Genomic DNA, 57,671 nt, shown 5'->3' on the forward strand with positions numbered 1-57,671 from the left:
ATTCATGTTTCTTATTCATTTTATTTAATGTTATTGGATTTTATTGATTATTGTTGAATTTATTCTAATTTTCAATCAATATCATATTTTTTTATAGTTTTAAATTAACTCAATAGTTTCTTTTAAATCTTTTAGTTGGCAGAGAATTTGGCTCTCAATAACCCTATTTATTTTTTTGAATATCAAATCCATTAGTGGTGAGTGTAAAGAGAGAGCTTTTATCAATTCAGATGATTTTTAGCTTACTATCTATTTTACACGTATATCCCTTTTATTATTCTTCGACTGGTACCTTTCTACAATCCAGCTGGCACAAAAGTGCAAAGACACTCAGCTTAATTTTATGATGTGTACAGGTATTAAATGCTAAAACACGAGTTATTTTATTGCTAATATTACAATTCTATACTCTTTATAAATTATAGGTTATTTTAAATATAACTTTAAGTTATAAGCACCTAAATAATTGTTATTTATTACTCCGAATATTTTATTGATAGACTTAACCCCTATACAAAGTCCAATGGAGGATAATAACAATGAAATTTTTAACTAAATCACTGACGGTGGTTGCCTTAATCAGCTCAATATTCGTTGCGAGCTCAGCCTACGCCGATCGCTTAGATGATATTGAAAAACGCGGACAGATCAAAATAGCGGTATTTGACAGTAATCCTCCGTTTGGATTTATTGATGAAAAAACTAATAAAATTGCTGGGCTTGATGTTGATTATGCTAATGAAATTGCTAAAGCATTGAATGTAAAAGTCGAACTTGTTCCAACTAATCCAGCCAACCGTATTCCTTTACTAACCTCACAAAAAGCAGATCTGATTGTTGCAAACTTTACGGTTACTGATGAACGATCTAAAACAGTCGATTTTAGTTTGCCTTATTTTGCTACTGGCCAGAAGTTTGTAGCTAAAAAAGGATTCCTAAAAACAGCAGATGATCTTAAAAATCTTCGTATAGGTGCCGATAAAGGTACAGTGATGGAAATTACTCTACGTGAGAAGTACCCAACTGCTAAAGTAATCTCATATGATGATACACCTTTTGCTTTTGCAGCATTACGCAATGGTGTTGTACAAGCTATTACTCAAGATGACGCAAAGTTAATTGGTTTACTTGCTAATGTTCCAGAAGAACAACGAGCTGCTTTTGAAATATCTCCATTTAGTATAACTCAAGAATATCAAGCTGTAGGTATTCCAAAAGGGGAAACCCGCTTGAAAGAAAAAGTTGACCGAATATTATTAAAGCTTGAAAATGATGGTGAAGCGTTAACTATCTATAACCGTTGGTTTGGACCTGATACAAATTCAGCCATGCCTCGTGGTGATTTCAAAATAGGTAAAGGTCAATAAATAATGTATGAGCAATTACTGGAACCTCGTTATTTATGGTGGTTGTGGGATGGTTTTTTAGTCACTATCGCTATTTCAGTTTTAACAATCATTCTCTCTACAATATTTGGTTTTTTGCTAGTTATTGCTCAACAAAGTCATATCAAAATTATCAAAGGCGTTGTAATTAGTTATAACGCTATTTTTCGTTATTCTCCATTGTTACCGCAGCTTTTTTTCTGGTATTTTGGTATAGGTAATTTGTTACCAGTAGAATTTAAAATGTGGCTATTTGATGAACCGCAAATCCAGCTGTTTTTTTTCTCTTTAAAAATGCCTTCTTTTGAATTTATTATTGGTTTAATTGGATTAACATGTTACTCCAGCGCTTTTATTGCTGAAGAATTTCGAGCAGGAATTTTGGGAATAAGCAATGGTCAAGAACAAGCATCATTAGCTTTAGGTCTTACACGTTGGCAAAGTATGCGGTTTATTATTTTACCTCAAAGCATTCGTATCGCATTTCCTCCGTTAATTGGTCAATATATGAATATCATCAAAAATTCCTCTTTAACAATGGCTATTGGGGTGTTGGAACTATCTTATGTTTCACGTCAAGTTGAAACCGAATCTCTGAAAACATTTCAGGATTTTGCTATAGCAACATTTTTATATATTTTAGCCATTGTTATTGTTGGAACATTAGGCAATATTTATCAATCAAAGCGATTAAACAGGGTCTAATTTTTTATGGATTTTAAAGGTTTTGAAGTAATTTGGAATAATTTAGATTACCTAATGTGGGGTAATTTCCCAGGCGGTATTCTGTTGACTCTTTTGATGAGCTTAGCTGCTATTATCTTTTCGTCTATTTTAGGTATTTTCGCTGGTATTGGTCTAACTGTTTGCAAAGGATTTTTACGTCAACTTTTAGTTGTAGTATTAGGATTTTTAAGAGCGATTCCCGTTATTATGCTGATATTTTGGACTTATTTTTTGTTGCCAGTGCTATTGAATGTTGATGTGCCAGCTATTACAACAGTTATTTTTGCTTTATCTTTAATTGGTGGCGCATATATTGGTCATTCTGTGTATGCGGGAATGGTAGCTATTGCTAAAGAACAGTGGCAAGCGGCTTTTTCGTTAGGTTTAAATAAAAGACAAGTCATCATTTTTGTTATTCTTCCTCAAGCATTAAAAATGATGCTGCCTTCATTTGTAAATCAATGGGTATCATTAATTAAAGATACGTCTTTAGCTTATATAGTGGGTGTTGCAGAATTTACATTCATTGCTACCCAAATTAATAATCGTAGTATGGTTTATCCTACTGAAATCTTTTTGTTTGTGATTGTTGTTTATTTTATCATTTGCGCTGCACTTGATTTTACCGTCACTTTATTGCCGAAATACCATTTGATTACTCGAAAAAATAAACGATAAATATCATTTATTAAATGTTCAAAATCCTTTTTAAGGTTCTTTTAAGCTTTATTGATTAAATTACAACTAAATATTGTTTTTATAGGTCGTTGTATGTTGCTTGATATGAACACTCATCTTTTTTTATTAATTAATGCTCAAGAACAAGCCTCCAAATTATTTATTCTTTTTGCCATATTTTGTGCAAATTATTTAATCTTTGTTCCTATAGTCATATTGGGAATATGTTTTTTATTCAAACCTGTTTATAGACAATTAATCATAAAAATTGCTTTAGGTTTGGCTGTAGCCTTATTTGTAACCTTTGTTATTCGACATCTATTTTATTCTCCACGACCATTTGTTCTTAATATTGGTACCAACTATTTGAATCACGATAAAACGAGTTCTCTTCCTAGTCAGCACGCTGTTTTTATTTGGACTATTTGCTTCTCACTTTATCTAAATTATAAAAAGCAATTTAAAGCATTAACTTATCTATGTACGATTGTTGCATTACTTGTTTGTTGGAGTCGAATCTACTTAGGTGTTCATTGGCCACTGGATATTCTGGTGGGTATGTTGTTAAGTTTTATCTCTGTTTATTTAGTCAAAAAGATATGGTTTATACGTTCAAAAAGTTTTAAATAATTATTCGCTAAATTATAACTATCAAAATGAACTTAAATTTTTAAAGCATTGGGAAATAAATAGTAAAGCGTATAATAGTTGTAAATGTTACATTTCTTAAATCAAAATTAGGTAACACTATAATGAAAATTCTTATAGTAGAAGATGATAGTTTATTACAAAAAGGTTTATATGACGCGATAACGTCTAATGGCTATGTTTGTGAAGTCGCATCTAATGGCAAGCAAGCTGAGGATCTTATTGAGTTTGCACAGTTTAGTTTAATTATTCTTGATTTAGGTTTGCCTGATTGTGATGGCTTAGAGTTACTCACCCGATGGCGCAAAAAAAATATCGATATTCCTGTACTAATTTTAACCGCTCGCGATACTATCGAAGATAGAGTTGAAGGTTTAGATCTTGGTGCAGATGATTATTTAATAAAACCCTTCGCCTTAACCGAATTGCTAGCCAGAATAAGAGCGTTAATTCGTCGAAATCAAGGAACTGCCGATAATATTGTTAACTATGGTCCTATTTCAATAGATATTAAACTTCAAAAAGCTACTTTAAATAATCAAGAAGTGATATTGACGCCAAAAGAATTTATTTTACTATCTAGATTGATGTTGAAAGCCGGTGAAAAAGTGCATCGAAGTTTATTACAAAATGATCTATATGATTGGCAGAGTGATCCAAGTTCAAATGTGCTTGAAGTTTATATTCACGCCTTAAGGAATAAATTAGGAAAAGATTTAATTAAGACTGTGCGTGGGTATGGCTATCAACTCAATATTAATAATTAGTTATTATTTTAAAATTAATTGAATGGCAAATTTATGATTGAACAGTCTTTGAATAATATTCGACATAGTATCCGTTGGAATCTATTTTTTACTTTGGGTGCAATAATGTTAATTTGCCAAATTATTACGGTATTTTGGTTATGGCATGAGAGTAAAGAGCAAATTGATGTTTTAGTTAACTTAACGTTAAGTCAAAATAAAATAGATGAAGTGGTTGAACATGAAGAATTAGAAGCAATTTTTGCATTATTTTGCTCAGCTTTTTCCATGATGGTTGTAACTTTATTTTTGGCCTATAAGGCGATTAAATGGATTACTAAACCCCTTGAGATACTTGAAAAAGATTTAAATAAAAGAACTGAAGATAATCTTAAGCCAATAAAACCAATCAGTAATATGCGTGAAATTAAGTCAATTACTACGGTATTAAATAATTTATTTGAAAGGCTTAATAATACATTATCTCAAGAACGTTTATTTACAGCAGATGTAGCTCACGAGATGAGAACACCTTTAGCAGGTATTCGATTACATCTAGAATTATTAGAAAGTAAAGATAAAATAGATTGCCATGAGTTAATTGAACGAATAGATCGTTTAGTAAATACCGTAGAACAACTGTTGATGCTTGCTCGAGCAAGTCAAAAATTTACTCTAGGTCAGTATCAAAAAATTAATTTTCTAGATGATATTCAAATTCCCCTTTTTGATGAATTGACAGAGTTAACAGTACAGAAACAACAAAGTATTGATTGGGAAATTACGGGTAATAATATAATTTTTAATGGTGATGCGACTTTGATTCGTTTACTGATTCGTAATTTGGTTGAAAACAGTTATCGGTATAGTCCAAATGAAAGTAAAATTACTATTAGTTTTTATAAAGATGCTGAAGAAATTGTGATAGCCGTTAAAGATGAAGGGAGCGGTATTGACGAGTCAAAAACAGAAAAGTTAACCCAAGCCTTTTTCAGAATGGATCGTAAACATGATGGAATAGGGCTCGGTTTGAGTATTGTTAATCGTATTACTAAATTACATCATGGCCAATTTACATTAAGAAATCGGCAAGACCAAAAGGGTACGATTGCCGAAGTCAGACTTAATGATTCACATCATCAATTAACTTAGTGATTAATGAATTATGCTTATTTTCTCGAATTAGTGATGATAAAAATCGTTGCCATGTGCGTTCAATTTTGGCTTTTGCAAAAAAGCCTACATAGTTAGCGATAGGAATAAATGTCGAATTACCAATGTTATCAATAATAATTAAGCGATTTTCCTCTGGTGACAAATGCTGAAATAAAATATTTTTACTCTTGATTGTCATAGTAATGATTCTATCTTTCAGCAAGGCTGTTTTTAATGCTTTGAGTGATACAACTAACGCATCATAATTTTGATTAGTTGCTTGTTCGTCGAACAGATATTTTTCTAATGGAATAGAAATTTTTCCATCATAGTCACGAATAAGTTCAAAAACATGACCTTGACCAAAATTAGTCATTACAGGACCATAATATTTTGCTAGCACATCCCATGAGATATTGCGATTTATAAGGTGCTTATAATAGGCAATTTCACGGTTTGTTTCCTCTTCTGCTCCTTCATTATAATTAACTTTGATACATTTATTAGGATCATCGGGGTGATGATAGCATTTGCGGTGTAAACCTTTACTTATATAATCTTTTTCAGCAAGTTGAATTAAGTTTTCCATCAATTTTTATCGTGTTATTTAATATTAGTTAAAAGTGTAGCAGTTACTGTTTTTTCTCGCTACGCTTTTTTTATCATAAATCCTAGCGCTTTTTTAATATTTCTGTATAATATTGCCACCCACGTTACAACAGTGTTTTTCCCAACGCTGTTTTCGGTTGTCAGTATTAGTATAACGACTCGAAGGGGTTAGTTAGTTAATAGTTGCAATCAAAAAGTGTAAATAAATCAAATGATTTATTAACGTGAGATTAATTAAAATTTGGATAAATACAAATGAGTACTTTTTCAGCTAAACCAGAAACAGTTAAACGCGACTGGTATGTTGTAGATGCAGCAGGTAAAACGTTAGGTCGTTTAGCTACTGAAATCGCAAGCCGTTTGCGTGGTAAACACAAAGCAGAATATACACCACATGTTGATACAGGTGACTATATTATCGTTATCAATGCAGAAAAAGTTGCTGTAACAGGCAAAAAACGCACTGATAAAATCTATTATCGTCATACTGGTTACATCGGTGGACTTAAAGAAGCGACTTTTAAAGAAATGATTGAACGTCATCCTGAACAAGTCATCGAAATTGCTGTAAAAGGCATGTTACCGAAAGGTCCTCTTGGTCGTGCAATGTACCGTAAACTAAAAGTTTATGCTGGTAGTGAGCACAATCATGCGGCACAACAACCGCAAGTATTAGATATTTAAGGGGATAGAAGATGGCTGATAATCAATATTACGGTACAGGTCGCCGCAAAAGTTCTGCTGCTCGCGTGTTTATTAAACCAGGTAGTGGAAATATCATTATTAACAAACGTTCATTAGAGCAATACTTTGGTCGTGATACTGCTCGTATGGTTGTTATGCAACCTTTAGAGTTAGTTGAAATGACTGACAAACTTGATCTTTACATCACAGTTAAAGGTGGTGGTATTTCAGGTCAAGCGGGTGCGATTCGTCACGGTATTACTCGTGCATTAATGGAATATGATGAAACTTTACGCTCTTCATTACGTCAAGCGGGCTTTGTTACTCGTGATGCACGTCAAGTTGAACGTAAAAAAGTGGGTCTACGCAAAGCTCGTCGTCGTCCACAATTCAGCAAACGTTAATTGCAACGTTACAAATTTGTTTCGAAACCCAGCCTATGCTGGGTTTTTTTTATCGCTATATAATTTTAAACAAGCTTTAATAATATTTATTCTATTTTTATTAAATTATAATTAATTCAAATGGATAATAATAATCTTTGTTATCTTGCTCTTACTTTACTGAAATTAATAAACATTCAAAAATGACAATTTGTCGAAAAAACAAAAAGAAAATATATTTTTTTTAACAAATTTGTTATCCAATTTGCTAGAATAGTAACCATATTAAAACTTAATTAAAATTTCGCATATTTGGAGTGAACATGGTTGTTGCTGTTAATAAACGTTCTGTGATGACATTATTTTGTGATACAACTGACATTTACGGCCATCAGATTCGTTTTGTGCTGGCAGAAAAAGGGGTAACAGCTGAGATCGAGTTTGTTACATCAAATACTTTACCTCAAGAATTATTGGATCTTAATCCGTATGGTTCAATCCCTACCTTAATCGATCGTGATCTAACTCTTTATGAAACACATATTGCATTAGAGTATTTAGATGAACGTTTTCCTCACCCGCCATTGATGCCGGTATACCCAATTGTTAGAGCTAATTCCCGCTTAACAATGTATCGCATCAAAAAAGAATGGTATAGCGCCTACGAAACGATCTTAAAAGATCCTGATAGTAGTAAAGCTAAAGAGGCTCGTAAAAACTTACTTGATGACTTAGTTTCTATTTCTGTCATGTTCAAAGAAAAAGATTACTTTATGAGTGATGATTTTACTTTGTGTGATTGCTATTTTGCTCCTTTACTATGGCGTTTACCATTGATTGGTATTGAATTGCCAAAAGTTGCAGAGAAAAACTATCTTTCTTATATGGCACGTGTATTTGAACGACCTGCTTTTATAAATTCTTTAACTGAAGATGAAAGAAAGATTAGAGCTTAAAATTTATTTTATCTAATGACAGATTAGCAATTAAACAAGGTAGCCGTTATGGAACTTGATGACATGACTCCTCGACGCCCTTATATATTTAGGGCATTTTATGACTGGATTTTAGATAATGATTTAACTCCTTATGTTGTGGTGAATACGTCTATTGATGGTGTATTAGTTCCACAAGAGTTTGTGAAGGATAATCAGATAGTACTCAATATTGCACCCCAATCAGTAGGACAGTATTTGGCCAATAATGATCAAATCGAATTCAATGCTAGATTTTCTGGTGTTCCTCAACATATTGTAGTGCCAATGGCTGCTATTGAAGCTATTTATGCTCGTGAAAACGGAGTAGGGATGGGGTTTGAAGATGAACCACACTACAAAGCCTTAAGACAAAGTGCAACTAAGCAATCGGAAAATGTTAAACCAGCAAATCCTTTTAGGGTTGTTAAATAGCTATCCTTAATTATTTTTTTATTATCCTATTTAAAATTTAACTAATAAATAGGATATTTTCCTACCTATTGGAATACCCATGCTAAAACTAGCTAACCTAAATCACACAATTTAAACAAGATTGTTATCTTGTGATGTTTAAAATTAAGAATAAGTTTTATAAAAAAGTGTTTAGTTAATTAATTTATATAATTCCACTTTTCTACTGCTTTTTCTATACACTTTTACCTATAAAGTATTAATTATTTTATCTTGTTTATTTATCATCCTGAATGCCGCTATAGCTTTAATCATATTATAGTTGATGATAGCCTATATTTGTTAGCCTAATCGGTATATCATATGGCAAAATAAATAATGAAAACAGACAAATGAGTAACGAAATTGAATTAAAGTTTCAAATCAATCAAAGTGATATAGAACACTTACAAAGTTATTTAAATCAATGGGTTTATTGTGATGAAGTAGAATTTTCATCACAAAAAAATTTAACCAATCAACTAAAATTAACTAATACTTATTATGATACCGAAGATCATTTATTGAGACAAAATGGTTGTGGTTTGCGTATTCGAAGTACTGAAGATGGCCAAAATAAGTGTTATGAAATTACCGTCAAATCAAAGGGTAATTCTGTGAGTGGCTTACACGAACGAATTGAAATTAATCGGCCTTTACCTAATGACAAATTAGATTTAAGTGTGCTGCCCAAAGAGGCATTACCTGATGGTTTAATCCAGTTAAATCCACTTTTTACGACTAATTTTAAACGTCAAACTTGGTTGATATCATTTGCCAATAGTGAAATAGAAGTTGCTTTAGATATAGGCAGCATTACCTCAAACGGACAATCTAAACCAATACAAGAAGTTGAGCTCGAGATAAAACAGGGTAATAAACAAGATTTGATCAACTTTGCGATTGAATTAAGCCGCTTTAGCTTACATCTGTTTTCTCAGAGTAAGGCTTCGCGAGGATATCGCTTATTTCTCAATGTACCTCTTACTCCTAGCGTTTATTCTCCACAAATAGAGCAGGATTTGCCAAGCCTACTAAACTTTTGGCAACAAAATGAAGAATATGCTTTAGAAAATAACGATTTAACTTATTATAAACAGCTACTTATTCAAATAAATGAAATATTAATAAATAAGAATTTTGAAATTGAGCCAGAATTTCAGCAGTGGCAAATGGCAATGCAACGTATTAACTCGATTAAAAATTTTGCTTATAGCGAGGTAAACACAAAATTCAAACTTAGGCTAATTTCAGAAATAAATAAAATATAGGTATAAAAATGAAATTGGAAAGGACTTTTTTTAAATTACCACTATTATTAGTTTTATTTTATTGGTTATTTAATATTTTATATATTGTTGTCTATTTCACTGGATTTGATGATTATTTTTTACTGTCAAATATGACAAGTAATCAACTTATTAAAAATTTAACTAAGCAAGTATTAATCAACTTCTATTACCAAATACCAAGCTCAATTGTTGTATTTGTATTTTCCATAGTATTATTTTATAAATATTCAATTAATCAGGTCAATTCGAGAAATATTACTAATACGTTACTTGTTGCTATATTAATTACATCAATGGATATTGCAGGGCGATGGTTTCTTTACAACAGTATTAATTCATGGGTTGAATCCAAAATTAATTACCTTTTCATGGATAGTTATTTTTCTCTACATAATGAGCTTATTAATTTTATTAAGATAATAACTATTTATATTTTTGTAACACTATGGACTTATTTTAGTATTAGATTGTTGAATAGATATTTTATTCATGACAATCACGAATTAACTCAATCAGAGAGTCAGCGGTTACATCTTGGAGTATTCATTTCGCTTTATAATTGTTATTTTAACAGCCTGTTTTTTCCCATTATTTTGTTTGATGGTGTACATTTCAGTTTCACAGGTATTATTATTAATATAGTTGGATTAGCTATATTTTTATTAATTACTAATTTGATCGGCTATTTTTTGTTAAGAAAATGTTTTACAGGTGTAACAGAAGTTTTAAACACAAAAAAGCTTATATTTAGTACGATAAGTATATTCATCTTCAACTGCATATTGGTAACAATAATTATTATGGTATCAGTTTCTCTTCATGAATATTTAGAAATATATTATAGATTATCCAATAATTTTTCATTGTGTTATACATGGACCATTATAGGAATCGTGTTTATTCTAAGCTCTATAATGGTTAGAATTATGACCAAACTGCTATTTTATTCAGAAAAAAATAGAATCAATATCACACAATAGTACAAGTTGTATATATGTATTGGTAAAGCGATTTATAAATTAGCTTCCAATACATAATCATCTTGAAAACTTACTCAAGATCTATGCCTTTCAAACTCAAATCAAAAACTCCTCATTTCAAAGTAAAAAAACTAACACTTTATCAAAATTTATATTCGACAATTTTTATTGTCAGACAATAAAAGAACATTTAGTTAAATCATTAAATAACCGATATAGACATTAACTATTTTTTTTGATACTTTGTTATTTTAGGTAAATTTTATAAATAATAACAATAAGTTAACTTTTGTTAGGTTTGTTAAGATTTAAGTTAATCAATGTAATGATTAGTAAATACCAAATAAATGGAGTTTATGTGTTCAAAAGTAATTTAAATAAAATTGATCTCTTGATCAAATTAACACTAGGTACTTGTCTAGTTACACCTCATCTTGCAAGTGCTTTAACTATTATTGATGCATCTAATATTGGAACTCATACTAATAGCGGTATTGCCGTTTCTTCAACCGATGATATCATTATTCAAAATATAACAGGTGTTGCTGCGCCTCATATCAACATTACTAGCAACCAAGATTACGGTATTAAATCAGGATATAATGGTAAAACTTTAACCATTGATACCGGAACGGATGAATTTGTAATTCAAACTAATGCAACAGGTAATTATAATAAAATAAGTAACATCCATGTTCTTTCAAATGGGAAAGTCAATGCTTTAAGTGACATTCGCCTAAATGTTAAAGATGGTACCGGTATTTATTTTGCTAATAGGGGGAAAGCTGATTTTGATAAAAAGGTAACTATAATAGGGACCGGTACATCAAATGGCAGTTTCATTGGAATTCGAGCTTATAACGGTTCAAATTCATCAAAAACTGAAGGCAACTTCAATGGTGAAGTTAACATACAGTCAGTAGGAAATGGTAGTTATGGTATTTTATCCTTACTGAATAACGCACCAGATTCACTTGGTATAAATCTAAACTTTAACGAAAAAGTAACGATTAATATGAGTGGCAATAATTCGACTGGTGTTGCGTTCCAGGAATATGCTGGTGCTAACCCAAATGCAGACAGTGTTATTAAATTTAATAATGGATTAGATGTAACAACGGCTAATGGAACCGCTGTCTACATGGACCAAAAAGCAGGAAAATTATTCATTAATAGTGGCTCAAATGTTAATAACATTGTTTCAACTAGTTATAACAATTATAACGCAATACAGTCGACTGCTGGTGAAATAGCTGTTAATGGTAAATCGAATATTAAGGGTGATATTTATGCAGCCAGTTCAGGACAGATTAATCTTGATTTAACTGATGGCTCGACATTATTAACTTCAATTGATAATACATCTTCATCTGCGAATAAAGGTACTATCAATGTTAAGATAGATGGTAGTCAAAGCCAATGGAATATGACTAATAGTTCATCTGTTGATTCCCTTACGTTAACTAATTATGCCAAAGTAAGTTTTGGTCATGATTATGCAACATCAAATACGATACTTGATGGTTCAAATAACATGACTTTAACGGCAAATTCATTATCTGGAAATGGGCTATTTGAATTGCGCACTTCCATCGGTAGTGGTTTTGCTAATGATTTACTCAAAATTACTGGCTCTTCACAAGCAACTGGTAATCACAATATCTCAATTAGAGATGACAACAATGGTTCAGCAGCAGTTACTGGTAATGAAAAACTTACTTTAGTTGAAACTGAAGGTGGTGGTGCTAATTTTAATTTGACTTCACCATCAGTTGATATTGGTGCATACCAATTTAATACTCTAACTAAAGTCACTGATGAACGTAATAGTGGTTCAGAAGATTGGGTATTATCAGCTCAAAAGAAAACAGTAAATCCAACTAAGCCTAATTTAACCAATACAGCTCAAAATGCGGCAAATATTCTAAACTCCAGTTACTTGATTAGTTACATTGAAACACAAACTTTAATGCAAAGAATGGGTAAACTTCGTCAAGGCGAAACATCTGATGGTGATGCTTGGGGTCGTATTTATGGTGGTAAATTAAGTTCATTCAACGATAAACGTTTATCGAATTTTGATATGGATTATTATGGCTTACAACTTGGTGTGGATCGAAAAGTTGAAAATACAAATGGTGATATCTATTATGGTATCATGGGTGGTTTAAGCCGAGGAAATATAGATCATCATGTAGGTGATGGAAACACTAAAGGCTACTATGCAGCACTTTACGGCACATACCTAAACCAATCAGGGTTTTATATCGACGGTTTAATTAAATATATGAGAATGTCGAATAAATTTAATACTCGTACCGGTGGGGGTTATTTCGTAAAAGGTGATGGTAATACTAATGGTTTTTCAATAGGGACTGAACTAGGTCAACGATTCTATTTCAATTCATTACCAAATCAAGGTTGGTATTTTGAACCTCAAGCTCAATTAACTTATTCTCATCAAGGAAGTGCAGTCATCAATGCAACCAATGGATTAAGAACTAAATTGGACAGTTATAATTCATTACTCGGTAGAGCAAGTGTTGTCCTAGGCAACAGCTTTATCCAAGATGATAATATAGTTGATGTATACCTAAAAACTGGTTATGTGAAAGAGTTTGATGGTGAAACATCTTATGTCTTTAACCATGTTGCAAAAGAAAAATATGATTTCGGTGGCAATTGGTGGGATAACGGTATTGGTGTAGATGTACAGTTTAACAAACAACACCATATCTATACAGATGTTGTTTATTCATTCGGTAATAAATTTGACCAAAAACAAGTTAACTTAGGTTACCGTTATAGTTTCTAATAATTAGAGACTATCTAATAATTTAAAAAATAGACATTAACTTAAAGTGACTACCCTGCGTAGTCACTTTATTCAATAAACAAGTCTCAACTTGTCTTTCAAATCGTTTTCATTAATTATCAGCTAATCTACTATTGAAATGATATCAATACTCTTTTTTACAATCTGTTTAATAAAAAGATATGTGAAGTTAAAAAGTCATTTATAATAGTTAATTAGGTGATTTTATCAACAAGTTTAAGTGAGTGCTTATTATGTCTCAGCCTATATCGCTAGTTTCACCATTAATTGCAGAGCAAAAACAGAAAATTACATCGCAATTATCACAATGTGATTCAATTGCGGTACAAAATAATCTTGATATTTTGGTACAAAGTGATTTTATTGTTGATGCTTTTTATCGGTTTCCAGATTGGTTGACAGACATTATTAACAATCCTCCTCAAGCTGATGAAAGAAGTTACTATCAACAATGGTTAAATGAAAAGTTAGCATCGGTATTTGATGAGTTGGAACTAATGAAAACTTTAAGATTATTCAGACGCTACATTTTAGTAAGGCTTGAATGGTCACAATTAACGCAAACAAGTAGCGATGAACAAATTTTATTACAACTTACTGAGCTAGCTGAGGTGATTATTGTCAATGCACGAGATTGGCTATATGAGCTTAGTTGTAAAGAGTGGGGAACCCCTTGTAATTTGCAAGGAGAGGCGCAACCTTTACTTATTCTAGGGATGGGGAAACTCGGTGGAGGAGAACTTAATTTTTCATCTGATATTGACCTTATTTTTACTTATCCTGAACATGGGCAAACACAAGGTGGTCGTCGCGAATTAGATAATGCCGTCTTTTTCACACGTTTAGGACAGCGTTTAATTAAAGCTTTAGATCAAATTACTGAAGATGGTTTTGTCTACCGAGTTGACATGCGTTTACGTCCTCTAGGTGATGGCGGTCCACTTGTTTTAAGTTTTTCAGCGATGGAAGACTACTACCAAGAGCAAGGAAGAGACTGGGAACGTTACGCCATGGTAAAAGCGAAAATACTCGGTGATCAACAAGATTCTTACACTAAAGAGCTTTACCAAATGTTAAAACCATTTGTATACCGCCGTTATATTGATTTTAGTGTCTTACAATCATTGCGAAACATGAAAGGCATGATTGAACGTGAAGTTCGTCGTCGAGGTCTAACCAACAATATTAAACTTGGTGCAGGTGGTATTCGAGAAATAGAATTCATCGTACAAGTATTTCAACTTATACGTGGTGGACGTGTGATTGGCCTACAAACACGTTCCTTGTTGACTGCTTTACAAGTGATAGAACAAGAATCCCTACTTAATGCTAATGAAGTAGATGCTCTACGTGAAAATTACTTCTTCCTACGTCGTTGTGAAAACCTATTACAGGCTATACATGATGAACAAACACAAACACTACCAGAAGATGAATTAGACCAAATACGTATAGCAATAGGCATGAATTTTAGAAGCTGGAATGAATTTGTATCTGAACTTACTAAAAGAATGCAATTTACTCGGCAAATATTTAATCAACTTATTGGTGATGAATCAACTGAATCAACACAAAATACGAACAACGATCACTATAATGACCTTTGGGTGCCTGATTTACAATTAAGTGATGTTACTTCAGTACTATTGAACTATTCACCTGATGATGCCAAACAGCTTTATCAAATGCTTTGTCAATTTCGTGATGATATCAGTAAACGGACCATTGGTGTTAGAGGGCGTGAAATACTCGATCAACTAATGCCAAAATTATTAGAATTAATTTGTAATGATAAGCATGCATTAATAATACTATCACGAATTTTACCGTTACTAGTCAATATTGTTAGCCGAACAACTTATTTAGAGTTACTGCTTGAATACCCAACGGCATTAAAACAACTAATTCGATTATGTAGTGCCTCACCAATGATTAGTGAGCAACTTGCACATTATCCAATCTTATTAGATGAGCTTATTGATATTCACTCACTTTATCAAACTGTTGCCCCTAATGAATATAAAAGTGAACTTTATCAATACTTACTTCGAATTCAGGTTGATGATGAAGAACAACAACTTGAGGCATTAAGACAATTCAAACAAATGCAACTCCTACATATAGCCGCTGCTGATGTTGAACATGTATTAAATACCATGAAAGTAAGTGATCATTTAACATATGTTGCAGAATCGCTTCTCGATTTTGTTGTTCAAATGGCATGGAATCAGATGATTGCTCGTTATGGAAAGCCAGCACATTTAACCGATAATCAAAAAGGGTTAGTTATTATTGCTTATGGTAAATTAGGTGGTTGGGAATTGGGATATGGTTCAGATTTAGATCTCGTATTTCTTCATGACTGCCCTGTTGATAGTATAACCGATGGTGATAAACAAATTGATAGCCGCCAGTTTTATTTACGACTGGTACAACGAATAATTCATTTATTCAATGTACGTACTAGCTTTGGTATTCTTTATGAAGTTGATGTTCGCTTACGCCCACAAGGGGATGCAGGACTATTAGCTTGTAGTTTGAGTGCATTTTATGACTACCAAATGAATGAGGCATGGACTTGGGAACATCAAGCATTAGTTAGAGCAAGAGCCGTTTATGGTGAGATTGAACTTATTAAACGTTTTAACGAAATTAGGCATACTGTTTTATGTAAAAACCGTGAAGAAAGAGTATTAAAAACTGAAGTTCGAGAGATGCGTGAAAAGATGCGGGCACATTTAGGCACAACAGCGCCACATCAATTTAATTTAAAAATAGATGCAGGTGGTATTGGTGATATTGAATTCTTATCACAATATCTAGTACTAAACTATGCACATCAATATCCTAAAATGACCACATGGAGTGACAACGTACGGATCTTGGAGCTTGCAGCTAACTATCAAATTATGGACAACCTAGAAGCCCAGCAACTCACTAAAGCTTATATTGATATGCGAAATGAAATCCATCAATTATCGTTGCAACTCTTACCGAGCATTGTTGATGACTCATGTTTCAAATCAGAAAAAGAGATCGTGAATCAAAGCTGGCTAAAATGGCTTAAAGACTAATTAGTTCTAATATACTTATAATTGTTTAATAAAGTTGGTTTGATTGAAGTGAAAATTTATGGAGTGTAATACCAAATGGCGACGATCAAAGACATAGCAAAACTTGCTGGTGTATCTCATGGTACTGTCTCAAATGTACTCAATGATCGTGGTAATGTCAGTTTAAAAAAAATCAAATTAGTTGAACAAGCGATTCAACAATTAGGTTATCAAATCAATTTATCTGCCAAAATTTTAAAAGAAGGTTCAAATAAGTCTATTTCGGTTATACTACCAAATATCACTTCCGAACAATATACTAATTTATATGATGGCCTGTTTAGTCAAGCCAACCGACTTGGTTATGAGCTTTCGCTTTATTTAACTTATGACTCTAAAGAACTGGAATTACAATTAATCCAAAAGGTAGCTGTAAAACGGGATCATGCAGTTATCGTTGTTAGTTCATTATCAGATGCTAACTCCTATTATCAAAAAATTAAATTACCAAAAGAAAAAATTATCTTTGTCTATCGAAAGCCTATCTCAGCATTGCAATTCATATCTCTTGATTATGAGAAAGCTGGACGGGATATTGCTAATGAATTAATCAAAAAAACGTATCGAAGAATTGGCTTATTTTGTAATTCAGAGCATCACACTCATACTAAAAACTTCAAAAAAGGTTTACTAAACACGTTCAAAAAGCATCATTATGATGTGACATTGAATAGTATTGCATCTAAACCTTCTAATGGTACCTACAATTTAGCTTTTAGTTTTTTTGAAGATGAACAGGTTAATTATGATGCGCTAATTACCATGGATATGGAGCGAGCACATTTTATTCGTAATGCTAATTATTTTGGAAGTTTAAAATCTTGCCCACCCATTTATACATTAACCAATAACAGTTTTTTTTATGAAGATAACATTTATCAATACCATATGAACTATGGCATATTAAGTGAACAAATTATCAAACTAGTAGAAGGCAAAAACACAACCAATCTTGATAATAAAGGTTTTTCATTATTGCCTGATTTGAATTCAGAAAACTTAACTAAATCTTCAGAAACTATTAACTTTTTAATCTTACCCAGCCCATCAACGCAGGCGGTAAAAAAACTATTACCACATTTCCAAAAGACGAGCGGTATTGATGTAAATTTAATTATAAAACCTTTCGACGAAATATATCATATTCTTAATCAATTTGAACAACATCAGCAAATTGATATTATACGAATTGATATGGCTGGATTACCTTGGTTTGCACCATCGATATTCAAACCTTTATCAGAATTAGATATTAACTTGAATCAACTGTTTGCAAAATATCCACAAGAAATTGTAGAACGCTTTAGCTATGTAGATAATTCTGCTTATGCTATTCCTTTTGATCCTAGTGTTCAAATGCTCTTCTATCGCAAAGACTTATTTAATGATCCATTAATTAAGCGTGCTTATTTTGAAGCATATCGACAACATCTTAATGTCCCTAAAAACTTCAAAGAGTTCGATCAAATTGCGACCTTTTTTAATCAACAGCAAAATACGGAATCCCCAGTAGAGTTCGGTAGTTGTATTACGCTCGGTAATTATGAACTTATCGCATCTGAATTTTTAGTTCGCTATTATTCTCAAGGAGGAAAACTAATTAATGGCAATAAATTTGGTTTAAATACCACAATTGCTAGAACTACTTTAAATCATTTGCAATCATACATTAGCGTTGCCAAAAATATACAATCAGCTTGGTGGCAAGAATCAGTAAATTTATTTGAACAAGGCAAGCTAGCTATGTTAATTGTTTATATGAATTTATTTGGCTATATTAATCATCGTAATATATTGCCTTTGGTTGGATACGCTAAAGTACCGGGAAAAAAATCACTATTTGGTGGAGGTTCCCTTGGTATGTCAAAATATAGTCAAAAAAATGAACAAGTAAAAACCTTTTTTAATTGGCTTTACTCCAACGAAATCAGCGAACAAATAGCATTACTTGGTGGAGCAACCGCACAAAATACTATTTTCCAAAATCATCGAATTATTAATAGTTATCCATGGTTACCAGTGGCGCAACAACAATATGCCAATGGCATTCGAGAAAATAGCATGACAGGTAGTGCTATTAATTTAAGACTGATTGAAAATATTATTGGAAAGTATTTAACACAGTGGATAACTAACCAATATAGTTCAAAACAAGTCATAGAGATGATTAATAGTGAGATAGAAAAAAGTATGGCTAATAAATAATTATTAGCCATATTAAAGTAAGAGTAAGAAATTAATCTGATTCTACTTTTTTAGGTGCCATGATGACATCTTTATCTTTAAAGAAATACCAGAAACCTACAGCAACAATTGCAGCAACTACCGCAGGATAGATCCAGAACTCTTGCCATTGTGGACCAGCATTAGGTAATGTCTTCTCTGTAACAACGCGGTTATTGATAAAGCCACATACTGACGCAGCCATAAATACACCAAAGCCATTAGAAACAATAAAACGTAACCCTTGAGCTTGCGCTTTAATTTCTGGACCTGCTTTCTTATCAACATAGATATCACCAGCAGTAAAGAAGAAGTCCCAACAAATACCTTGTAACAATAGCGTACCAATAATATAGAAGAACATATTACTTTCTGATGTTGCGGCCAGTGATAACATCATGCTACGAATTACCCAACAAATTGCGCCGAATAAAATGATTTTTTTGAAACCAAAACGACCTAATAAGAAAGATAGAAGGAACATAAATAACACTTCTGTAGCGATAGCAATTTGCATCATTGAAGCAGGCTCTAAATCTAATACAGGCAAATATACTGGTAAATAAGCACTATATGCAGTTTTAGTTATCATTAGGACAAAAGTAGACAGCATAAAAATAGTGAAATACTTATCTTTGAAAAGTGATAATGCATCTAAACACATTGCATCACGGATTGAGAATTTCTTATTTCGACTTGTAGGTGGTGTGTTAGGTAAAGTAAAACAATAAATCCCATAAACCACAGATGCACCAGAAGCAAGTAAAAATGAGTTAATGGAGCTTGAAAAACCAGTATAACCAAGAATTAATCCTACAATCATAAAACCAATGGTGCCAAATACACGAATAATTGGGAACCAGCGCACACCATCTATATGCCTAAAACTAACGCTATTAGCTAATGCTGTTGTTGGATAAAATAATAAACCAACGATAAAAATCATGATTAAAAAGCCAGCAATATTGCCACTTTCAACAAAATTAGGAATGATAAATAAAACAACTGCATTGAGAATATGTAATATGCCCATCACTTTTTGTGATGCAATGAACCTATCAGCGATCATTCCAATGAAAAGTGGAGAGATAATAGTTGCGATTCCTAAAACTGAATAAGTCGAACCAACAATTTCTTTCAATCCATAAGCAGCAAGTACTGCCCCAATAACCATATTCCATGCACCTTGCACAAAATATTGTAAAAACATCATTACCAATAAACGTGGTATTTTAAACATATAAAGCTCCGTATTAAATCGTCTTCATCAAGCCATCATAGGCTACTTCAATATTGTAAGGTTTGAATATTTCAACTAATTCATCATGCATAAAACCACTGCTATGAGAGTGGTGAGACGTGATAAGTTGAGTGTTTGAACTAAAAATACCATCATCCAACATGCGTTTTTGAGTAGCGATAACAGTTTCAATACTCATATGATTATTGGTCTTATCATTTTGTTTATATCCGTAAGTACACTCAAAAATGGCCATATCAATTTTTTTGCCACTATCTTTTAACCATTGCCATGTAAGTTCAGGAAAATAGCCAGAGTCATGTCCGTGTAGAAACGTTTTTCCATCTTTCTCAATCAAGTAAATAAAGCAAAATTCCCATTTAGCATGATTAGCTAACAAAGCTGTAACGGTATAACCAGCTGAGGTTACAACAGTTTGAAATGGAACTAATAAATTAAATACAAAACGTTCAGGACTATAACCAGGTACTACATTCAAACAACCATTTATGGCAATATCATTTCCATAAACGTAAAGAGGGTGGTCGATATTAAAACCATAATCCACCATACGGCTAAATAGATCGCCCACATTAAAATGGTCAGGATGAGTATGAGTAAATAATAAGTCCTTTATTTTAGTAACATCAATGTTTTCTCTCATTGCTTGATAGCTATATTCCGGAGCAAAATCGATTTGCACAATATCATCAATAAGAATCGAACTTCGAGTTCTTATATTTTTACCTTTTTGAATACGAGATTTTTCACAAATCTGACATTTACAAAAAGGATTTGGGATACCTTCTGATGCAGCAGTACCCAAAAAATGTATTTTCACATTGTTCTCCTATGTTTATTTATTTTTCATACATCGTTATTTTATGAAAATTGGAACGTTTCAATTTTATTTTAATGTCATTAGAACCACAATAAAAATGGATTTTTTTTTGTCAATTCGTGAGCTAGATCAAAGTTTATATACAATCGATTATTGTTTTAATATCAGAAAGGATTATCGACGATATAGATTATCGCCGATAAAAAAAGAAATTAAATTGAAGGGTTTTTTTAGTTGGCTTCTTTCCAAAGAATCAGATTTTTATCATCTAGTTCCGATGTATCAAATCCGACCATAGCTGGTAACTCTTCATGATCAAATGCCAAATCACCACCATTAACATCAATATCACCTTTCTTAATACCTTTGAAATCATATAAATTGGTATCACATAAATGAGAAAGGGTAATATTCTGCGTGGCTCTGAACATAGTTTCTATACGACCAGGAAACTTCTTATCCCAATCATTTAACATCTCTTTGATCACTTGACGTTGTAGATTAGGTTGTGAACCACAAAGATTACATGGAATGATAGGGAATTGCTTAATTTCAGCATATTTTGCAATATCCTTTTCTTTGCAGTACGCAAGCGGTCGAATAATAATATGTTCACCTGAATCATTCATTAATTTTGGAGGCATCGCTTTAAGTTTTCCGCCATAAAACATATTTAAAAATAATGTTTCCAAAATATCATCACGATGATGCCCAAGCGCAATTTTTGTCGCGCCGAGCTCAGTTGCTGTGCGATATAAAATACCTCGTCGAAGCCTAGAACAGAGTGAACACGTGGTCTTGCCTTCAGGGATCTTTTCTTTAACAATACCATAGGTATTTTCTTGAACAATTTTATACTCAATACCTAAAGATTCGAGGTACTCAGGTAAAACATGTTCAGGAAATCCTGGCTGCTTTTGATCTAAATTGACTGCAACTAATTCAAATTGCACTGGTGCACTGATTTTTAAATTAATTAAAATGTCTAGCAATGTATAACTATCTTTACCGCCAGATAGACAGACCATTATACGATCGCCTTCTTCAATCATATTGAAATCAGCGATTGCTTCGCCTGTTAGGCGACGCAATCGTTTATGTAATTTATTTTGATTGTATGTATTCATCACGATTTAATAGATTATTCCGCTCGGCTCATATATCGGCGTTCAGCAATATGAATTTTAACTTTTTCGTGGTTATCAATATATTCAGGTACTTGAATAACAAGGCCAGTAGACAATGTTGCAGGTTTAGTACGTGCGCTTGCCGAAGCACCTTTTATACTTGGCGAGGTTTCAATAATTTCAAGTTCAACTGTTTGTGGTAATTCTAGAGCGACAACTTCATTTTCAGCCATCAAAACTTGAATTCCATCCATACCGCCTTCTGGGATAAAAAGAAGTTCTTCTTCAATTTGATCTTTCTTAAAAATAAACGGAGTATAGTCTTCATTATCCATGAATACATATTCATCCCCATCAATATAAGAAAAGCTTACAGGACGTCGAAATAGTTCGATAGTGTCTAAAACATCATCACCCTTAAAACGTTCTTCAACTTTACCTCCAGATTTAACATCGGTAAAACGCATTTTATAAAGTGTACTTGCACCACGAGCACTAGGGCTTTGTACATCAATTTCTTTTACAAGTAACAACTTACCGTTATAGGTGACAGCATCACCACGTTTAATTTCATTAGCTTTAGCCATAATAGATTCTTCATATTAAATAGAGTTAAAAATTAGCTCGCTATTTTACCCTTAACTTGCTATTGTCACCAATAAAATTTATAAAACAATCTAATCTCATGACTGAATCATTCCAATGTCGAAGAAACTGTGGGGCATGTTGTATTGCACCGTCGATCTCATCTGCTATGCCTGGTATGCCTAAGGGAAAACCAGCAGGTGTTGCATGTATCCATTTGGATGAAAATTTATTATGCAAATTATTTGGCCAATCAACCAGACCCCAAGTTTGTAGTCACCTAAGACCATGTTATGAAATGTGTGGAACAAATCGTAACCAGGCATTAGATTATTTAACTCAATTAGAACAGCTTACTAGCAACTAAGTATTGCTAATATTTAACATATCGGCTGTATTATTAGAATTATTTATCTCGCACATAAATTTTTTTGATACACTTCACGCACTTTAATTAGCTAATGATAAATATTTAAATAAATTAGCTTAAATCAGTTACTAAGCTACATCATATTAAGTGTAGTTAAAATAATTAGTAAGTTTAATTAACAAGAAGAAAATTGATATGACGAAAAAATTAAAGCGTGATTTGAAAGCTCGCCATTTAGCAATGATCGCTATTGGTGGTTCAATTGGTACTGGGCTATTTGTCGCTTCTGGTGCAACAGTTGCACAAGCAGGTCCAGGAGGCGCATTAGTATCTTATGCTATTATCGGCATAATGGTTTATTTTTTAATGACTAGCCTTGGAGAGCTAGCTGCTTATCTTCCCGTTTCGGGAACCTTTGCAACTTATGGAGCACGTTATGTAGATGAAGCATTTGGTTTTGCCATTGGTTGGAACTATTGGTATAACTGGGCAATTACTGTTGCTGTTGACTTAGTTGCGGCACAATTAGTTATTTCCTATTGGTTTGATGCTGGTGCCTATAGTTGGTTATGGAGTTTATTGTTCCTAAGCATTATCTTCGGCTTAAACTACATTTCTGTAAAAGGGTTTGGTGAAGCAGAATTTTGGTTTTCATTAATCAAAGTGGTTACTGTTATTTTATTTATTGTTGTTGGCTTATTGATGATAATTGGCATTTTAAAAGGTGCTGAAAATGCTGGTTGGCAAAATTGGAAAATAGAGGGTGCACCATTTGTCGGCGGATTCTCATCAATGATCGGTGTGGCGATGGTTGTTGGATTCTCATTCCAAGGTACTGAGCTAATTGGTATTGCGGCGGGAGAATCTAAAGATCCAGAAAAAAATATACCAAAAGCAATGAAACAAGTTTTTTGGCGAATACTGCTATTTTATATCTTTGCCATCTTAGTAATTAGTTTAATTATTCCATACACTGATCCTAACTTACTTCGTAATGATGAAACAGATATCAGCGTTAGTCCATTTACCTTAGTTTTCCAACATGCAGGATTATTATCCGCAGCAGCTATCATGAATGCGGTAATTTTAACATCGGTTCTTTCTGCTGGTAACTCTGGCTTATATGCTTCAACACGTATGTTATATGCATTAGCAAAAGAAGGTAAAGCGCCTAAGATTTTCAGTCGATTATCTTCAACAGGTGTGCCTGATATGGCGTTATTCGCAACTACATTAGTGGCTATGCTCTGTTTCTTAACGTCATTATACAAAGATCAAGAGGTCTATTTATGGCTACTAAATATGTCAGGTATGACAGGATTTATTGCATGGCTTGGTATTGCAATTAGCCACTATCGTTTTAGAATAGGTTACCTCACACAAGGACGAGATCTCAATAAATTACCTTACCGATCAAGTTGTTTCCCATTTGGTCCTATTTTTGCTTTTGTGCTTTGTTTGATTATTACACTCGGTCAAAATTATGAAGCATTTTTACAAGATACCATTGATTGGAATGGCGTTATTGCAACTTATATAGGTATCCCATTATTTCTTTCAATTTATTTTGGTTATAAGATTGTTAAAAAGACAAAATGGATAAAATACGATCAGATGGATTTTTCTCAAATGGACTAAACAAGTCACATCTAGATTAGATTGCACTTCCGTCGACATCTGTCGACGGAATTGTATTAAGAAAGAGAAAATAACCAATAAACTGGTTAATAATACAAAAACAACAAGTGCGATAACGATATTAGCGACTACGGAATATGATACGTGCTTTTGAAAGATCGTAAGGTGTCATTTCAACAGTTACTTTATCGCCAGTAAGAATACGAATATAGTTCTTTCTCATCTTTCCAGAAATATGTGCAGTAACAACATGACCGTTTTCAAGTTCAACTCGGAACATCGTATTCGGAAGAGTATCAAGAATAGTACCTTGCATTTCAATGTTATCTTCTTTTGCCATTGGGGCCTCTTAAAATTAAATACATATTAAATATACTCAAATCAATATTCCGATTTTCTTTATGTTTAATTAGAAAAGCGAATTTATCAACTGAATCACCAATTTTTGGTGTGTGCAAATTCATTGAATATGAGTATAGACACAGAACAGCTATAATCAGATTATCTAAATATAGCGGCAAAATAATGCCGAAAAAACTCACAGATGTAAAGTCATTTCTAACATTTCTTTGAATTATAAATTCCATATTCATGTATGTAGTGCCAAACTTTGCTCGGTAACAACTTTTCACAGCATTGTTGATTATCGATATTTAGTCTTATTTCTGTCGCTGAAATCGATTCAAGTGGTGTATTAGCAAAATAGATATAACCATTTGGATAATGATGTAACGCTTGGCTATCTTTTGTTTGATGTTGATTAATCCATGCTTGCAAATTGCTATCATCGGTGGTTTGGGGATAACCTGGCCTTTTACAAATAAGCAAATGACAATAATCGAGCAACTTTTGCCACTCTTTCCAAGTGGGTAAATTAAGCAAAGAGTCTTGCCCTATAATAAAAGCCAAGCCTGATAGGGTACCATTTTGCTCACGCCATGCCCTAAGCGTATCAACAGTAAAAGAGGGTTGATTGATTAGCTGTGGTTCTAATTCTCGTGTATCGATGGAAAAAAGCGAATAATCAGATATAGCTAATTTTAACATAGCTAAACGTTGTTCTGTTGTGGCTTCTGGCTGTGGTTTATGAGCAGGAATTCGATTTGGCAATAAACTAATATTATTCAATCCAACCTCTTTGGCTAAGGCTAGAGCAGGGCGCAAATGCCCATAATGGATTGGATCAAAGGTGCCACCAAAGAGTGCCGTTAACAATTATCTAATCCCATAAACTGCATAGTTAAATTCAACAGAGCATCCCAAATAGGTAAATCATTATTATGTTTTAAGCTAATCTCGATTTCAGTTAAAGTGGCCAATAGAGCAAATAGATGCTTGATATCGAATCGACTTAAATAATCACTATACATCTTTCTTTTATTTTGCCAAATTCGATATTCGTCAAAAACTTGGCGCGGGGATTTTTCTGCTAAAGCCAATTTTAAATTGATCAACAAAATCAACTCACGTTGAATAATACGCAATAATATCAATGGCTCGAAATCATTCATTTTAAGCTGGTGTAACACATGCATTGCCCGCTTAGATTTATTGTAAACCATTGCATCAACCCAATGATAAGGCGAGAATATTGCTGAATCATTAATATTTGATTCTACTTGCTCATAATTAATAGTCTGATTAGGGTAAAGTAACTTTAATTGCTCAATAATTTGCGTTAAAGCCAACAAATTACCTTCATAATAATAACTAAGCAATTCAATTCCAGGTTGCTCAATTGTCATTTGCATTTGTTGCAAATAGGTTTTTATCCATGATGGTAATTGTGCTACTTCTGGCGTTGAACAATTCACAACCACTAAATTATCAGACAAGGCCTTATACCATGCTGAATTTTCTTGAGTCTTGGTAATCTTAACTAAGCTGATTATCAACCCGATATCAGGGGTTAACATTTCACATAACGTATTTAATTTTGTAGCAACTGAAACATTAAGCACACCTTCACCAATTTCTAAACAGAGCAAGGTTTTATTAGAAAACAAATTCATTGCCTGACAACTGTCATACATTGCCGGCCAATCAGTTTGAGCGTTTATCGTGAAAGAAAGTTGCTCGTCATATCCAGCTTGTTTAAAAGCTTTACGTAACTCAGTTTGCGCATAATGTTGCAAGTAAGGATCACTACCTAAAATCAAATAATAGGGTGATCCTAACTGATGGATGATTTTTTCTGCACTAATTTTTTTCATCGTTAATTAGGTGTATCAACCGATTTTAATTTACGGATGATCTGTTTTGCAGCCTGCTTATACATTTCGTCTTCAATTAGATTTTGCTCGACTGTTTTCGCAAGAGCTGCGGCTGGATTATCAAAGAACGTACGGAAAACACGAACATTAATTGGATGAATTTGTTCACCCGCGATTACTACTTGAGCTTGAATCGTTAGTACTAATTGATATTCTGCTGCTTTACCATCTTGATAAATGGATATGGTGCTTTTACTCAATGAATCACCCACTATTCTGAGTGATGGGTAATTGGCCGGATCATTAATATTAGCCAAAGTTACTTTATTATCGCGTAGCAACTCTTTAATATTTCTCGATAAACGACCATAAGGATCACCACTAACATATGAAAGCGTTTTAAATCGAGCAGGGACTTCAGTTTCATACTGCAAATGAAATCCACATCCCGTTAGCGATATCGCCAATAACATCAGTAAAGCTAAATATTTTTTCATTGGTATTACCACCTATATCCAAGTTATCCAACAATATTAACTTACAACCAGATTCAATAATTTACCTGGTACATAAATCACTTTGCGAATTGTGGCATCAGCTAAGTATTTTTCAATATTTGGCTCTTGTTTAGCTTGCTCTACAACATAATCTTGCTGAGCATCAGCAGGTACAGTGAATTTACCACGCACTTTACCATTGATTTGCACAACAATTAATTTTTCGTCTTCAACCATAGCTGACTCATCAGCAACTGGCCATGAAGCATTATCAATTGTTTCACTATGACCTAATGCTTGCCACATAACAAAACAAGCGTGTGGCATCATAGGATAAAGTAACCGAACTACTGCATTTAAAGACTCATCCATCAATGCGCGATCTTGATCAGTGTCTTGTGGTGCTTTTTGTAAGCGATTCATAAACTCCATCACCGCAGCAATAGCTGTATTGAAAGTTTGACGACGACCAATATCATCACTCACTTTAGCAATTGTTTTATGTAATTCACGACGTAAAGCTTTCTGATCAGCATTCAATTTAGCGATATCGAGCGCAGCAGTTTTACCAAGTTGAGAATGCTCGAAAACTAAACGCCAAACACGTTTAATAAATCGATTAGCGCCCTCAACACCGGATTCTTGCCATTCAAGCGTCATATCAGCTGGGGATGCGAACATCATAAATAAACGAACAGTATCAGCTCCGTATTTTTCTACCATCTCTTGTGGATCAATACCGTTGTTTTTCGATTTTGACATCTTAGTCATACCAGCATGAACAAGTTCATTGCCTTTACTATCTATTGCTTTAGCAATACGGCCTTTATCATCACGTTCAATGGTCACCTCGGTTGGTGAAACCCAAATACGCTCGTTAGTTGGGCTGGTATAATAAAAAGCATCAGCTAAAACCATACCTTGGCAAAGTAAACGTTTAGCAGGCTCATCTGATTTAACCAAACCGAAATCACGCATCAATTTATGGAAGAATCGGAAATAAAGTAAATGCATAATCGCATGTTCGATACCACCAACATACTGATCAACAGGTAACCAATAATTAGCTGCGTTTTCATCTAACATACCTTTGTCATAATGCGGGCAAGTATAGCGAGCATAATACCAAGATGACTCCATAAAGGTATCAAAAGTATCTGTTTCTCGAAGGGCTGGTTGACCATTAACAGTTGTTTTTGCCCACTCGGGATCGGCTTTAATAGGACTGGTTATCCCATTCATTTCAACATTTTCAGGTAAAATGACGGGAAGTTGATCTTCAGGTGTTGGGATCGTTGTACCATCTTCAAGCGTCACCATTGGAATCGGCGCTCCCCAATAACGTTGGCGAGAAACACCCCAATCGCGTAAACGGTAATTCACTTTACGGTTACCAATACCTAACGCAATAAGTTTATCGGCGATAGCATTGAAAGCTTGATCAAAATCAAGACCATCAAACTCACCTGAATTAAATAATTTACCGTGCTCAGTATAAGCTTGCTCAGAAAGGTCAGGAGCTTGCCCATCTTGATTTAAGATAACTGGTTTAATTGGTAAATTATATTTTGATGCAAATTCATAATCGCGTTCATCGTGACCCGGTACAGCCATCACAGCACCAGTACCATATTCAATTAATACAAAATTAGCGATCCAAACTGGAACCTTATTACCGGTTAATGGATGGATGGCAAAAAATCCAGTCGCCATACCTTTCTTTTCCATTGTAGCCATATCAGCTTCAGCGGTTTTCGTGGTTTTACATTCAGCAATAAACTCAGCAATTTTAGGATTGTTTTGCGCAGCTAATTGAGCAAGAGGATGCTCAGCCGCCACAGATACAAAACTCACACCCATTAACGTATCAGGGCGAGTAGTATAAACGCGTAACTTATCGCTATAATTTTCAACAGCAAAGTCAAATTCCACCCCTTCAGAACGACCAATCCAGTTACGTTGCATGGTCTTAACTTGTTCAGGCCAACTCTCAAGAGTATCTAAATCATTCAATAACTCATCGGCATAATCAGTGATTTTAATAAACCATTGTGGAATCTCTTTACGCTCAACCGGAGTATTACAACGCCAACAACAACCTTCAACTACTTGCTCATTAGCTAGAACAGTTTGATCGTTAGGGCACCAGTTAACAGCTGAAGTCTTTTTATAAACTAAACCTTTCTCAAATAATTTAGTAAAAAACCATTGCTCCCATTTGTAATACTCAGGACGACAAGTAGTAACCTCACGGTCCCAATCATAACCAAAACCAAGTAATTGCAACTGCTTCTTCATATAAGCAATATTTTCATAAGTCCATTTAGCTGGTGCAGTATTATTTTTAACGGCTGCGCCTTCTGCTGGCAAACCAAATGCATCCCAACCGATTGGCTGTAAAACATTCTTGCCGTTTAAGCGTTGATAACGTGAGATCGTATCACCGATTGTATAATTACGGACATGACCAAGATGCAAACGACCTGAAGGATAAGGAAGCATTGACAAACAGTAATACTTCTCTTTAGATGGATCTTCAGTAACGTGGAAAGTTTTCTCTTCTTGCCAATGTTTTTGTACTTTGGCTTCAATTTCATCTGGGCGATATTGTTCTTGCATGACGAATTAATGTCCTATCTATTATTGCTAATAAAAAATAATTTGCTAATTGTATTGGTTATTGGCACGTTTTACAAACGATATATGAAACAAGGAGGATGATTTGATACCAATATTTATATGAATTAAAATCAATAAACTTAACAAAATAAAAAGAAATAAATCTTTGCTTCTCAATATATTAAAAAAACTTAAGATATATTTCTAAAAAATATAAGGAATAGCTTATGGAAAATCGTACATTTGAATTTCGTTGTTTCACTCGTCGCTCATTTATTGTTTTACTGATATCAGTTATTAGCTTTGCTTTATTTGTCACAGGTTGTCTCATTTTTTTATTTACCTCTGATGCTGTCATGCCTTTGATCCCCAAACAATATTTTATGGTGATTTTTTTTGGTGGAATCATTGTGTTGAGCTTACTTTCTGGCATTTTGTTTGCTATGAGTATTGTGAGTTTATTCCGTAAAAAAATGACGTTTAATGTCAATTCATATTCGATTAATATTGATGACCATAAAAAATTGAATCAAATGTTTCAATTTTCAGCATTACAAAAAGTAATAATGATTAAACTCGAAAAACCTATTTGGGTTAATCAAACACTTATACTGGAATTTGACAATGAGCGTATTAAGATGCTGACAGTAAAGGGAATAATTCCACTGTTATCCAAAAAAGATATCGGGCAATTTTACGAATTTATACAATATCTTCATGAACAAGTTCTCAAGCCAGATTTTACATTATTTTCGGTGGATAAAACCTTATCATCTAAAATAGATGAATTAATAGCCCCACTCGTATTACATGTTGAAGTAGTACCAGAATATCGTTACCTTTATATCAGAAAGTAGCTAATGCGCATATATTGTTTATAAATTAGTGATAAAACAATGGCTATTGAATGGTTAAATAGCCATCAACTGTTTTGATAAACGTTAGCTGTCTTTTAATTGGTCAATATATTAACCACCATTAAACACACTTAAGATGCGAGAAAGAATGATTTTTCTCTTCAACCGGTATATTTTCGATATTGGCTTAAATAAATTTATCGACTTTTTGGGCTTCAATCTCATCTAGGCGATATTGTTCTTACGTGATGAATATATGTCCTATCTATTATTGCTCATAAAAAATAATTTGCTAACTTTATTGGCACGTTTTACAAACGATATATGAAACAAGGAGGAGGATTTGATACCAATATTTATATGAATTAAAATCAATAAAGTTATAAATAAAAAAATAAATCTTTGCTTCTCAATATATTTAAAAAACTTAAGATATATTTCTAAAAAAATATCAGGAATATTTTATGGAAAATCGTACATTTGAATTTCGTTGTTTTACTCGGCGCTCATTTATAAGTTTAATGATACTCATTTTTTGCTTTGGTGTTTTAGTCTTTGGTTGTCTCTTGTATTTATTTGCATTATTCTTTAGTGAGATGATTCCCAACCAATACTTTGAAATCATTTTTATTGTTGGACTCCTTGTTCCGGAATTATTTTCTGTCTTTCTGTTTGCTATATGTATTGCTCGCTTGTTCCGTAAAAAAATGACGATTGATGTCAATTCATATTCGATTAATATTGATGACCATAAAAAATTGAATCAAACGTTTCAATGGTCAGCATTACAAACAGTAATGATGTTTAAAAGTACCGTAGTGCTATATCACACGATTATTTTGGAGTTTGACAATAAGCTTATTAATATGATGGTGGCAAAAACTATCTATTTGTCCAAAAAAGATATTGATCAATTTCTTCAATTTATACAATATGTCGATGAACAAATTATAAAACCAGATTTTACATTATCCTCATCGGATACAACGTTATCAACTAAACTTACCCAAGAACTAACAAAAGCATTAACAAATAAAAATTATGATCATGGAGAATACCGTTATTTATATGTTAGAAAGTAACTCATGGGCATTTATCGTTTATAAATTAATGATAAAAAAATGGCTATTTAAATGTTTAAATAGCCATTATTTTTTAGAACTGAACTAAATTAACCACCATTAAATACACTTAAGAAGCGAGAAAAGTAAGACTTTTTCTCTTCAACTGGCATATTTTCAAGATTAGCTTGTATAAGTTTATCGACTTTTTGGCTTTCGTCAGTCAAACCTAATTCATTATAAGCATTACTTAATAACGATAATGCTGTTTTTGTTGAATCAGTATCTGGAAATAACGCTAACATTTGAATGACTCGATTAACCACGGCAACATAAGCGCCACGGTTAGTATAATATTGAGCCACTTTTAACTCATAGCGAGCGATACGGTTCTTTAAATATACTAAACGTTTTTTTGCATCAGCGGCATAACTGCTCGTTGGAAAACTAGAAACCAAATAAGTAAAATCTTTAAATGCTGCCATCGCAAATTCAGGATCACGATCTGAACGATCAACATTAAACCAACCCTGAATAGTATTATCATTTTGCGCCATATTGTTAATACCGCGCATATAAATCACCCAATCGATATTCGGATGGGTTGGATTTAATTTTAAAAAGCGGTCAATTGACGCAATGGCCATAGGATAATCCGCATTTTTATAATAAGCATAAATCAAATCGAGTTGGACTTGTTGTGAATAAGGTCCAAAAGGATAATTTTTATCAATCGTTTCTAAAACAGTAATACTCGATTTTAAATTCCCACCTTCAAGCTCAGTTTTGGCTTTATTGTGTAACTCAATTTCTGATACATTTTCGACATCAGGCTTTGTACTCGTACAACCAATTAGCGCGCTACTTAAAGCGATGGCTAACAAAGTATTTAAACGAAGTTTCATTCAGTTTTAATCCAAAATATAATTAAACATTAAAGGCAATGATTAGTATATAATACTCTAAATCATAACAGCTTAAAATAGATAAATTACACATGCACAAGTTAAAACTTTCATCAGAAATAGAGCCAACACAACTTGGAATGCGTCTGGATCAAGCTTTATCGGAGCTTTTCCCTGATTACTCAAGATCTAGAATTAAAGAATGGATCGTCAATAATCACGTGTTAGTTAATAATAATATTGTAAATAAACCCAAAGAAAAAGTTCTCGGTGGAGAAAAAATTACTATAGACGTTGAAATCGAAGAAGAAACATATCACCAACCTGAAAATATCGAACTCAATATTGTTTATGAAGATGATGATATCTTGGTTATCAACAAACCTCGAGATCTTGTTGTTCACCCCGGCGCAGGTAATCCAAATGGTACAGTGCTAAACGCATTACTTTATCACTATCCAGATATTTCAAGAGTACCAAGAGCGGGTATTGTCCATCGCTTAGATAAAGACACAACTGGGCTAATGGTCGTTGCTAAAACCATCGAGGCACAAACCCACCTAGTTGAATCGCTACAACATCGTGAAATCACACGTGAATATGAAGCGGTAGCGATGGGAATCATTACAGCAGGTGGCACAATCGATCAACCGATCACTCGCCATCCTACTAAGCGAACGCATATGGCCGTATTCCCGACAGGAAAGCCAGCGGTAACCCATTATCGAGTCATGGAAAAATATCGACTTCATACTCGACTACGGCTAAGGCTAGAAACTGGCCGAACTCACCAAATTCGTGTACATATGGCTCATATCGCGCACCCACTTGTTGGTGATCCACTTTATGGCGGACGACCAAGACCGCCAAAAGGCGCGAGTGAATCCTTTATCCAAACGCTACGCGATTTTGATCGTCAAGCTTTACATGCAACAATGCTACGTTTATATCATCCAATTACAGGTGAACTAATGGAATGGAATGCGCCAATACCGGATGATATGTTAACATTAATTCATGCGTTACAAGAAGATACAGAACTTCATAAAGATGAACTTGATTGGTAAATAAAAATGATTAAATCAATATATCCTTATTGGCCTGCACCGAGTAATGTTCGCGCTTTCACCTCCACTCGTATTGGAGGGGTAAGCCTTCCCCCTTTTGACAGCTTAAATTTAGGCAGTCGAACAGGGGATGACTTAAATAACATCGTAGAAAATAGAAATCGCTTAATACAAGCGGAAAAAGTGCCGAGTGAACCTTATTGGTTAAATCAAACACACAGTACAACTGTCCTAGATATCACAAAAGTAAAACCTGCAATTAATACGACACGATTTGAAGCTGATGGCTCCTACACTAAGCAAGCTAATCAGGTCAGTGTAGTCTTAACTGCTGATTGTATGCCGGTACTATTTTGCTCTGTTAAAGGCGATCAAGTTGCTGCTGCTCATGCGGGTTGGCGAGGACTATGCCATGGTATATTAGAAGAAACCGCAAAAAAATTTCAATGCAACACCAATGAAATTCTCGTCTGGCTAGGACCAGCAATCAGTGCACAAAAATTTGAAGTAGGTATTGAAGTTAAAGAACAATTTGAAGAGTATGACAAAAATGCTCACCATGCATTCAAATTTATCGAAGGCAAAAAATATCTGGCCGACCTTTACATGATAGCTAAACAGCGATTAAACGCGATCGGAATTACTCAAATTTATGGTGGTAATTATTGCACGTATACTGAGCGCGATCTGTTTTACTCCTATCGAAGAGAAAACAAAACGGGAAGAATGGCGACAATGATATGGTTTGAAGAAAAGTGATAAACCACTAGTTTAATGGCAGTTAATAAAAAACTACTCAATATCAGCAAACTTATGAGTCTGTAAACTTAACAGCCATTTATTATCGATACGATTATGGTTAATCTGACCTAACAACTCAATGGTATCAAACATATTCATCTCACCATTTATCTCGCAAGGAGACAAATAGTAACGCTTAGCTTCAATATGCTGTTCAATGAAGTGACAAAAATCGATAAAGCCCGCTTGTTTTTCAGCGACGATTCGAACTTCATTGGCAGTTGATTGCAGAATGTTTTGGTAACGGCTTTGATAACAAAATTTAGGACTCAGTGCAACATAATCAATTAATGGATCAACCTTACCCAGCCCATTACTCTCAATAGCAATATAATAACCAGCCTGCTTCAAATGGGACAACAATATAGGTAAATCTCTAACCATAGTAGGCTCACCACCAGTGATAATAATATTAGAACTCTTATATTGCCCGACCATCGCCAGTAATTGCTCTAACGAAAAGCGCTTAAAATGACGAAAATTAGTATCGCACCAACTACAATTCAAATTACAACCAGCAAACCGAATAAAAATAGCAGGCATACCCGTATTATAACCTTCGCCCTGTAAAGATTCGAAGATTTCAACAATGCGATACTCAATCATTTTTCGCTCCGATGATACTCACAATAAGAAGAGGGGGTCTCCCAAAGCTTAATCATCGACACCGGCAAAAACTGAGACAAACGTTCGAAAATAAATTTACTCATTCCTTCCGCCGTAGTACGGCAAGGAAAAGCAAAAACTTTACGTTCCATTTGTTCTAAAAGCATAGCTATTTTGCGTTCATTAGCATTATCTTGATGATAAAGATAAGCATGATCCAATTGATCAACAATCTGCTGTTTTACAATCAACTTAAGATCAGCATAATCCATTACCATATCAGCGCTGGATCCACTGGAAATAAGATCATCGCTGATCTCGACTAACAAACGGTAGGTATGACCATGAAGGTTATGACATTTTCCATTATGCCCATCAAGCATATGACAAGCATCGAATTGAAACTCTTTAGCAATTTTAAACATATAATTTCCTAGTTTTTTTACGTGGGATGGATCACGAACCACGGTTGGCTAACTTAAAAGCGAGGCTAATATAAAGGATAAAAACCCATGTGTCACCTAAATTTTCTCAACCTTATTGATTAATCGATGATTTTTCAAGCTACTTTATCTTTTGCAAAGAAACGAGTAATATATATACAGCTTTGTTTCAAAAAATCGTCAAAAATATTGTTAATCAGCTCTTGAAATTTATTCTTCCACACTTATTTAGTGAATATGCAAATGGATTGAATGTTTTAAACATTTAAACCAAATCTATTGCTTAGGAGATAAATAATATGAGGTTAGATAAACTCACAAACAAGTTTCAACAAGCTTTAGCTGATGCTCAATCAATGGCATTAGGTAAAGACAATCAATACATAGAGCCTATACATGTGCTATCAGCCATGTTAAACCAAGAAGGAAGCAGTATAAATCCATTACTTGCTGCTTCAGGCGCGAATGTTGCGACATTACAACAAGAACTAAATCAAGCAATCGAACGCTTACCACAAGTTCAAGGTATCGGTGGTGAAGTTATACCATCACAAGAATTTATTAAAATCTTAAATTTATGCGATAAATTATCCCAAAAAAATGGCGATAGCTACATCTCGTCTGAACTATTTATATTAGCGGCATTAGATGAAAAAGGAAGCCTAGCAGATATCTTAAAAAAAGCAGGCGTTACTAAAGAAAAATTTAGCCAAGCTGTTAACCAAGTGAGAGGAAGTGATAACGTGAACGATCCTAATGCTGAAGATCAACGTGGTGCATTAAAAAAATACACCATTGACCTAACTGAACGCGCAGAACAAGGAAAACTTGACCCAGTAATCGGTCGTGATGAAGAAATTCGTCGCACAATACAAGTATTACAACGTAGAACTAAAAACAACCCAGTACTCATTGGTGAACCAGGTGTTGGTAAAACCGCTATTGTTGAAGGACTTGCACAACGAATTGTTAACCGAGAAGTGCCAGAAGGATTACGTAACAAGCGCGTATTATCATTAGATATGGGGGCATTAATTGCTGGTGCTAAATATCGTGGTGAATTTGAAGAACGCTTAAAAGCGGTATTAAAAGATATTGCCAAAGCGGAAGGCAGCATAATTTTATTTATTGATGAAATTCACACCATGGTTGGTGCAGGTAAAAGTGACGGGGCGATGGACGCTGGAAACATGTTAAAACCAGCATTAGCTCGAGGTGAACTACACTGCGTAGGGGCAACTACACTTGATGAATATCGTCAATACATAGAAAAAGATCCAGCATTAGAACGTCGATTCCAAAAGGTCTATGTAGCAGAACCAACAGTTGAAGACACGATCGCAATCTTACGTGGCTTAAAAGAGCGCTATGAACTGCATCACCACGTACAAATTACTGATCCAGCCATTGTTGCTGCTGCAACTTTATCGCATCGTTACATCTCTGATCGAATGTTACCCGATAAAGCGATCGACTTAATCGACGAAGCAGCATCAAGCATCCGTATGCAAATGGATTCAAAACCAGAATCATTGGATCGACTTGAAAGACGTATTATCCAACTCAAACTTGAACAACAAGCGCTCAAGAAAGAGTCTGATGATGCAAGTAAAAAACGACTAGAGATGTTAAACGATGAACTTGCTGAAAAAGAAAAGGATTATGCATCACTTGAAGAAGAGTGGAAGTCAGAGAAGGCTGCACTTTCGGGCACTCAAAATATCAAGGCGGAGCTGGAAAAAGCGCGTACCGAGATAGAACAAGCTCGCCGAATGGGTGACTTGAACAAAATGTCCGAATTACAATATGGCAAAATTCCAGAGTTAGAAAAGAAACTGGCTTCTGCAACGCAATTAGAAGGCAAAACCATGAAGTTATTGCGTAACAAAGTCACCGATAACGAAATTGCCGAAGTACTATCTAAAGCAACGGGTATTCCTGTATCAAGAATGCTTGAAAGCGAAAAAGATAAACTACTTCACATGGAAGAAGCCTTACACAAACGTGTAATCGGTCAAGACGAAGCGGTTGTTGCCGTTGCTAATGCGATTCGTCGCAGTCGAGCAGGGCTATCTGACCCTAACAAACCAATTGGATCATTCCTATTTTTAGGACCAACAGGGGTAGGTAAAACTGAACTTTGTAAAGCCTTAGCTAACTTCATGTTTGACAGTGAAGATGCAATGGTTCGAATTGACATGTCCGAATTCATGGAAAAACATTCCGTGGCTCGATTAATCGGTGCGCCTCCCGGATATGTTGGTTATGAAGAAGGTGGCTATTTAACCGAAGCAGTAAGACGTCGACCATACTCCGTCATCTTACTTGATGAAGTTGAAAAAGCGCACCCAGATGTATTTAATATTTTATTACAAGTGCTTGATGATGGCCGATTAACTGATGGACAAGGCAGAACTGTGGATTTTAGAAACACAGTCATTATCATGACATCTAACTTAGGTTCAGACCTAATTCAAGGTCACGTCGAACTAAGTTATGACGAAATGAAAGCTTTAGTTATGACAGTGGTAACCCAACATTTCAGACCGGAATTTATTAACCGAATTGATGAAACAGTGGTATTCCACCCACTAGGTCAAGAAAACATTAAAGCAATTGCAAAAATACAACTCGCTCATGTTGAAAAACGCCTAGAAGAACGTGGATATGAAATGGATATCTCTGATAGTGCACTAGAACAACTTGCCAAAGTTGGCTTCGACCCAATTTATGGTGCAAGACCATTGAAACGTGCAATACAGCAAGAGATTGAAAACCCACTAGCTCAACAAATTTTATCGGGTAAATTAGTGCCTGGTAAAAAGATTCATCTAGACGTAGATGATGGAAATATTGTTGCAAAACAATAAGGTTACTTACTTATTGCGTCGAATAGGCAACAATATAAATAAGCCAAAAAGCCTGAAAAGAAATTTTCAGGCTTTTTTATCACAAAAATTGCCACCATGCGCATCTCAATTAAATAAAAAAAAGTTGAGGAGAGGGGTTTTTGAGGTGCTAATTGCAGAAATAATTAGAAAATAAAAATCCTGAAAGCTTCTTGTCAGACTTTTTTGTAGAAAATCTTAAAACTTAAAATTGATAGTTCAACTAATTAGAAAAAATTCTTATCTTAAATTTATAACCTAAATTTATCACCTAAATAACCGCCTTATTGACTATAAAAATTGGTAATATTTTGGGTTTAATCCTTTCAATTAATAAAAAAGATGGAATTAAATGTTCATCTCTATTTCGGCTTTATCATATTGTTTCTCTATAGAGAATTTGGCAAAATGAATAAAGAGCCAGTTAATTCATTCTAAAGGACACAAATATGATCAAGTTAATCATCACTGATTTAGATGGAACATTCTTAAATAGCCAAGGCGACTATGACCGTACATTATTTACCCAAGTCTATGACCTTATGGCAAAACAAAACGTCCAATTTGTTGCATGTACTGGAAAACAGTGTGAACGAGTAGAAGAACTCTTTGCCGATTATCTCGATAAAATTTGGATAGTAGGCGATAGTGCCACCACAATCAAACATAAAGGTGAATTTATCTATCGCTCTTTTATCGAAAATCAACTTGGGCAACGTATCATCAAAACCCTTGAACAAGCCAGTCAAGAGCATGTCATCATTGCATGTACTGCAAAAGGTGCAGTAATCAAATCTAATTTGCCTGCACACCTAAAACAAAAAGTCCGAGGATCGTATGCAACAATCATCGAAGTGGATGATTTTAAAACTGTCGCTGACGACTTTATCAAAATTACCGTGTATGACGAAAAAGAACAATGCCCACAAACACGCAAGCATTTAACACCGTATGATAATGACGTTTACATCGTCGTATCAGAAGCCGCTTGGATAGATATTACTGAACACAACGTCCACAAAGGCAACACCATCAAAAAACTACAACAAATCTTAAATATCACCTACCAGGAAACAATGGCATTTGGTGATGGCCTCAACGACATTGAACTACTCGAACAAGCCAATTACAGCTTTGCAATGCGTAATGCTTTCGACGAAACTAAAGCAGTAGCTAAATTTATTACTGGTTCAAATAATGAAAGTGCCGTAATGACAACAATACAACTTATGTTAGCACTTCAATAAAAAATTGAGGAGCGGGGTTTTTAAGACTTCAAAAACCCCGCTCCTCAACTTTATTTATTCTCAATTTGCCACTGATTTATCTCATCTAAAAGCAATCATTAAAATACTGCTCGGATTAAATCATCGTCATATAAACCTGATTATTGAGTAAATTCTTCGGATCAAACTGCTGCTTGATAGCGTGCATAAGTTGGCGATTGGCTTTGGGAATAGCATCATTATAATAGCTCACTTTCGCTGTACCAATGCCATGTTCTGCCGAAGGTAATCCACCAAGTTCAAGGCATTTTTGATAAAGAGCTTGATGAACTTGCTGTAGATCGGTATCCCACTGTTTATCATCACGATCATCACGCAAAATGCATAGATGAATATTTCCATCACCAGCGTGACCAAAGGCTAACATGCGTACCTTGGTTTTTGCTTCAAGCTGTTTGGTGAAGTGAATAAAATCGGCAATACGATTTATTGGAACCACAATATCAATCGGATCTTGTTCGGTCACTGCCTCAACCGCTCGCACTAATGAACCGCGAATCGTCCAAATTTGACTAGCCTGATTGCTATCTTCAGCAACAAAATAGTCACAGTCACCTAAATTCGCTAATAATTGCTTTCGTTGCTGTTCGATGGATTGTTGATCTGATCCATCAAGCATAATAATCAAATAAGCTTGGCTATGAGGTAGTGGGAATTGAAATCCTGAATACTTTTCGCCCCATTGTGCAACTTTACGTTCCACAAACTCTAGCGCGGTTGGCGTTAGGGTATGTAAAATGGTTGTGATACTGGCAATAGCCTGCTCAATAGTATTAAAACCAACAACAAATGTTTGAGATACTTTCGGCTTGGCGATCAGTTTTAACGTACATTGGGTAATGATGCCTAAAGTACCTTCACTGCCAATAAACAGATGCTTTAAAGCAAGCCCAGTATTGTCCTTAACATTTTTACTGCCAATATTTAACACACTCCCATCTGCCATCACCACCTCAAGTGCTTGCACATAGTCACGAGTTACACCGTATTTTACCGCACGCATCCCTCCTGCATTAGTACTGATATTTCCGCCAATAGTGGAGGATTTAGCACCCGGATCAGGTGGATAAAAAAGATCATACTGCTCAACAAACTGTTGTAAATCCTGCAATAAAATGCCGGGCTGTACCGTAATAGTGAAAGTTTCCTTGTCTAACTCAACAATCTCATTCATCAATGATAAATCAAGTATAATGCCACCATTAGGAATGGTTGAACCCACTAAATTTGTCCCAGCACCGCGAGTGGTAATATTCAGATTATTGGCATTGGCATATTTCACCACATCCGCTACTTCTTCGGTCGTTTTAGGATAAACTAATATATCAGCCTGCCCATATTTAAGCTTTAAACCATCGGTCAAGTAGGATTGTGGGATGGCATCTGCCAAAACAATGCGTTTTGAATCTTTAATGATAAGATTGTTCATACTAAATTACCCACTATTTATAACTTCTATCAAAGTGATTGGCTAACTTGTCACCGAGGTATTGAATCACCATCACAATAAAAATAAGAATAACAATACACAAAATAAGCACCTCGGTTACATAGCGTTGATAACCATAACTGATCGCCAAATCACCAATACCACCGCCACCAACAACCCCAGCCATTGAGCTAAAGCTGATAAGTGAAATTGTGGTAACCGTTGCGTGTCGTATTAATTGCGCCATTGCCTCAGGAAACAATATCCCAAAAATAATACGCATATGTGATGCACCACTTGCTACCGCAGCTTCGATCACACCTTTATCAATTTGGCTAAAAGCGTTTTCGGCTAACCGTGCATAAAATGCAATAGCGGCAAGTGAAAGCGGTAAAATTACCGCTTTAGGACCCACTGCGGTATCAACCAACAGCGCGCCTAAAGGTAACACCGTAACCATCAGAATTAAAAATGGAATTGAACGGGTTGCATTGACGATAAAATTCGCAATACTGTTAATGATTCTATTTTTAAAGAAGAATTGATTTGACATTAAAAACAGCAATAATCCGATTAATGTGCCGAAGATCAAACCAGCTAATAATGACCAACTTACCATAATGAATGTCTCGTAAGCGGCTTTCCATAACATTTGCGCTATTTCGTTAATGGTGAGTTTAATCATTAGTTTATTTCCTCAACAATGACTTCTTGATCGGCCAATTTGGTGATTAAATTTTGGATATTAGTCGATTCACCAATCAGCTCGATCACCAAATTACCCAAAGCTTGATTGTCGAAATATTCAATAAACCCATGCAAAATATTAAATGACACACCGGTTTCAATCGCTGATTGATACAGAATTGGCTGGGTAGTGTTTTCGTTAATGTAACGCAAACGGACCAATTTTCCTTTTACATTTTGCTTTATAATATCTGGCAAATGGGTATTTTCATCGATATTAAGAAATTCTTGTGTGAATGGCTGTTTAGGGCAGGCAAAAAGGTTAAACGTGGTATTCATTTCGACAATTTCACCTTGTGACATTACTGCAACTCGGTGGCAGATTTTTTTAACCACATCAATTTCATGGGTGATTAAAACAATAGTTAAACCAAATTTTTGATTAAGCTGTTTTAACAAATCAAGAATCGCGCTGGTAGTAGTTGGATCTAAAGCACTGGTGGCTTCATCACACAACAAAATTTTGGCATCATTAGCCAGCGCTCTGGCAATACCGACTCGTTGCTTTTGCCCACCACTGAGTTCAGCAGGGTAGGCATTCGCTTTATCACTTAACCCAACTAAAGCAAGCAATTCGTTGACTCTATTTTTAACCGCATCGCCTTTTTTACCAGCGGCTTTAAGCACAAAAGCAATATTTTCATAAACGGTTTTTGATGATGCTAAATTAAAGTTCTGAAAAATCATCCCAACATGAAAACGAAACGCTTGCAATTCACGCCCACGTAAGGTTTGAATATCAACACCATTAATAATAACTTGCCCGGACGAAGGTTCAGCAAGCCGATTAAGCGTTCTTACTAAAGTACTTTTTCCCGCACCGCTCGAACCAATGATCCCGAAGATCTCGCCTTGATTGACATCAAACGAGACCTTTTTAACCGCTTCAACAACTTGATCTTTGGCTTTAAATCTTACAGAAACATCTTTTACTTGAATTAAAGTCTGCATAATTAAAATAACTGATAATCAGGTTTTTGGAAGGTATAGAAAATACCGTTTTTATCATTAATGACTTGAGCAAACTCAGGTGATTTAAGCACGTCGATAATGTCTTTACCTAATGTATCTTTTGATTCAGTGCGAATCGCAATAACATTTTTATGATCTTTATCTAACACTTCATGATAAAGCGCCTTAGAAAGATCTAAACCCGCACCAATTGCATAATTACCATTAACCACTGATAACGCAACATTGTCAAGCGAACGTGGAGTTTGTGGTGCTTCAATTGGTACAATCTCTAAACCATAACGGTTTTCGATAATGTTTTTAGGGGTTAAATTGTTTTTATCCACATTTGGATCAAGCTTAATCAACCCAGCTGCTTCTAAAATGCGTAAAGCACGAGCTTCGTTAGTCACATCACTTGAAATAGTCACTTGATCGCCTTGTTTTAATTGCGAAAAGTCAGTAATTTTATTTGAATAAATTCCCGCGCCAGCTGTCGGTACAAAACCAATCGCCATAATATCTAAATTACGCGCTTGCTTAAAATTATTAAGATAAGTTAAATGTTGAAATAAATTAACATCAATATCTCTATTTGCTAATGCTAAGTTTGGTTGAACATAATCGCTAAATTCACGAATTTCGATATGGTAACCTTTCTTTTCTAATCCAGGCGCAATAGCATGTTTAAACATGTCACCATAAGGACCAGCGGCAACACCAACTGTAATTTGATTCTCTTTTTTAGCATTATCACAGCCAGTTAATACTGAAGTTAAAATGACTAAACTTGCCACAATTAATTTTTTAAACATAATAATTTTTCCTTAAGTTTGGATAATCTTTCTAAAGCTGCAATCAGCGTTGGTTCTTGTTTAGCAAAATGGAAACGAATATAACGATATTCAGGATGTTTAAAAAAGGCCGATCCCGGCACAGCTGCTACGCCGACTTCTTTAATTAACCATTCGCAAAATTCAAAATCGGTCTTAAATGGATTAAACGCCGAAATATCCACTAAAACATAATACGCACCTTGAGGCTCATAATAAGCAAGGCCTAACTCATCTAATCCGTTCAAAAATAAACGGCGCTTAGCGGTGTAAGTTTCGGTCAATTGTTGATAATAATCATCCTCTAAAGCTAACCCTGCACAAGCTGCTTTTTGTAGTGGGGCAGCAGCGCCAACGGTAAGAAAATCATGGATCATCTTACAACCATCTATAATCCTTTTATCAGCAATAATATAACCAAGGCGCCAACCGGTTATCGAATAGGTTTTCGACAACGAGCTACAACAAATAGTCCGCTCTTTCATATTTGGAAAACTTGCCAAATAAAGATGTTTATGCGGAGCATAAACCATATGCTCATACACTTCATCGGTAATAATGTAGGCATCAAACTCAATCGCCAATTGACTGATATAATTAAGCTCATCCTTAGTAAATACCTTGCCACAAGGATTGCTAGGATTACATAAAATCAGCGCCTTAGCGCCTTGCTCAAACGCTTCACGAAGTTGCTGTTTATCAAATTCAAATGTCGGCGGGATCAAAGGCACATAAATTGGGGTGGCATCAGAAAGAATGGCGTCCGCTCCGTAATTCTCATAAAACGGCGAAAAGATAATAACTTTATCTTTTGGATTACAAACCGTCATTACCGCACACATCATCGCCTCGGTACTACCACAAGTTACCAACACGTTTTCCTCTGGGTTGATATCAATTTGCATTAACTTTTGTTGCTTTTTAGCTAACAGACGCCGAAACTCAGCCGATCCCCAAGTGATCTCATATTGATGAGGACCACAATCGGCAGCTTGTTTTAACGCATCGATTAAAGGTTTCGGCGGATCAAAATCTGGAAACCCCTGTGACAAATTGATAGCTTGATATTGATTAGCGATCCGAGTCATCCGACGGATAACCGAATCGGAAAAGTGATCGAGTCGATTGGCTAGTTTATGCATTGTTTTTTATATATTAAAATTATGAAGTCGGAGATTATAATATAAAATCTTTCTATGACGGTTAAATAATATATTTATATATAGTTATACTTTTTTCTTATAACGGAGTCGAAAATAGCGACTAGATTTTAAAAAAGTTGAGGAGCGGGGTTTTTTAATCTCCAAAAAATATTATTTTTATAACTCTTTTTTTAATCAAAAATAAAATAATTAAAAATCATAATATTAAAAAGGTATTAAAAAAAAGGGTTTTTAAAACTCCAAATGCCCTTTGCCTTTTTGCAAACAACGATTATAGTATGTTTTGTTCTAGGTTTATGCCGTGTAGGCAGTTTAGAAAACCGAGCGACAATCCCAGTCTAGATAAAATAAGGTTTATGCCGTGTAGGCAGTTTAGAAATAATTAATATGTCTCGGAATTTTTCAAATTCAGGTTTATGCCGTGTAGGCAGTTAATAAAATATAATTTTCGAATCAATCAACTCAAGTCAGTTTATTCAATGCAGATAATATCCCGTTTCTTAAAAAGTTGAGGAGCGGGGTTTCTGGGGTTTTAAATACGCCCTAAGTAAAACTTTTATAGGGTTAAAAATGAGGATTTTTAGTGAGTGATAAATTTGATATTGATCAAATAGCAAATAGTTTATCTAATGATTATCTTTAGATCTTTCCTGATCCTCTTTACAAAGATTAACGATCTTAAACGCAAAAAATATTGCGTTATATTTTTCGGGTCACTATACTTTGAGATCATTTTAGCTGAGTAGCTAAAACATCAGCAATAAACATAAAATTGCAAATAAATCATAAATTTAATTGACAAGGTAGTCTAAATGCATTATAATTTTCAACAGGCAACAGGCAACAGGCAACTTGGCCAACCTATAATTTAAATTCGCCTAATTTAAACTCTCAACCTCTTTTTTTTCACTCCAGTTTATTAATCGACGAAAATTTAAGATCGCGTAGTCGATCGTTGCGTCTACTGTTACTTCGATCGCCATTTGGATCAATCCGATCATCTATTGGATCTAAATTATTCCGACTGATCTTTTTATCGCTAAGCTTATTGTTAATACCTTTTTATTCCAGCTATGCATTAACCTCTAAAACCTCAAATCTGATTCACGGTAATGCTCCGTATTTAACGTTTGATGGTGGTTATACAAGAGTGACAAACACTGACGGTCTGCTTGGTATTACATTATCTAACGGTACACAATATACGCCTTCAACCAATCCTTCATCTTCTTCAGCACCAATCGTCTTGCCCGTTGCAGGTCAGAGTTTTGCTGATATAGGTATGTTGGTTCCTACTGATACTAATTCAGTCGCTTTAAGTTCTCTTATCGGTCCTCCTTATAATTATTGGGGAGATGATGATGGTGATGGAGATATCAGTGCGACTGGCTCTTTAAATTTATCTATCGTCGATAAAAATGGGCAATCAGTATCACGTAATGCAGTACCAAAAATCTGTAATGCACCTTATCAAGTAAAATTAACTAATACAGATGGTATATTAAGCACACGTTATGGTCTTCCAAGTCATAGTAGCTTTAGTGCAAGTAATGTGACCTATTATATCAATCCTAATCCATCGCCAACGGTTTGTTTTGCAAGGCCTAACCTATTGTATGGTAAGAACAAGGAGAATAATTGGCCACTAGATTTTAGCGGTCCTGCCTCGATTTGGGACCCTGCTAATGGTTTTCTTCCTCAATCATCTTACGGTTTAAACTTTCCGACTACTGGTGCTAATGGTTTGTACTTCGATTTAGTCATTTCGGATAGTAATCAGGTATTGTCTTGGCCTCCTGTTTCTCAGGGGGGGATAACCGCTACTATGAGCAATTCCACAAGTACAGGTGTTCGAGTTACATTAACAGGTCCTTTCGCCACTGAGTCCCAACAAGATTCTGGCTTTCCAGGTCCAATACCTAAGCCACCTTTACCTCTGACCTTTGAATTAGTCGGTCGCGATAGTCAAGGTAATGCAATTGTTAAATATGGTTTTACGCTAAAGCAGTGGTTCGTTAACCGTGGTACTGGTTATGAGGACTTTTATCCTGATCTTGCCTTTTGGTGTAACAATTTAGGTTATCGCGTATCACGCGTAAGTGATTTAACTAATTCAAACCATCGTATGGGCGCAATCCCTTCGTCATCTGGCAATCATTATCAGCGTCGCATTGGTTCAGGTTTTTTCACGGAGTGGGGCAAAATGGACGATTACTCAGGAGCTGACTTCATAAGTGCTTACTATTGGACTAGTGATCTGGATGCTAATCGCAATTTTATTGTGTTCGCGCTCAACGGTTATGTGAATTCGTACCAAAATGACGCAAATAACGGCGGACTTTGTACTTATCCTTAGTTCTTATTTCTTCATCCTTAATCTTTAGGTCGGGGGTTGGAGTGATAAAAATAGTATTAAGTGATTAAAATAAGCGACGACTGAATTACCCGCCTCGGCGGGTTTATTTTTGAGGTGTTTTATCGCAAAAAAAATTGAGGAGTGGGGTTTTTGATGTTCTCAATTTCACTTAAAAAATTATTAAAATATCAAAATCACTAAATTTCTAATCCAAAGCCTTAAAATAAAATTTTTGAGGATCAATCGCTCTAATTTTAAAGATTTGCAACGGTGATATTCAATTAAAACAATAGCTAAATAATTATAATTTAGATCATTTTTAGATCATCTTTACAAAAGCTAATATAAATGAGTGAAAAAAAGTGTTGCATCGTGTTTTTCCAATCACTATACTTTTTACACGGTTTTAGCTAAAAGGCTAAAATTTGACAGAAAAGCATAAAATTGTAAATTAATCAAAAAATTACTTGACAGGATAGTCTAAAATGCATTATAATTTTCAACAGCCAACAGCCAACAGCCAACCTGCCAAACCTATCTTTTAAATTCGCCTAAGTCCAGCACCCAGTTTAAATTTTTCACTGAAGATTATTTTTCTACTCAATCAAGTGAAATTCTGCGAATTTTCGCGCGATCGCTTCCGCGATCCTCTTCTCGATCCTTTTTCCGATCGTTTTCCGGATCCTCTTTCAGATCCTGTTTTCGATCCTTTTCCCAATTATCCCGGCAGATTGTTTTTTTCGTGGCTTTTTTTCTTCCTTTTTCGGGTCATGCATTGACATCACAGACAACTAGGAATGCGATACAGGGTAGTGCACCTTATCTGACTTTCGACGGTGGTCGTACACGCGCGGTTGATGCTAACGGTCTGCTTGGGATTACTCTATCTGACGGAGCTAATTACACGCCTTCTAACAATTCATCATCTACAACTCCAATCGTCTTGCCCGTTGAGGGTCAGAGTTTTGCTGATATTCGTATGTTCGTTCCTACTGATACTAATTCAGTCGCTTTAAGTACACTTATCGGTCCTCCTAATAATTATTGGGGAGATGATGATGGAGATTCTGGCGTTAGTGCTACAGGTCATTTAAGTTTATCTATCGTCGATAAAAGCGGTCAATCGGTATCACGTAGTACCGTGCCAACAATTTGTAATGCACCTTATAAGGTTACGTTATCCAGTACTAACGGTACATTATCTACACGTTATGGTTTTCCTAATCGTAGTAGTTTCAGTGCCCGTAATGTGACTTATTACGTCAATCCTAAGGCTGCGCCGGTGGTTTGTTTTGCTCGGCCTAATTTAATGTATGGTAAGCTTGGAGATGATAGGGAGAATCCATCTTGGGATTTTGCTGGCCCAGCTTCGATGTGGGACCCTGCTAATGGTTTTATCCCTCAGTCAACTGGCCCATCATCTTACGGTCAAAACTTTCCTACAACTGGTGCTAACAAACTGTACTTTGATTTAGATATTAGTGGTGTTAGTCAACCTTTGTCTTGGTCTTCGTTATCTCAGGGAGGTATCACCGTTACAATGTCTAATTCTAGCGCTACACGCGTACGCGTTACTTTAACGGGTCCTTACGCTACCACATCCCAGCATCGTTCAGACAATCCTGGTCGTATTTCCACTCCATCTTTGCCTCAGACCTTCGAGTTGGTCGGTCGTGACAATAATGGTAATCCCGTTCTTAAATATGGTTTTACATTGAAGCAGTGGTTCGTCAATCGAGGTTTTAAGTATGACATTTATCCTCCTACCTTATCTTGGTGTAGTAGCCTTGGTTATCGAATGCCTCGCGTAAAGGATTTAACCAACGCTGTTCGTAGAGATGTAGTCGTACCTAGTGCCACTCCTCGTTCACCTGGTAATCATTACATTCGTCATATAGGTTCAGGCTTTTTCACGGAGTGGGGCGATATGTCCAGTTATTCAGGCGCGGACTTCGACAACAATCAGCTTTACTGGACTAGTGATCCCACTGGTAGTCACCATTTTATCGTGGGCTCGGAATACGGTCGTGCGTCTTGGCGCAACTACGACACCAGCGACTACGGACTTTGCACCTATCCTTAATTCTTATTTCTTCGTCCTTAATCCTTAATCATTAATCCTTAGGCCGGGGGTTGGAGTGATAAAAAATAGTGTTGAGTCATTAAAAGTAAGCTGACTCAAGGAGTCAACGTCGTTTAGCCATAAAAAGCGATTTTGTGGCTTAGCGACGTTTGAATAACCCGCTTAGGCGGGTTTATTTTTGAGGTGTTTTATTGCAAAAAAGTTGAGGAACGGGGTTTTCTAAGCCCCCAAAAATATTATTTTTATAACCCTTTTTTTAATCAAAAAATAAAATAATTAAAAATCATAACTTTAAAAAGATAATAAAAAAAAGGGTTTTTAAAACTCCAAATGCCCTTTGCCTTTTTGCAAACAATGATTATAGTATGTCTTGTTCTAGGTTTATGCCGAGTAGGCAGTTTATAAAATAAAATTTTCGAATCAATCAATACCAGTCCGTTTATTCAGTGCAGATAATATCCCGTTTCTTAAAAAGTTGAGGAGCGGGGTTTTTGAATGATCATTTTTATTAAAAATCCCCTTCAATCTGAAATATCTAATTTATCTATTAGAGTGAAAGCTGAAATCTATATAACCTAGTTAACTTTCTACGTTAAAATAACTAACTTTATTTTTTATCGCAAATTAAAGGACAAACCTAATGACAACCGAATTGACAACGCTTGATAAGATTAAACGCCAAATTGCCGAAAATCCGATTATTCTTTATATGAAAGGTTCGCCAAAATTGCCAAGTTGTGGTTTTTCAGCTCAAGCTGTGCAGGTGTTATCGCAATGTGGTGTGCCGTTTGCGTATGTTGATATTTTACAAAATCCAGATATTCGTGCTGAATTGCCAAAATTTGCTAACTGGCCGACCTTTCCACAACTTTGGGTTGAAGGGGAGTTGATTGGTGGTTGTGATATTATGTTAGAGATGTTTCAAACCGGTGAACTGCAAACCTTGATCAAAGAGACGGCAGAAAATCATAAAAACGATCAATAATGTTGAGAAAGAGAGCGCTAAGCTCTCTTTTTTTTATATTTTTTTTATATTTTGACTATTCTTCTGTTTTCGGCTCGACTAAAGGCCAGCCACCTAATCGTTTAAAACGGTTAACGATTTCACAAAATAAAATAGCCGTCTTTTCGGTATCATAAAGAGCTGAATGTGCTTGTTTATGATCGAACGGGATATTTGCCGTTTCGCAGGCTTTAGCTAGAACTGTTTGCCCAAAGACTAAACCACAAAGTGATGCCGTATCAAAAGTCGCAAAAGGGTGGAAAGGGTTGCGTTTAATACCCACTCTTTCAGCCGCAGTCATCAAAAAACTGTGATCAAAATGCGCATTATGTGCCACTATTACAGCACGGGTACAGTCATTGGCTTTGATTCCGGTGCGAACTAATTTAAAGATTGCCTCAATTGCCTCTTTCTCATCAACCGCGCCTCGTAACGGATTATTGGGATCAATGCCGTTAAAAGCTAACGCTGTTGGCTCTAAAATAGCATCGGCAAAGGGATTGACATTAAATTGCAATGTTTTATCAGGCTCGAGCCAGCCGTCATCTGTCATTTTAAGCGTAATGGCTGCGATTTCTAAAATAGCATTGAGTTTTGGATCAAATCCGGAGGTTTCTATATCGATAACCACGGGATAAAATCCTCGAAAGCGTTCACAAAGTTTTGGCACAATAGTTAGTCTTATCTATCTAAAATGAGAGGTATTATGCCAGTTTTTACTTTTTTCGCCTAGTTTTACCTACTTAAATCAATTAAGTTTTTAACTTAGTATGACGTGTTAATCCTCTTGAGTTTTATTCTTTATAGGCGTTATTAGCATCTTACTTATCCTATTTTGCTTTGCTATCAAATTTTACTACTGTGCGTTAAGTCTATATTAAGCATGTTGTCCCGAAATCTAAACTAGTCAAGTAAGTGATTAAATTTGAGACTTAATCTTGAATAAGCAGGATGGTAAAAGACTTAAAATAATTGTTTAATTAATCATAATATCGGGTGAGATATTACGAGAAAGCGACTATAATTAGCGCCAAACAAAAGGGCGAAAAGTTTTTATCTTAAGCATTTTGTTAAGACTGTTTTAGTTTAATTCTAAGGTTTGCGAGGGCATTGTGCATAATTTCGAACTTCAACACATCATTGATACACATCTGCAAGTGACACGATATCGTGACTATGCGCCAAATGGTTTGCAAGTTCAAGGTCGTCCGGAGATTAACAAAATTGTGACAGGGGTAACGGCTTGTCAGTTATTGTTAGATAAAGCGGTCGAGCTAAATGCTGATGCGATTCTTGTTCATCATGGCTATTTTTGGAAAAATGAGCCAGAGACAATTACTGGCATAAAGTATCATCGAATGAAGACGTTACTTAGCCATGATATCAATTTATATAGTTATCATCTTCCATTAGATGGTCATCCAGTATTGGGTAATAATGTGTTGCTTGGGCAAATGTTTGATATTACGGTTGATGCGCGTGATGATATTACCGATTTGCTTTTTAAAGGCACGTTAGCGAATCCGTTAACCGCAATTGAATTTAAACAGCTACTTGAACAGAAGCTACATAATGGTCGCCATTCAGTTTTATTTTGTGGTGATAATGCCCCAGCAGTGATTAAGCGAGTTGCATGGTGTAGTGGTGGTGGTCAGGATTATATTGAAACGGCTGCTCAGCAAGGCTTTGATGCTTTTTTTACTGGAGAAGTATCAGAACGAACCATTCACATTGCCCGTGAATACGGTATCAATTTTTATGCTTGCGGACATCATGCCACAGAGCGATATGGTATAAAAACATTAGGAGAATGGTTATCGACTAACCATGGCTTAGAAACTATTTTTATCGATATTGATAATCCTGCATAACAAAAGTTGAATTTAAATAAGAAATATCGCATACTTATTCGCAGTTTTTTTAATCTTTAAGTTGTTTTATAAACACAGAATATGAGAGGTCGCTTTATGTTTACAGGAAGTCTGGTCGCACTTGTTACTCCAATGGATACGAAAGGAAATGTGGACCATGTAAGCCTAAAAAAAATGGTCGAATATCATATTGAAAATGGCACATCTGCTATTGTATCAGTAGGAACTACTGGCGAATCAGCAACGCTTGATCATCATGAGCACATTGATGTTATTAAACGCACTATTGATTATGCAGATGGTCGAATTGATATTATTGCTGGCACAGGTTCAAATGCCACCAAAGAAGCGATCGAATTAACTCGTCAAGTTGAAAATATCGGTGTAGTAGGTTGCTTAACGGTAGCGCCTTACTACAATAAACCAACGCAAGAAGGTTTATACCAACACTTCAAAGCGATTGCAGAAAGTTCTCCATTACCTCAAATTATTTATAATGTTCCTGGTCGTACTTGTAGTGACATTAAACCAGAAACTGTCGGTCGATTAGCTAAAATTAAAAACATTGTTGCGTTAAAAGATGCAACGGGTGATCTGTCTCGCGTTTACAAAACTCGTAAATTAGTTGGCGAAGATTTTAAGCTATTAAGTGGTGATGATGCGACTTTCTTAGACTTTATCATTTTAGGTGGTGATGGTGTTATCTCGGTAACCGCTAACGTAGCAGCGAAACAAGTTGCAACCGTTTGTGAATTGGCATTTAATAACCAAATCCAACAAGCACGCACGTTAAACGATACTTTAATGGGTCTTCATACTCATCTATTTATTGAACCAAACCCAACGCCAGCAAAATGGGCGTGTACTCGTTTAGGTTTAATGGCAAACGGCACTATACGTTTACCATTAGTGCCATTGAGTGATGCTTCTATTCCTGTAGTTGAACAAGCATTAAAAGATGCTAAATTAATTTAAAATTGACTATAACCTTACTTAAAAGCAGAAATCTATGTTGAATAAAACTGAATTGAAAAGCAATGCCTTTAAAAAACTAGCTGTTTTATCGGTTATTACATCGATGTTTATGGTTGGATGTAGTAGCGATCAAAGTTATAAACGAGAGGTTGATGGCAATGAAGATTACCTCAATTCGCCCGCTTTAAAAGCGTTAATTATTCCTGAAGGTGTTTCTGTACCAGTTGAATCTGGTGATTTTTATGTGGACAACAACAAAATTGATGGTGCCGTTGGTAAACAACTTGATATTCGTCCACCAACATTAGCTATTGCAACTATCCCAGAATCTTTTGTACATCATGAACAAAACACTGTTACCTTTAACGTGCCAGTTAGTTATGGTGTATGGAATAATATTCCAAATACATTAAATAAACAAAATATACTGGTTAGTTCAAGCGATAGTAAAACCATTAAAACAAATAATGCAATTATTTCTCGCCAAGATGAACAACAACCGGTTGAGGCTTCTTTTGTCTTTACCCGCCAAAATTTAGGTGCAACAGAAACTATCACTATCGTATTAAGTTCATTAACACGTAGTGGTGAAAATCTTATGTCACAGCCGATCGAAGTTCAGCGTTATGTAGTTGGATTATTTAATCAAATAATGGATGATGTCGCACCTGAATCGCTACGAACTGTGCCGGTTAAAACAGATGAAAAAGAGTCAGATACAAATAAAGAGCTGAAAGAAGATCTTAAAGACAGTGTCAGAGATAGCATCAGAAATGATCGCTAATTAAACGATTAGATAATCTTTCATCTAAATGAGTTAAAACCGCGTAAAGCCGATTTTAACCCAATAGCGGAGTAACTTACCTTTGCTATATAAATGAATGTTTATAACTACAGTTTATAACTACAATTTATAACTACGGTTTATAGCGAACACTTATAACAGCAAGGTACTTGATTTGAAATTAAGGGGCGAATAGCTCCTTAATTATTTATTGGCAATTTGATATAAGGTTATAAACATGAAAAAGTTGGCTGAGCTTTATCGTGGTAAAGCAAAAACGGTTTACACCACTGACAACCCAGATCTATTAATCCTTGAATTTCGTAACGACACCTCGGCATTTGATGGACTGCGCATTGAGCAGTTAGATCGAAAGGGGATGGTCAATAATAAATTTAACTATTTTATTATGACCAAGTTACGTGAAGCAGGTATTCCAACTCAAGTTGAAGCCCTATTATCAGATAATGAAGTTTTAGTTAAAAAACTTGATATGGTGCCAGTTGAATGTGTCGTTCGTAATCGAGCTGCTGGTTCATTAGTAAAACGTTTAGGCGTTGAAGAAGGCAAAATCCTTAATCCTCCAACATTTGAACTTTTCTTAAAAAATGATGCCCTGCATGACCCTATGGTCAATGAGTCACACTGTAAAGCATTTGGCTGGGCAACGGATGAGCAGTTAACAACGATGAAGGAACTTAGCTTTAAAATAAATACCGTGCTAACGGAGCTTTTTGATAAAGCCGGATTAATTTTAGTTGATTACAAATTAGAGTTTGGTCTATTTCATGGCGAAATCACATTAGGCGATGAGTTTTCACCAGATGGTTGCCGTTTATGGGAAAAAGAGACCTTGAAAAAAATGGATAAAGATCGCTTCCGTCAAGGTTTAGGTGGTGTGATTGAGGCCTACGAAGAGGTAGCCAAACGTATTGGTGTTCCACTTTAATGTTTGCCCAATTTGATATCTCCTTTTTTTTATTATTAGGTTTAGCTGCACTGTGTTATATCACGCATAATAACACAGTGACCTTTGCAGTATTGCTACTGTTGTTATTCAAATTAACACCGCTAGCAACCTATTTTCCGTTCTTAAATCAATATGGATTAACCATTGGCATTGTCATTTTAACGGCGGCTATGATGGTTCCTTTAGCGGATGGCTCGTTAAAAATTACCGATATTGTAAAATCATTCACCACCTGGCAATCGTTACTGGCTATTTTAGTTGGCATATTAGTCTCATGGTTAGGCACGCGTGGTATATCCTTAATTGGTGCTCATCCAACTATAATTAATGGCTTAATTATTGGTACACTTATTGGTGTTGCCTTTTTCAAAGGGATACCGGTTGGTCCATTGATTGCAGCAGGAATTTTATCCTTATTGATTGGAAAAAGTTAATCAATGATTAATAGCACCAGAAAGCTATGGGTGTTAAACGGTTCGCATCCCCAATTATTTAATCAAGTCAGCGCTATTATTCAACAGCACCCGGGCGATTGGCTTACAGTTACCACAAAAACAGATTTGCCCGTAGCGATTAACCATCATATTCATCCCAATCAAACCAAATCATTACTTGGCAAAGAGTTTAAACATGCTATTTTCGATGCCACCGAAGGTTTTAATTTAGATGCTTTTGCGATGCTAGCCGGCACTTTAATCAAAGGTAGTGTGCTAATTTTATTACTGCCCGATGATTTGACCAATTGGGTGGACCAAGATAGTTTGCGTTGGAATGAATCTACAAAGCCGATTCGTGTGCCCAATTTTGTTCAACATTTACAACAAACCTTATCAAAATTTGCTACAGAAAAGCCACCAGAGTTTACGCAGCAGGATGATGGGCAAAAGGATTTAACCGAGCAACAGTTAGTGCTGAACCAACTCCTAAAAAGCAATAGTCGTTTAAATATCTTAATGGCTAAACGAGGGCGCGGTAAATCAGCATTAGCTGGGCAGTTTACTCATTATCATGAATGCTGGGTAACAGCACCGAATAAAAGTGCGCTAACGACTTTTTTTCAGTTTGCTAAACCAGGAACACCGTTTTATGCGCCAGATCAACTAATTGAAATGGTCGATCATCCATTTCCTGAGTGGTTGATCATTGATGAAGCGGCGATGATCCCATTGCCAATGTTGGAACAACTGCTAAAGCTGTCACCATCGACTAAAATCCTATTGATCACAACGGTAGAAGGTTACGAAGGAACAGGGCAGGGGGTTTTATTAAAATTACTGGACAGGCAAATTTGCCAGCGATTTTATCTTAATTCGCCTATTCGTTGGCAAGATAACGATCAACTCGAACAACTTTGCGATAACTTATTGCTTAATGGCGTCATAAAATCGCAAACCAATGAGCAAGCTACCGTCTATTCTCTTAACGAAAGAACAGATATCGACCTACTTAAGTCTATCTACAATTTATTAAAAACGGCTCATTATCAAACAACCTTGGTTGATTTAAGACGACTATTTGATGCACAAAACTTAGCTGTTTGGCAGGCCAAAAAAGGTGATCAACTTATTGCTGGGGCAATTACGATTGATGAAGGTAATTTGGCTGATGACTTAATCGATGCCGTTTGGAAAGGCACACGCCGACCAAAAGGCAATCTTGTCGCGCAATCATTGGTTGCACATGCTGGTGATAAACTAGCGGCAAAACTAAAATCGGTCAGAATTAACCGTATTGCGGTTATAGAGCCTTATCGACGTCAACATATCGCCCTGAAGTTGGTCGAAAAGATCTATCAACAAGCAATGAAAAATCACAACGATTTTGTCTCTGTCAGTTTTGCTTACAGTGCCGTTAATTATCAATTTTGGCATAATTGTGGCTTTACCTTAGTCCATATTGCCAGCCATAAACAAGCCAATTCTGGTAGTTATTCAATGATGGCAATCAAACCCATCACTCAGCAAGGTTATGAACTAAGCCAACGTTTAGCGGAAAATTTAAGGCGTAATAGCTATTGGCTTAATGCCATTATCGATTTACCTTTCAGTCAACTTATCACCATTGATGATCAGCAGGCGTTAACTCATCAAGATCTTCAGGATCTGCAAGGATTTTGTAATTATCATCGACCGTTTGAAGCAACTTATCCGGCACTGTGTCGTCTAAAACAGGCAACAAATGGTAAAATACCTTCACTATTATTACAAAGTAGTGAATCGATAAATAAACTACCAAGTCGAAATGAGATGATCCAAATTATCAAACAAGAAGTAAAAACATGGCTTGAAAAATTATCAAACTGACCAAATAAAGATCAGCTAATTTACGATCAAAAAATGAAAAGTCAGTTGCCGTCAGATGAAAACTACGTTTAAAATGACGCCGATTTTAAATAAAAGGATCCTATTGTGTTAGAAAATAAATCACAACATTCCAATAATCGATCAAAGTCAGGTATCGAATACTTTTTCCAAGGCTGGTCATTAGCATTTAGTCCTGGCTTAAAGCGCTTTGTATTTTTACCGTTGCTGGCGAATATCGTTATTATGTCAGCGCTATTTTATTGGTTTTTTGTTT

51 protein-coding genes, 1 pseudogene and 1 riboswitch (2 of these 53 cut by a window edge) are annotated in these 57,671 nt (G+C 35.1%); of the genes and pseudogenes, 32 read left to right on the plus strand and 20 right to left on the minus strand.

Annotation, left to right across the window (positions count from 1 at the left end):
• Positions 1 to 6: the 5' portion of an imm11 family protein gene (locus tag J3U27_RS07430; RefSeq protein ID WP_267377167.1), read on the minus strand. 591 nt of this gene lie to the left of the window's left edge; 6 of the gene's 597 nt are visible here — the first part of the coding sequence; it begins with the start codon at positions 4 to 6; its stop codon lies beyond the left edge, outside the window.
• Between the two features lie 533 nt (positions 7 to 539).
• On the opposite strand from J3U27_RS07430, the gene J3U27_RS07435 reads away from it, so the two are divergent.
• The 6 genes from J3U27_RS07435 to pmrB all read left to right on the plus strand — a co-directional run bounded on the left by J3U27_RS07435 (position 540) and on the right by pmrB (position 5,335).
• Positions 540 to 1,367 (plus strand): ABC transporter substrate-binding protein, encoded by an 828-nt coding sequence (locus J3U27_RS07435; RefSeq protein ID WP_267377168.1) that lies wholly within the window; start codon positions 540 to 542, stop codon positions 1,365 to 1,367.
• A gap of 3 nt (positions 1,368 to 1,370) precedes the next feature.
• The gene (locus tag J3U27_RS07440) at positions 1,371 to 2,090 is read left to right on the plus strand and encodes an amino acid ABC transporter permease (protein ID WP_065733860.1); all 720 of its coding nucleotides are present in this window, start codon (positions 1,371 to 1,373) and stop codon (positions 2,088 to 2,090) included.
• A 6-nt stretch (positions 2,091 to 2,096) separates the two neighbouring features.
• Positions 2,097 to 2,789 carry an amino acid ABC transporter permease gene (locus J3U27_RS07445; protein WP_267377169.1) on the plus strand — a complete coding sequence of 231 codons (693 nt, stop codon included), beginning with the start codon at positions 2,097 to 2,099 and terminating at the stop codon, positions 2,787 to 2,789.
• A 105-nt stretch (positions 2,790 to 2,894) separates the two neighbouring features.
• Positions 2,895 to 3,419 carry a phosphatase PAP2 family protein gene (locus J3U27_RS07450; RefSeq protein ID WP_176701500.1) on the plus strand — a complete coding sequence of 175 codons (525 nt, stop codon included), beginning with the start codon at positions 2,895 to 2,897 and terminating at the stop codon, positions 3,417 to 3,419.
• 122 nt (positions 3,420 to 3,541) lie between these two features.
• A complete protein-coding gene (pmrA, locus tag J3U27_RS07455) occupies positions 3,542 to 4,204 on the plus strand; it encodes a two-component system response regulator PmrA (protein WP_220225855.1) in 663 nt (220 codons plus the stop codon).
• A 33-nt stretch (positions 4,205 to 4,237) separates the two neighbouring features.
• A complete protein-coding gene (pmrB, locus tag J3U27_RS07460; protein ID WP_065733864.1) occupies positions 4,238 to 5,335 on the plus strand; it encodes a two-component system sensor histidine kinase PmrB in 1,098 nt (365 codons plus the stop codon).
• Here pmrB and J3U27_RS07465 read toward each other — a convergent pair.
• Positions 5,307 to 5,927 (minus strand): YrbL family protein, encoded by a 621-nt coding sequence (locus tag J3U27_RS07465; protein WP_065733865.1) that lies wholly within the window; start codon positions 5,925 to 5,927, stop codon positions 5,307 to 5,309. The two genes, pmrB and J3U27_RS07465, sit on opposite strands and share 29 nt — an antisense overlap.
• A 275-nt stretch (positions 5,928 to 6,202) precedes the next feature.
• On the opposite strand from J3U27_RS07465, the gene rplM reads away from it, so the two are divergent.
• The 8 genes from rplM (at position 6,203) to J3U27_RS07505 (ending at position 18,867) form a co-directional block, all read left to right on the plus strand.
• Positions 6,203 to 6,631, plus strand: coding sequence for a 50S ribosomal protein L13 (gene rplM, locus J3U27_RS07470; RefSeq protein ID WP_034901369.1), 429 nt, complete (start codon positions 6,203 to 6,205; stop codon positions 6,629 to 6,631).
• 11 nt (positions 6,632 to 6,642) lie between these two features.
• Positions 6,643 to 7,035 carry a 30S ribosomal protein S9 gene (gene rpsI, locus J3U27_RS07475; RefSeq protein WP_065561853.1) on the plus strand — a complete coding sequence of 131 codons (393 nt, stop codon included), beginning with the start codon at positions 6,643 to 6,645 and terminating at the stop codon, positions 7,033 to 7,035.
• A gap of 302 nt (positions 7,036 to 7,337) precedes the next feature.
• The gene (locus J3U27_RS07480) at positions 7,338 to 7,970 is read left to right on the plus strand and encodes a glutathione S-transferase N-terminal domain-containing protein (protein WP_065562614.1); all 633 of its coding nucleotides are present in this window, start codon (positions 7,338 to 7,340) and stop codon (positions 7,968 to 7,970) included.
• 48 nt (positions 7,971 to 8,018) lie between these two features.
• Positions 8,019 to 8,423: a ClpXP protease specificity-enhancing factor gene (locus J3U27_RS07485; protein ID WP_081299489.1), complete on the plus strand. Its 405-nt coding sequence runs from the start codon at positions 8,019 to 8,021 to the stop codon at positions 8,421 to 8,423.
• A gap of 371 nt (positions 8,424 to 8,794) precedes the next feature.
• Positions 8,795 to 9,712: an inorganic triphosphatase gene (locus tag J3U27_RS07490; protein ID WP_267377170.1), complete on the plus strand. Its 918-nt coding sequence runs from the start codon at positions 8,795 to 8,797 to the stop codon at positions 9,710 to 9,712.
• Between the two features lie 1,359 nt (positions 9,713 to 11,071).
• Positions 11,072 to 13,528, plus strand: a complete 2,457-nt coding sequence (locus J3U27_RS07495) for an autotransporter outer membrane beta-barrel domain-containing protein (RefSeq protein ID WP_267377171.1) — start codon at positions 11,072 to 11,074, stop codon at positions 13,526 to 13,528.
• A 254-nt stretch (positions 13,529 to 13,782) separates the two neighbouring features.
• Positions 13,783 to 16,623 carry a bifunctional [glutamate--ammonia ligase]-adenylyl-L-tyrosine phosphorylase/[glutamate--ammonia-ligase] adenylyltransferase gene (gene glnE, locus J3U27_RS07500; protein ID WP_267377172.1) on the plus strand — a complete coding sequence of 947 codons (2,841 nt, stop codon included), beginning with the start codon at positions 13,783 to 13,785 and terminating at the stop codon, positions 16,621 to 16,623.
• A 75-nt stretch (positions 16,624 to 16,698) separates the two neighbouring features.
• Entirely contained in the window at positions 16,699 to 18,867 is a 2,169-nt protein-coding gene (locus tag J3U27_RS07505) for an extracellular solute-binding protein (RefSeq protein WP_267377173.1), read from the plus strand.
• Between the two features lie 31 nt (positions 18,868 to 18,898).
• On the opposite strand, the gene J3U27_RS07510 is transcribed toward J3U27_RS07505, so the two are convergent.
• The 4 genes from J3U27_RS07510 to yeiP all read right to left on the minus strand — a co-directional run bounded on the left by J3U27_RS07510 (position 18,899) and on the right by yeiP (position 22,680).
• Positions 18,899 to 20,125 carry an MFS transporter gene (locus J3U27_RS07510; RefSeq protein WP_267330606.1) on the minus strand — a complete coding sequence of 409 codons (1,227 nt, stop codon included), beginning with the start codon at positions 20,123 to 20,125 and terminating at the stop codon, positions 18,899 to 18,901.
• 13 nt (positions 20,126 to 20,138) lie between these two features.
• Positions 20,139 to 20,966, minus strand: coding sequence for an MBL fold metallo-hydrolase (locus J3U27_RS07515; protein ID WP_267377174.1), 828 nt, complete (start codon positions 20,964 to 20,966; stop codon positions 20,139 to 20,141).
• 230 nt (positions 20,967 to 21,196) lie between these two features.
• A complete protein-coding gene (gene ttcA / locus J3U27_RS07520; RefSeq protein WP_267331651.1) occupies positions 21,197 to 22,093 on the minus strand; it encodes a tRNA 2-thiocytidine(32) synthetase TtcA in 897 nt (298 codons plus the stop codon).
• A 14-nt stretch (positions 22,094 to 22,107) separates the two neighbouring features.
• Positions 22,108 to 22,680 carry an elongation factor P-like protein YeiP gene (yeiP, locus tag J3U27_RS07525; RefSeq protein ID WP_065562605.1) on the minus strand — a complete coding sequence of 191 codons (573 nt, stop codon included), beginning with the start codon at positions 22,678 to 22,680 and terminating at the stop codon, positions 22,108 to 22,110.
• A 98-nt stretch (positions 22,681 to 22,778) separates the two neighbouring features.
• Here yeiP and J3U27_RS07530 point away from each other — a divergent pair, with 98 nt between their 5' ends.
• Both J3U27_RS07530 and J3U27_RS07535 read left to right on the plus strand, forming a co-directional pair.
• Positions 22,779 to 23,045 carry a YkgJ family cysteine cluster protein gene (locus J3U27_RS07530; protein ID WP_065562604.1) on the plus strand — a complete coding sequence of 89 codons (267 nt, stop codon included), beginning with the start codon at positions 22,779 to 22,781 and terminating at the stop codon, positions 23,043 to 23,045.
• A 177-nt stretch (positions 23,046 to 23,222) separates the two neighbouring features.
• Complete coding sequence (locus J3U27_RS07535; protein WP_267330679.1) at positions 23,223 to 24,686, plus strand: amino acid permease; 1,464 nt, start codon at positions 23,223 to 23,225, stop codon at positions 24,684 to 24,686.
• A 121-nt stretch (positions 24,687 to 24,807) separates the two neighbouring features.
• Here the strand turns inward: J3U27_RS07535 and infA are convergent, their stop codons facing one another.
• The 5 genes from infA to leuS all read right to left on the minus strand — a co-directional run bounded on the left by infA (position 24,808) and on the right by leuS (position 30,015).
• A complete protein-coding gene (gene infA / locus J3U27_RS07540; RefSeq protein ID WP_025315083.1) occupies positions 24,808 to 25,026 on the minus strand; it encodes a translation initiation factor IF-1 in 219 nt (72 codons plus the stop codon).
• Positions 25,027 to 25,244: 218 nt separating this feature from the next.
• Positions 25,245 to 25,901, minus strand: a complete 657-nt coding sequence (nadD, locus tag J3U27_RS07545; RefSeq protein WP_267377175.1) for a nicotinate-nucleotide adenylyltransferase — start codon at positions 25,899 to 25,901, stop codon at positions 25,245 to 25,247.
• Complete coding sequence (holA, locus tag J3U27_RS07550) at positions 25,895 to 26,899, minus strand: DNA polymerase III subunit delta (RefSeq protein WP_267331648.1); 1,005 nt, start codon at positions 26,897 to 26,899, stop codon at positions 25,895 to 25,897. The genes nadD and holA overlap by 7 nt, the downstream gene beginning before the upstream one ends.
• A 2-nt stretch (positions 26,900 to 26,901) precedes the next feature.
• The gene (gene lptE / locus J3U27_RS07555; RefSeq protein ID WP_065562599.1) at positions 26,902 to 27,396 is read right to left on the minus strand and encodes an LPS assembly lipoprotein LptE; all 495 of its coding nucleotides are present in this window, start codon (positions 27,394 to 27,396) and stop codon (positions 26,902 to 26,904) included.
• 36 nt (positions 27,397 to 27,432) lie between these two features.
• The gene (gene leuS, locus J3U27_RS07560; RefSeq protein WP_267377176.1) at positions 27,433 to 30,015 is read right to left on the minus strand and encodes a leucine--tRNA ligase; all 2,583 of its coding nucleotides are present in this window, start codon (positions 30,013 to 30,015) and stop codon (positions 27,433 to 27,435) included.
• 227 nt (positions 30,016 to 30,242) lie between these two features.
• Here leuS and J3U27_RS07565 point away from each other — a divergent pair, with 227 nt between their 5' ends.
• A complete protein-coding gene (locus J3U27_RS07565) occupies positions 30,243 to 30,872 on the plus strand; it encodes a hypothetical protein (RefSeq protein WP_065733879.1) in 630 nt (209 codons plus the stop codon).
• A 464-nt stretch (positions 30,873 to 31,336) separates the two neighbouring features.
• Complete coding sequence (locus J3U27_RS07570) at positions 31,337 to 31,954, plus strand: hypothetical protein (protein ID WP_267377177.1); 618 nt, start codon at positions 31,337 to 31,339, stop codon at positions 31,952 to 31,954.
• A 161-nt stretch (positions 31,955 to 32,115) separates the two neighbouring features.
• On the opposite strand, the pseudogene bamD reads toward J3U27_RS07570, so the two are convergent.
• Positions 32,116 to 32,838, minus strand: a pseudogene (gene bamD / locus J3U27_RS07575) (outer membrane protein assembly factor BamD); the annotation flags it as partial.
• A 92-nt stretch (positions 32,839 to 32,930) separates the two neighbouring features.
• Here bamD and rluD point away from each other — a divergent pair.
• Both rluD and pgeF read left to right on the plus strand, forming a co-directional pair.
• Positions 32,931 to 33,905, plus strand: a complete 975-nt coding sequence (gene rluD, locus J3U27_RS07580; protein ID WP_267377178.1) for a 23S rRNA pseudouridine(1911/1915/1917) synthase RluD — start codon at positions 32,931 to 32,933, stop codon at positions 33,903 to 33,905.
• Between the two features lie 6 nt (positions 33,906 to 33,911).
• Positions 33,912 to 34,664, plus strand: coding sequence for a peptidoglycan editing factor PgeF (gene pgeF, locus J3U27_RS07585; protein ID WP_267377179.1), 753 nt, complete (start codon positions 33,912 to 33,914; stop codon positions 34,662 to 34,664).
• Between the two features lie 33 nt (positions 34,665 to 34,697).
• Here pgeF and J3U27_RS07590 read toward each other — a convergent pair whose 3' ends face one another.
• Positions 34,698 to 35,312 (minus strand): 7-carboxy-7-deazaguanine synthase QueE, encoded by a 615-nt coding sequence (locus tag J3U27_RS07590; protein ID WP_065562593.1) that lies wholly within the window; start codon positions 35,310 to 35,312, stop codon positions 34,698 to 34,700.
• Positions 35,309 to 35,737, minus strand: coding sequence for a 6-carboxytetrahydropterin synthase QueD (gene queD / locus J3U27_RS07595; protein ID WP_065562592.1), 429 nt, complete (start codon positions 35,735 to 35,737; stop codon positions 35,309 to 35,311). The genes J3U27_RS07590 and queD overlap by 4 nt, the downstream gene beginning before the upstream one ends.
• 2 nt (positions 35,738 to 35,739) lie before the next feature.
• Positions 35,740 to 35,785, minus strand: a riboswitch (PreQ1 riboswitch).
• 269 nt (positions 35,786 to 36,054) lie between these two features.
• On the opposite strand from queD, the gene clpB reads away from it, so the two are divergent.
• Together clpB and J3U27_RS07605 are read left to right on the plus strand one after the other, a co-directional pair.
• Positions 36,055 to 38,625: an ATP-dependent chaperone ClpB gene (gene clpB / locus J3U27_RS07600; protein ID WP_065562591.1), complete on the plus strand. Its 2,571-nt coding sequence runs from the start codon at positions 36,055 to 36,057 to the stop codon at positions 38,623 to 38,625.
• A gap of 467 nt (positions 38,626 to 39,092) precedes the next feature.
• The gene (locus tag J3U27_RS07605) at positions 39,093 to 39,890 is read left to right on the plus strand and encodes a Cof-type HAD-IIB family hydrolase (protein ID WP_065733887.1); all 798 of its coding nucleotides are present in this window, start codon (positions 39,093 to 39,095) and stop codon (positions 39,888 to 39,890) included.
• Positions 39,891 to 40,005: 115 nt separating this feature from the next.
• On the opposite strand, the gene J3U27_RS07610 is transcribed toward J3U27_RS07605, so the two are convergent.
• The 5 genes from J3U27_RS07610 to J3U27_RS07630 are packed head-to-tail and all read right to left on the minus strand — an operon-like array spanning position 40,006 to position 45,031.
• Positions 40,006 to 41,358: an FAD-binding oxidoreductase gene (locus J3U27_RS07610; protein ID WP_267377180.1), complete on the minus strand. Its 1,353-nt coding sequence runs from the start codon at positions 41,356 to 41,358 to the stop codon at positions 40,006 to 40,008.
• A 13-nt stretch (positions 41,359 to 41,371) separates the two neighbouring features.
• Positions 41,372 to 42,043, minus strand: coding sequence for a methionine ABC transporter permease (locus J3U27_RS07615; protein ID WP_065562588.1), 672 nt, complete (start codon positions 42,041 to 42,043; stop codon positions 41,372 to 41,374).
• The gene (locus J3U27_RS07620) at positions 42,043 to 43,056 is read right to left on the minus strand and encodes a methionine ABC transporter ATP-binding protein (protein WP_267377181.1); all 1,014 of its coding nucleotides are present in this window, start codon (positions 43,054 to 43,056) and stop codon (positions 42,043 to 42,045) included. The genes J3U27_RS07615 and J3U27_RS07620 overlap by 1 nt, the downstream gene beginning before the upstream one ends.
• A 2-nt stretch (positions 43,057 to 43,058) precedes the next feature.
• Positions 43,059 to 43,871, minus strand: a complete 813-nt coding sequence (locus J3U27_RS07625; protein WP_267377182.1) for a MetQ/NlpA family ABC transporter substrate-binding protein — start codon at positions 43,869 to 43,871, stop codon at positions 43,059 to 43,061.
• Positions 43,856 to 45,031, minus strand: a complete 1,176-nt coding sequence (locus J3U27_RS07630) for a pyridoxal phosphate-dependent aminotransferase (protein WP_267377183.1) — start codon at positions 45,029 to 45,031, stop codon at positions 43,856 to 43,858. The genes J3U27_RS07625 and J3U27_RS07630 overlap by 16 nt, the downstream gene beginning before the upstream one ends.
• 1,069 nt (positions 45,032 to 46,100) lie before the next feature.
• Here J3U27_RS07630 and J3U27_RS07635 point away from each other — a divergent pair.
• From J3U27_RS07635 to J3U27_RS07645, 3 genes are all read left to right on the plus strand, one after another.
• Entirely contained in the window at positions 46,101 to 47,408 is a 1,308-nt protein-coding gene (locus J3U27_RS07635; protein WP_267377184.1) for a hypothetical protein, read from the plus strand.
• Between the two features lie 742 nt (positions 47,409 to 48,150).
• Positions 48,151 to 49,491, plus strand: a complete 1,341-nt coding sequence (locus J3U27_RS07640; RefSeq protein ID WP_267377185.1) for a hypothetical protein — start codon at positions 48,151 to 48,153, stop codon at positions 49,489 to 49,491.
• A 652-nt stretch (positions 49,492 to 50,143) separates the two neighbouring features.
• Positions 50,144 to 50,476: a Grx4 family monothiol glutaredoxin gene (locus J3U27_RS07645; protein ID WP_416380555.1), complete on the plus strand. Its 333-nt coding sequence runs from the start codon at positions 50,144 to 50,146 to the stop codon at positions 50,474 to 50,476.
• Between the two features lie 55 nt (positions 50,477 to 50,531).
• Here the strand turns inward: J3U27_RS07645 and rnt are convergent, their stop codons facing one another.
• Positions 50,532 to 51,179, minus strand: coding sequence for a ribonuclease T (gene rnt, locus J3U27_RS07650; RefSeq protein ID WP_065563336.1), 648 nt, complete (start codon positions 51,177 to 51,179; stop codon positions 50,532 to 50,534).
• A gap of 427 nt (positions 51,180 to 51,606) precedes the next feature.
• On the opposite strand from rnt, the gene J3U27_RS07655 reads away from it, so the two are divergent.
• The 7 genes from J3U27_RS07655 to cysZ form a co-directional block, all read left to right on the plus strand.
• Positions 51,607 to 52,365, plus strand: coding sequence for a Nif3-like dinuclear metal center hexameric protein (locus tag J3U27_RS07655; protein ID WP_065563335.1), 759 nt, complete (start codon positions 51,607 to 51,609; stop codon positions 52,363 to 52,365).
• A 96-nt stretch (positions 52,366 to 52,461) separates the two neighbouring features.
• Positions 52,462 to 53,340 carry a 4-hydroxy-tetrahydrodipicolinate synthase gene (gene dapA, locus J3U27_RS07660; protein ID WP_065563334.1) on the plus strand — a complete coding sequence of 293 codons (879 nt, stop codon included), beginning with the start codon at positions 52,462 to 52,464 and terminating at the stop codon, positions 53,338 to 53,340.
• Positions 53,341 to 53,374: 34 nt separating this feature from the next.
• Complete coding sequence (gene bamC / locus J3U27_RS07665; protein WP_267377187.1) at positions 53,375 to 54,124, plus strand: outer membrane protein assembly factor BamC; 750 nt, start codon at positions 53,375 to 53,377, stop codon at positions 54,122 to 54,124.
• Positions 54,125 to 54,362: 238 nt separating this feature from the next.
• Positions 54,363 to 55,073: a phosphoribosylaminoimidazolesuccinocarboxamide synthase gene (gene purC / locus J3U27_RS07670; protein ID WP_267377188.1), complete on the plus strand. Its 711-nt coding sequence runs from the start codon at positions 54,363 to 54,365 to the stop codon at positions 55,071 to 55,073.
• Positions 55,073 to 55,528: a DUF441 domain-containing protein gene (locus J3U27_RS07675; protein WP_065563331.1), complete on the plus strand. Its 456-nt coding sequence runs from the start codon at positions 55,073 to 55,075 to the stop codon at positions 55,526 to 55,528. The genes purC and J3U27_RS07675 overlap by 1 nt, the downstream gene beginning before the upstream one ends.
• Positions 55,529 to 55,531: 3 nt before the next feature.
• On the plus strand, positions 55,532 to 57,397 hold the full coding sequence (locus J3U27_RS07680) for a tRNA(Met) cytidine acetyltransferase TmcA domain-containing protein (RefSeq protein ID WP_267377189.1): 1,866 nt from the start codon (positions 55,532 to 55,534) through the stop codon (positions 57,395 to 57,397).
• Between the two features lie 105 nt (positions 57,398 to 57,502).
• Positions 57,503 to 57,671 carry the beginning of a sulfate transporter CysZ gene (gene cysZ / locus J3U27_RS07685; protein ID WP_267377190.1) on the plus strand. 623 nt of this gene lie beyond the right edge of the window, so only the first 169 of its 792 coding nucleotides appear in the window; its start codon is at positions 57,503 to 57,505; the stop codon falls past the right edge of the window.

Source organism: Gilliamella sp. B2911 (genome assembly GCF_026536965.1).
Lineage (GTDB): Bacteria > Pseudomonadota > Gammaproteobacteria > Enterobacterales > Orbaceae > Gilliamella > Gilliamella apicola_E.

Bases quoted from the DNA above. Each gene is read 5' to 3' on its own strand.
- J3U27_RS07435 (WP_267377168.1), top strand. From the start codon at position 540: ATGAAATTTTTAACTAAATCACTGACGGTGGTTGCCTTAATCAGCTCA.
- J3U27_RS07440 (WP_065733860.1), top strand. From the start codon at position 1,371: ATGTATGAGCAATTACTGGAACCTCGTTATTTATGGTGGTTGTGGGAT.
- J3U27_RS07445 (WP_267377169.1), top strand. From the start codon at position 2,097: ATGGATTTTAAAGGTTTTGAAGTAATTTGGAATAATTTAGATTACCTA.
- J3U27_RS07450 (WP_176701500.1), top strand. From the start codon at position 2,895: ATGAACACTCATCTTTTTTTATTAATTAATGCTCAAGAACAAGCCTCC.
- pmrA (WP_220225855.1), top strand. From the start codon at position 3,542: ATGAAAATTCTTATAGTAGAAGATGATAGTTTATTACAAAAAGGTTTA.
- pmrB (WP_065733864.1), top strand. From the start codon at position 4,238: ATGATTGAACAGTCTTTGAATAATATTCGACATAGTATCCGTTGGAAT.
- J3U27_RS07465 (WP_065733865.1), bottom strand. From the start codon at position 5,927: ATGGAAAACTTAATTCAACTTGCTGAAAAAGATTATATAAGTAAAGGT.
- rplM (WP_034901369.1), top strand. From the start codon at position 6,203: ATGAGTACTTTTTCAGCTAAACCAGAAACAGTTAAACGCGACTGGTAT.
- rpsI (WP_065561853.1), top strand. From the start codon at position 6,643: ATGGCTGATAATCAATATTACGGTACAGGTCGCCGCAAAAGTTCTGCT.
- J3U27_RS07480 (WP_065562614.1), top strand. From the start codon at position 7,338: ATGGTTGTTGCTGTTAATAAACGTTCTGTGATGACATTATTTTGTGAT.
- J3U27_RS07485 (WP_081299489.1), top strand. From the start codon at position 8,019: ATGGAACTTGATGACATGACTCCTCGACGCCCTTATATATTTAGGGCA.
- J3U27_RS07490 (WP_267377170.1), top strand. From the start codon at position 8,795: ATGAGTAACGAAATTGAATTAAAGTTTCAAATCAATCAAAGTGATATA.
- glnE (WP_267377172.1), top strand. From the start codon at position 13,783: ATGTCTCAGCCTATATCGCTAGTTTCACCATTAATTGCAGAGCAAAAA.
- J3U27_RS07505 (WP_267377173.1), top strand. From the start codon at position 16,699: ATGGCGACGATCAAAGACATAGCAAAACTTGCTGGTGTATCTCATGGT.
- J3U27_RS07510 (WP_267330606.1), bottom strand. From the start codon at position 20,125: ATGTTTAAAATACCACGTTTATTGGTAATGATGTTTTTACAATATTTT.
- ttcA (WP_267331651.1), bottom strand. From the start codon at position 22,093: ATGAATACATACAATCAAAATAAATTACATAAACGATTGCGTCGCCTA.
- yeiP (WP_065562605.1), bottom strand. From the start codon at position 22,680: ATGGCTAAAGCTAATGAAATTAAACGTGGTGATGCTGTCACCTATAAC.
- J3U27_RS07530 (WP_065562604.1), top strand. From the start codon at position 22,779: ATGACTGAATCATTCCAATGTCGAAGAAACTGTGGGGCATGTTGTATT.
- infA (WP_025315083.1), bottom strand. From the start codon at position 25,026: ATGGCAAAAGAAGATAACATTGAAATGCAAGGTACTATTCTTGATACT.
- holA (WP_267331648.1), bottom strand. From the start codon at position 26,899: ATGAAAAAAATTAGTGCAGAAAAAATCATCCATCAGTTAGGATCACCC.
- lptE (WP_065562599.1), bottom strand. From the start codon at position 27,396: ATGAAAAAATATTTAGCTTTACTGATGTTATTGGCGATATCGCTAACG.
- leuS (WP_267377176.1), bottom strand. From the start codon at position 30,015: ATGCAAGAACAATATCGCCCAGATGAAATTGAAGCCAAAGTACAAAAA.
- J3U27_RS07565 (WP_065733879.1), top strand. From the start codon at position 30,243: ATGGAAAATCGTACATTTGAATTTCGTTGTTTCACTCGTCGCTCATTT.
- J3U27_RS07570 (WP_267377177.1), top strand. From the start codon at position 31,337: ATGGAAAATCGTACATTTGAATTTCGTTGTTTTACTCGGCGCTCATTT.
- rluD (WP_267377178.1), top strand. From the start codon at position 32,931: ATGCACAAGTTAAAACTTTCATCAGAAATAGAGCCAACACAACTTGGA.
- pgeF (WP_267377179.1), top strand. From the start codon at position 33,912: ATGATTAAATCAATATATCCTTATTGGCCTGCACCGAGTAATGTTCGC.
- J3U27_RS07590 (WP_065562593.1), bottom strand. From the start codon at position 35,312: ATGATTGAGTATCGCATTGTTGAAATCTTCGAATCTTTACAGGGCGAA.
- queD (WP_065562592.1), bottom strand. From the start codon at position 35,737: ATGTTTAAAATTGCTAAAGAGTTTCAATTCGATGCTTGTCATATGCTT.
- clpB (WP_065562591.1), top strand. From the start codon at position 36,055: ATGAGGTTAGATAAACTCACAAACAAGTTTCAACAAGCTTTAGCTGAT.
- J3U27_RS07605 (WP_065733887.1), top strand. From the start codon at position 39,093: ATGATCAAGTTAATCATCACTGATTTAGATGGAACATTCTTAAATAGC.
- J3U27_RS07610 (WP_267377180.1), bottom strand. From the start codon at position 41,358: ATGAACAATCTTATCATTAAAGATTCAAAACGCATTGTTTTGGCAGAT.
- J3U27_RS07615 (WP_065562588.1), bottom strand. From the start codon at position 42,043: ATGATTAAACTCACCATTAACGAAATAGCGCAAATGTTATGGAAAGCC.
- J3U27_RS07620 (WP_267377181.1), bottom strand. From the start codon at position 43,056: ATGCAGACTTTAATTCAAGTAAAAGATGTTTCTGTAAGATTTAAAGCC.
- J3U27_RS07625 (WP_267377182.1), bottom strand. From the start codon at position 43,871: ATGTTTAAAAAATTAATTGTGGCAAGTTTAGTCATTTTAACTTCAGTA.
- J3U27_RS07630 (WP_267377183.1), bottom strand. From the start codon at position 45,031: ATGCATAAACTAGCCAATCGACTCGATCACTTTTCCGATTCGGTTATC.
- dapA (WP_065563334.1), top strand. From the start codon at position 52,462: ATGTTTACAGGAAGTCTGGTCGCACTTGTTACTCCAATGGATACGAAA.
- bamC (WP_267377187.1), top strand. From the start codon at position 53,375: ATGTTGAATAAAACTGAATTGAAAAGCAATGCCTTTAAAAAACTAGCT.
- purC (WP_267377188.1), top strand. From the start codon at position 54,363: ATGAAAAAGTTGGCTGAGCTTTATCGTGGTAAAGCAAAAACGGTTTAC.
- J3U27_RS07675 (WP_065563331.1), top strand. From the start codon at position 55,073: ATGTTTGCCCAATTTGATATCTCCTTTTTTTTATTATTAGGTTTAGCT.
- J3U27_RS07680 (WP_267377189.1), top strand. From the start codon at position 55,532: ATGATTAATAGCACCAGAAAGCTATGGGTGTTAAACGGTTCGCATCCC.